Origin of the sequence: Cellulomonas pasadenensis (genome assembly GCF_047229365.1) — a bacterium.
Classification (GTDB): Bacteria; Actinomycetota; Actinomycetes; order Actinomycetales; family Cellulomonadaceae; genus Cellulomonas.
Genome location: NZ_JBFTEP010000011.1, coordinates 1 through 46,920, shown reverse-complemented (window position 1 = coordinate 46,920; position 46,920 = coordinate 1). Strand labels below are relative to the sequence as shown.

Here is a 46,920-nt window from a genome sequence, read left to right as displayed (position 1 = left end):
GAGGTGACCGCCGCGCGCGCCGGCGCCTAGCGCACGCCGACCGCGCGCCCGCCGCGCAGCCTGGCGCCGACGTCCCGCGCCCACGCCCGCACGGCGTCCATGTCGCGGTAGTCCCCCGGCTCGGCACGCGTCAGCGCGACGAGCGCCCGCTCGGACAGGTCCAGCCCGCGCCGCTCGAGCCGCCCCGGGAAGACGGCGACACCGCGGGCGCCCACCGCCCGCGCCACCTCCGTGACGTCGTCGGGGGTGGTCGCCGGCACCGGCGGGTCCCCCAGCGGCCCGGACCAGAACAGCCAGACCGGCCGCGCGCGCAGCTGCCCGCCCTGCCGGTCGACCAGCGCGCGCAGGCCGAGCGCGAGACGGCCGACGTACACGGCCGACCCGAGCACCACCGCGTCGTACCCGTCGACGCGCTCGACGTCCTCCGGCTCGACCTCCACCACCTCGTGGCCCGCGTCGCGCAGCTCCTGCGCCACGACGGCCCCCATCTCCCGCGTCGCACCGTGCCGCGACGCCACGCTCACCAGCACCCGCACGTCCGTCACCTCCCCTGGACCCACCGGCACGGGCGCCCCGTCGCGCCCGGACCGGCTCCCCTCCAGGGTCCGCCGCCCACCGCACCTCGACCCGGGACCGAGGTCCCCGTCGGACGCCCGCGGCGGCCCGAGCGGCGAGGCCCCCGTCACACCGCGCACCGGCGGTGGACGGCCGGGCGCGGGTTAGTCTGACCACGTGACGATCGCCCCCGAGGGACGCCGGATGCTCCGGGTGGAGGCACGCAACGCCGCCACCCCGATCGAGAAGAAGCCCGAGTGGATCCGCACGCGCGCGACGACGGGCCCCGAGTACAGCGAGCTCAAGGGGCTCGTGCGCAAGGAGGGTCTGCACACGGTCTGCGAGGAGGCGGGCTGCCCCAACATCTTCGAGTGCTGGGAGGACCGCGAGGCGACGTTCCTCATCGGCGGCGACCAGTGCACGCGCCGGTGCGACTTCTGCCAGATCGACACCGGCAAGCCGGCGGACTTCGACGCCGACGAGCCCCGCCGCGTGGCCGAGTCGGTGCGCGCGATGGGCCTGAAGTACTCCACCGTGACGGGCGTCGCCCGCGACGACCTGGCCGACGGCGGCGCCTGGCTCTACGCGGAGACCGTCCGCCAGATCCACGCGCTCAACCCCGGCACGGGTGTCGAGCTGCTCATCCCCGACTTCAACGCGATCCCCGAGCTGCTGGACGTCGTGAACGAGTCCCGGCCCGAGGTGCTCGCGCACAACCTCGAGACCGTCCCGCGGATCTTCAAGCAGATCCGCCCCGGCTTCCGCTACGAGCGCTCGCTGTCGGTGCTGACGCGGGCACGCTCCGCGGGCCTCGTCACCAAGTCGAACCTCATCCTCGGCATGGGCGAGACGACGCAGGAGGCGGCCGACGCGCTGCGCGACCTGCACGAGGCCGGCTGCGACCTCGTCACCATCACGCAGTACCTGCGCCCGTCGGTGCGCCACCACCCGGTCGACCGCTGGGTGCGGCCCGAGGAGTTCGTCGAGCTGTCGCAGGAGGCGGAGCGCCTCGGCTTCCTCGGCGTCATGTCCGGGCCGCTGGTGCGGTCGTCCTACCGGGCCGGGCGCCTGTGGGGCCAGGCCATGCGTCGGCGCGGGCTGCCCATCCCGGACGCGCTCGCGCACCTCGGCGAGCCGACGACCTCGCGCCAGGAGGCCTCGGCGCTGCTGGCACGCACGCCCACCGCGCGCTGACCGCCGGGCACCGACCGCGCCCTCGCGCGGTCGGTGCCCGACCCGTCCGCCGGTAGACTGCCGACCCATGGCACGCGAGCGCTCCACGACCCCGCAGGGCTCCTCCGCCGGCGCGGGGACGGGCAAGGTCAAGAAGACCCGCTGGTACCACCAGGTGTGGCAGGCGTACCAGATGACCCGCCGGCAGGACCCGGCGGTGACCTGGATCCTGCTGGCCGTGTTCGTCGGCATCATCGCCCTCGGGCTGGTCATCGGCCTGCTCACGAGCAGCGTCGTCTACGTGCTCCTGCTGAGCATCCCGTTCGCGGTCCTCGGTGCGATGTTCGTGCTCGCCCGCCGCGCCGAGACCGCCGCCTACACGCAGATCGAGGGCCGCCCCGGTGCCTCGCTCGCCGCGCTCGGCACGCTGCGCCGCGGCTGGACGTTCGGCGACGAGCCGGTCGCCGTCGACCCCCGCACGCAGGACATGGTGTTCCGCGGCGTCGGCCGCCCGGGCGTCGTCCTCGTCGGCGAGGGCCCCGCGCACCGCATCGGCAAGCTGCTCGAGTCCGAGCGCAAGCGCACCGCGCGCGTCGTCTCCGGCGCCCCGGTGCACGTGATCCAGTGCGGCAACGGCGAGGGCCAGGTGCCGCTGCGCAAGCTCCCGCGCACGGTGACGAAGCTCAAGCCGCAGCTCACCAAGCAGGAGGTGGCGGAGGTCCTGCGCCGGCTCACCGCGCTCGGCGCCGTGCGCCTGCCGGTGCCGAAGGGCATCGACCCGACGCGTGCACGCCCGGACCGCAAGGGCATGCGCGGCCGCTGACGGCCCGCCCGACCCCGTCGCGGCGCGTCCGGGCCTCGTCCCCGGGCTTCGTTCCCGGGCCTCGTCGCGGGCGGACGTCGCCGCGGACGCGTCAGCGGCGGACGAGGACCGTACCCGCCGCACGGTCGTGCAGACCGCGGCCGTCGGCGTCCCACACGACCGCGGGGATGACGAGGCACAGCAGCACCGCCCGGACGAGGCCGCGCAGCAGGCCCGGCACGCCCGCCGCGACCGCGCCGCCGCCGTGCGCGGTGCCGGCCACCGGCGTCACGCGCATCCCGAGCAGCCGGTGCCCGAGCGTGTGCCCGAGCGTGCCCACCAGGACGGCGTTCTCCACCGCGAACACGCCCAGCGTCGCGAGCTCGTGGCCGCGCACGAGGAACAGCCCGTCGGCGGTCACGGGGAACAGCACCGCCGACACGGCGAGGCACGCGAGCCAGTCGACGGCCAGGGCCGCGAGCCGGCGCGGCAGCCGTGCGAGCGACCCGCTGCCCTCGGCCGGGAGGCCGAGCGGGCTCCCCTCGCGGTCGCCGCCCCCGCCGGGCCCGCCCTCGAGCCAGGAGCCCATGGAGTCACGCGTCGCCATGCCGTCCAGCCTACGGTCGGTCCACGCCTCGGACGCTCGACCAGGAGCTCGAGCGATCGTTACACGGGCAGGCCCTCCGTAACCTCGCCGAAACAACCGCGGCACGGGCGGGAAACCCCGGGTGCCTAGCCTCGGGGACGCCCGGGGCAGCCGGGCACCCCCCACCCGAGGAGCAGCGGATGTTCACCAAGCCGGAGGAAGTCCTGGCGTTCATCAAGAACGAGGACGTCAAGTTCGTCGACGTGCGGTTCTGCGACCTGCCCGGCGTCATGCAGCACTTCAACGTGCCGGCCGCCTCGCTCGACGCCGACTTCTTCACCGACGGCCAGATGTTCGACGGTTCGTCGATCCGCGGCTTCCAGGCCATCCACGAGTCCGACATGAAGCTCATGCCGGACGTGACGACGGCCTACGTCGACCCGTTCCGCACGGAGAAGACGCTCAACATCAACTTCCACATCGTCGACCCGTACACCGACGAGCCCTACAGCCGCGACCCGCGCCAGGTCGCCGCCAAGGCGGAGGCGTACCTCAAGTCGACGGGCATCGCGGACACCGCGTTCTTCGCGCCCGAGGCCGAGTTCTACATCTTCGACGACGTCCGCTTCGAGACGAAGCAGAACGCGTCGTACTACTACATCGACTCCATCGAGGCCGCCTGGAACACGGGCCGCGTCGAGGAGGGCGGCAACCTCGGCCACAAGACGCCCTACAAGGGTGGCTACTTCCCCGTCCCGCCGGTCGACCACTTCGCCGACCTGCGCGACCAGATCTCGCTGCAGCTCGACGCCCTCGGCCTCCAGGTCGAGCGCGCGCACCACGAGGTCGGCACCGCCGGCCAGGCGGAGATCAACTACCGCTTCGACACGCTCGCCAAGTCGGCCGACAAGGTGCAGCTGTTCAAGTACGTCGTGAAGAACGTCGCGCACGAGAACGGCCGCACGGCGACCTTCATGCCGAAGCCGCTCTTCGGCGACAACGGCTCGGGCATGCACGTGCACCAGTCCCTGTGGAAGGACGGCGAGCCGCTGTTCTTCGACGAGAAGGGCTACGGCGGCCTGTCGGACATCGCCCGCTGGTACATCGGCGGCCTGCTCAAGCACGCGCCGTCGCTGCTCGCGTTCACGAACCCGACGGTGAACTCCTACCACCGCCTGGTCCCCGGCTTCGAGGCGCCGGTCAACCTCGTGTACTCGGCCCGCAACCGCTCCGCGTGCATCCGCATCCCGGTGACCGGCTCGAACCCGAAGGCCAAGCGCGTCGAGTTCCGCGTGCCGGACCCGTCGTCGAACCCGTACCTCGCGTTCGCGGCGATGCTCATGGCCGGCCTCGACGGCATCCAGAACCGCATCGAGCCGCCGGAGCCGGTCGACAAGGACCTCTACGAGCTGCCCCCCGAGGAGCACGCCCTCATCCAGCAGGTCCCCGGCACCCTCGCCGAGGTCCTCGACAACCTCGAGGCCGACCACGACTGGCTCACGGCGGGCAACGTCTTCACGCCCGACCTCATCCAGACGTGGATCGACTACAAGCGCTCCGCCGAGGTGGACCCGATCCGTCTGCGGCCGCACCCGCACGAGTTCGAGCTCTACTTCGACGTGTGATCGTCCGCGGTCCCTGGCTGCTCCCAGGGGCCGCGGGCTCGGCAGGAACCGGCACCCCCGTCGCCCTCGTGGCGGCGGGGGTGCCGTCGCGCGCGGCGGCGACCGTCGGCTCGGCCGCCCCGCACCCCGCCCGTCCCGCCGCCGGTGGCGACGCGCGGGTACGCTCGCCGCGGCCGGCCTCCGGCGGCCGACCCGACGGAAGGAGCGGCATGGAGCAGGTCGAGGCGATCGTGCGGGAGCAGTGCGCCGACCTCCTCGCGGGCGGTCGTCTGCGCGTCGTCGACGCGCGCACCGGGGACCACGGCATCCCGCAGTGCACCGTGGCCACCGACCGGTTCCGCCTGCTGACGTGGATCTACCACGGCGAGCTCGACGGGACCCTTCGCCCGGCGTGGCCCGACGCCGAGCCGCTCGACCTGCGCTGGACGCTGCGCCACCTGGGCGCCGACTGGGGCGAGACGTGGAACCGCGAGGGGATCATGGCCGCGTTCGCCGAGCACGTCGACCGGATCGACGCGGAGGCCGCGGACCCGGTGCGGTGGGACGCGTTCCGCGCCGCCGCGCACCCGCGCGCCTGAGCCCGCGCGGTCGGCTGCCTTTCAGCCGTCGTGGCGCGGCAGGCGCCGCACCCGCAGCGCCGACAGGTCGTAGCCCTGCGTGACCTCGCTCCAGCGCACCCGCGGCGGGCCGGCCGCCGCGAGGTCGTCGCGCAGCAGCGTCGACAGGAAGATCTCGGCCTCCATGACCGCCATCGGCGCGCCCGGGCACTTGTGGTGCCCGTCGCCGAAGGCGAGCAGAGCGGGCGGCACCGAGCGCGGCAGGGAGCGGCCCGGGCACAGCCCCAGCGGCGCCTCCCCCACGGTGCGGGCGTCGGCGTTGGCGGCGCGGACGTCGATGTCGACGACCGTCCCCGCCGGCACGTCCACCGGACCGCCCGGCCCGTCCAGCGTGAGCGGCTCGACCGTCCGTCGCAGGAGGTGGCCCACGACCGGCTCGACCCGCAGCACCTCCTCCACGAGCGCGAGCCGCTCCGCCCGGTCACCCGCGCGGTAGCGCGCGAGCAGGGCGTCGTCGTCGAGCAGGTGCCACGTCGCGACGGTGATGAGCTCGCGCGTCGTCACCATGCCGGCGGCCGCGTACGTCACGCACTCGGTGAGGATGTCGACGTCGCTGAAGCCGTCGTCGAGCAGGCGGCTGATGAGGTCGTCGCGCCGCGCGCGGCGCCGCGCGCGGATCGCCGGCTTCACGTCGAGCAGGTAGAAGCGGAGCATCGCGGTGCTGCGTCGCGCCTCACGCCACCGCCCGAGCGGCGAGCGTGCGTCAGGGTGCGGGGGCTCGAAGAACGCGTCCAGCCGGTGGTGCATCCCCGGCGCGGCCGCGCGGTCGAGGCCGATGACGCGGGAGGCGACCTGCACCGCCATCTGCATCGACAGGCGCGACAGGTCCGTCCACCCGTCGGTGCGGACCTGTGCCACCAGCCGGTCGGCGGTCTCCTGCATCCAGTCCCGGTAGCCCTCCACGGTCCGCGGTGCGAAGAAGCGTGCCGCCGCGCGGCGCTGCGCGTGGTGCGCGTCGCCCTCGAGGTACAGGACGGGCGGACGGATCGAGGCGCCGGCGGTGCCGCCGTGGAACCCGTCCGCGCCGAAGCCGGCCTGGCGCGTCGCCTCCGGGTGGCGCAGCACCGCGCGCGCGAGCTCGAACGACCGGACGCGCAGCCGTGGCGCGGGCCCGGCGAGCGGCTCGACGTCGGGCGCGAGCGCGTCGTCGGGCTGCGTCAGCTTCCGCACGGGGCAGCCGCCCGTGCCCGTGCGGGTCTGCCCGTCCGCGGTGGCCGTCACCCGGTCGAGCGTAGGTCCCGGCGCCGACGTCGGCCATCCGGGTGACGGCGCCCGCTCCGCACCGCCGTCGCGGCGGGCCCGCGGCGACGCCGCCGCTCAGCCGTAGAAGACGCGCTCGACGACCGTGCGGGCGCGGCGGGCCGTGCGCAGGTAGTGCTCCTCGAGCAGGCTCCCGGACCCCGCGGGGTACCCGACGACGCGGGCGACGCCGCCGAGCGCCTGCCGGTCGTGCGGCAGCACGTCGGCGTGCGCGCCCTCCGCCCGTCCGGTCCACAGCACGTTCGCGTCGCGCAGCCGGGACGCCAGCTCCCACGCCTCGCGGAGCTCGCGCGCGTCGTCGTCGTCGAGCAGCCCGGCGGCGGCCGCGGCCGCGAGCGCGTCGAGCGTCGAGGTGGTCCGCAGGTCGGGCACGGCGTGCGCGTGCTGCAGCTGCAGGAGCTGGGCCGTCCACTCGACGTCGGCGATCCCGCCGCGCCCGAGCTTGAGGTGCCGCGTCGGGTCGACACCGCGCGGCAGCCGCTCGGCCTCGACGCGCGCCTTGATGCGCCGCACCTCGCGGACCACCGACGGGTCGAGCCCGCCCTCGGGATAGCGCAGCGGGTCGACCAGCGCGACGAAGCGCTCCCCCAGCTCGACGTCGCCCGCGACGGGCCGTGCCCGCAGCAGCGCCTGGCTCTCCCACGGCGACGACCAGCGGCCGTAGTACTCCACGTGCGCGTCGAACGACCGCGTCAGGGGCCCGTTGCGCCCCTCCGGTCGCAGGTCCGCGTCCACCGCGAGGGTCGGCTCCGGGCCGACGGCGCCGAGCAGCTGGCGTACGCGCGTCGCCGCCGACACGGCGAACTCCTGGGCGAGGCGCGGCTCCGCACCCGGCAGCGGGTCGTGCACGAAGAGCACGTCGGCGTCGGACGAGTAGCCCATCTCCCGCCCGCCGAACCGTCCCATCGCGACGACGAGGAGCCGCGTCGGCGACGCGTCGAGACCCCGCTCGGCGCGCGCCTCCGCCTCCGCGACGCGCAGCGTCCCGGCGAGGACCGTGTCGGCCGCGGTCGTCAGGCTCTGCGACGCGCGGGTGCTCGTCACGACGCCGAGGACGTCGGCCGCGGCGGTGCGGGCCAGCTCGCGGCGGCGCAGCGCGCGCAGCGCGGTGACGGCGGGCACGGGCTCGTCGGCTCGGCGCAGCACCGCGTCCGCCTCGGCCTCGAGCCGCTCGACCGTCCGGGGCTCCAGCTCGGCGTCGTCGGCCAGCCACGTCACGGAGCCGGGTGAGCGGCGCAGCGCGTCGGCGACGTACCGCGACGTCGAGAGCACGCGCGCGAGGCGCTGCGCGGCCGTGCCGGAGTCCCGCAGGAGCTTGAGGTACCAGTGCGTCGTGCCGAGCTGGTCGGACAGGCGCCGGAACGCGAGCAGCCCGCCGTCGGGGTCCGCGCCGTCGGCGAACCACCCCAGCATCACCGGCAGCAGCTGCCGCTGGATCGACGCGCGCCGCGACACCCCGTCCGAGAGCGCGGCGATGTGCCGCACGGCTCCCGCCGGGTCGCGGTAGCCGATCGCCGCCAGCCGCGCCCGCGCGGCCTCGGGCGCGAGCGACGCCTCCTCGGTCGACAGCCGCGCGGTGGCCGGTAGCAGCGGCCGGTAGAACAGCTCCTCGTGCAGGCGGCGGACCTCGCGGCGCGTCTGGCGCCACCGCTCGAGGAGGCCCTCCGGCCCGTCCGCACGCATGCCCATCGTCCGGGCGAGCCGGCGCAGGTCCGCGTCGGCGGTCGGCACGAGGTGCGTGCGCTGCAGCCGGTGCAGCTGGATGCGGTGCTCCATCATCCGCATCCACCGGTAGCAGACGGCGAGCTGCGCGGCGTGGTCACGCCCCACGTACCCGCCCGCGGCCAGTGCGGCCAGCGCGGTCAGCGTGTTGCCGCTGCGGATGTCGGCGTCCGCCCGGCCGTGGACCAGCTGCAGGAGCTGCACGGTGAACTCCACGTCGCGCAGCCCGCCGACGCCCAGCTTGAGCTGGCGGTCGGCCTCGGCCCGCGGCACGTGCTGCTCGACGCGCCGGCGCATGGCCTGCGAGTCCTCGACGAAGTTCTCGCGCGCCACCGCCTGCCACACGAGCGGGTTCGTCGCGTCGACGTACGCCTGCCCGAGCGCACGGTCCCCCGCGAGCGGGCGCGCCTTGAGGAGCGCCTGGAACTCCCACGTCTTCGCCCAGCGCTCGTAGTAGGCGCGGTGGCTGGCGAGCGTGCGGACGAGCGGCCCGTCCTTGCCCTCGGGGCGCAGCGCCGCGTCGACGGGCCACAGCGCGGGCTCGGTGCCGGACGGGCTCGCGCACGCGCGGGCGAGGCCGGCGGCGAGGCGGGCGCCCGCGACGAGCGCGGCGTCCTCGTCGGCCCCGTCGACCGGCTCGGCCACGTACACGACGTCCACGTCCGACACGTAGTTCAGCTCGCGGCCGCCGGCCTTGCCCATGCCGATCACGGCGAGCCGCACGTCGCGCCCGTGGTCCTCGAGCTCCGCGCGCGCGACCGCGAGGGCGGCCTCGAGCACCGCACCGGCGAGGTCCGCGAGCGCCGCGGCGACCCCCGGGAGCCGGCTCAGCGGGTCCTCGGCGGTGAGGTCCGTCGCGGCGATCCGCAGCAGGCGGGTGCGGTACGCGCGACGCAGCGCGTCGGTCCCGTCGCCGCCGGCGAGCGCGGCGACCGGCACGTCGACCTCGGGGTCCGCGCCGACGGCCGCCAGCAGCTCGGCGCGCACGTCCGCGACCGGCACGGCCGTGCCCGGCGCGGGGTCCGCCACGACCCGCAGGTTCGCGGGGTGCGCGGCGAGCGTGTTGGCCAGCGCGGAGGACGCACCCGTCACCGCGAGCAGCCGCGCGCGGGCGGGGCCGTCCTCGGCCAGCACGTCCCGCAGCAGGGCCCGCAGCGCGGGGTCCCGCTGCACGGCGCCGGCGACCTTCGCGAGCGCGAGGAGCGTCTCGTCCGGGTCGCCGACGTCGCGCAGCGCGGGCACGAGCGTCTCCGCGGCGTCCGGCGCGACGTCGAGGAGCGCGGCGTCGGCGAGCAGGCGCTGCGCCCGCGGGGCGTCGGCCACGCCGGCGCGGGTGAGCCGGCCGGCCAGCGAGGCGCCGCGGCCCGTCGACGCGCTGCTCGTCATCGCCGCGACGTCAGATCAGCGGCAGGAACCGCTGCAGCTCGTACGGCGTCACCTGCGCGCGGTACTCGGCCCACTCCTGGCGCTTGTTGCGCAGGAAGTAGTCGAAGACGTGCTCGCCGAGCGTCTCGGCGACCAGCTCGGAGCGCTCCATCACCTGGATCGCGGCCTCGAGCGACGTCGGCAGCGGCTCGATGCCGAGCGCCCGGCGCTCCGCGTCGGTGAGCTCCCACACGTCGTCGTCGGCACCCTCGGGCATCTCGTAGCCCTCCTCGATGCCCTTGAGCCCGGCGGCGAGCATGACCGCGAACGCCAGGTACGGGTTCACGGCGGAGTCGATCGCGCGGTACTCGACCCGGCTCGAGTTGCCCTTGCCCGGCTTGTACATCGGGACGCGCACGAGCGCCGAGCGGTTGTTGTGACCCCAGCAGACGAAGCTCGGCGCCTCGGCACCGCCCCAGAGCCGCTTGTAGGAGTTGACGAACTGGTTCGTCACCGCGGTGATCTCGGCGGCGTGCGTGAGCAGGCCGGCGATGAACTGGCGCGCGACCTTCGACAGCTCGTAGTCGGCACCCGGCTCGTGGAACGCGTTGCGGTCGTCCTCGAACAGCGAGACGTGCGTGTGCATGCCCGAGCCCGGCTGGTCCGCCAGCGGCTTCGGCATGAAGGACGCGAACACGCCCTGCTCGAGCGCGACCTCCTTCACGACCGTGCGGAACGTCATGATGTTGTCGGCCGTCGTCAGCGCGTCGGCGTACCGCAGGTCGATCTCGTTCTGCCCCGGCCCCGCCTCGTGGTGGGAGAACTCGACCGAGATGCCCATGGACTCGAGCATCGTGATCGCGGCGCGGCGGAAGTCGTGCGCGGTGCCGCGCGGGACGTGGTCGAAGTACCCGCCCTGGTCGACGGGGACCAGCGGCTGGGACGGGTCCGCGGGCGCGTCGAACAGGTAGAACTCGACCTCGGGGTGCGTGTAGAACGTGAAGCCGCGGTCGCTCGCGCGGTTCAGCGCCCGCTTGAGCACGTTGCGCGAGTCCGCGAGCGACGGCTGGCCGTCGGGCGTCAGCAGGTCGCAGAACATGCGGGCGGTGCCGTGCCGCTCCCCGCGCCAGGGCAGGATCTGGAACGTCGACGGGTCCGGCTTGGCGATCATGTCGGCCTCGTACACGCGCGTGAGGCCCTCGATCGAGCTGCCGTCGAAGCCGATCCCCTCGGCGAAGGCGGACTCGAGCTCGGCGGGTGCGACCGCCACCGACTTGAGGATCCCGAGCACGTCGGTGAACCACAGACGGATGAAGCGGATGTCCCGCTCCTCGACGGTCCGGAGCACGAACTCCTGCTGCCTGTCCATGGCGCACATCTTGCCTGATGACGGGGTGTCGGCGGGCGCAGCGTCCGGGTGTGGCGAGGCGCACGCCGCCGGTGCGGGCCACGCGCCCCGGTCTACGCTCGACGCATGCCCACGAGCGACCCCTCCGCCGCCGGCACGACCGGCGCCCCGACGCCCCCGGGTGGCGCGCCGTCCGCCCCTCCCGCACGTGTCCGCGTCCACCACCTGCAGGCGGCCAAGCAGCGCGGGGAGCGGCTCACGATGCTGACGGCGTACGACGCCGTGACGGCCCGGATCTTCGACGACGCCGGCATCGACATGCTCCTCGTCGGCGACTCCATCGGGAACACGATGCACGGGCACGCGACGACGCTGCCCGTGACGCTCGACGAGCTCGTCGTGGCCGCGCGCGCGGTCGCGGGCGCGGCGCGGCGCGCGTTCGTCGTCGCGGACCTGCCGTTCGGCTCGTACGAGGCCGGGCCCGAGCAGGCCCTCGCGAGCGGTGTCCGGATGATGAAGGAGACGGGCGTCGCCGCGGTCAAGATCGAGGGCGGGCAGCGCGTCGTCCCGCAGATCCGGGCGCTCACCGCTGCGGGCATCCCCGTCGTCGCGCACCTGGGCTACACGCCGCAGTCGGAGAACCTGCTGGGCGGCCCGCGCGTGCAGGGGCGCGGCGACGCCGCGCAGCGGCTCAGCGACGACGCGGTCGCGGTGGTCGACGCAGGCGCCGTCGCGGTCGTCCTCGAGATGATCCCCGCCGAGGTCGCCGCCCGCATCACCGAGGTCGTCCCCGTCCCGACGATCGGCATCGGCGCCGGCCCGGCGTGCGACGGGCAGGTGCTCGTGTGGGTCGACATGGCCGGCATGGGCGACTGGTCGCCGCGCTTCGCCAAGCGGTTCGGCGAGGTGGGTGCGGCCCTGGCGGCCGCGGCGCGCGGCTACGCCGACGAGGTCCGCTCGGGCAGCTTCCCGCAGGACGCGCACTCGTTCGACGCGTGACGGGCACGGCGGCGGGACGAGGTCCGGCGCGCGAGCGGGTGGCGCGCCTGAGCGGGCGCCGGGTCACGGTCGCCGTCGTGGCGGCGGCCGTGCTCGCCGCCGGGGTGGTCACCGTCGTGCCGCTCGCCGCGGGGTCGTGGCCCGTCGCCCAGGCGGTCGCGCTGCGCGGCGTCCTGGCGGTGGTCGCCGCCGTGGCAGCCGTGCTGCTGCTCGTCGTCCCGCGGGTCCGGCGGGCGCTGCTCCCCCTTGCCGTGGCGTGCGCGCTCGTCGCGGTCGCGCACGCCGGCGTGCTCGTCGCGCGGTCCGTGCCCACGCCGGGTCCGAGCACCGCGGCCGCCGGCGACCGCGGGCGTGCCGAGACGCCGGGCCGCGACCTCGTCGTCCTGACCTTCAACACGCTCGACGCCGTGCCGGCCGCGACGCTCGCGGACCTGGTGCGCGAGGTCGACGCGGACGTCGTCGCGCTGCCGGAGACGTCGAGGTCCACGGCCGAGACGCTCGCGGCCCTGCTGCCCGGCGGCTGGCAGGCGCTGCACGGGTCCAGCGACGTGCCGCACGTCGCGGGGACCTCGCTGGTCGTGGACGAGCGCGTCGGGACCTACCCGCGCGCGCAGCGCCTCGGCGACCGGCTCGGCTCCCTCGTCGCCGTCCCGGAGGGCCCCGGCCCGGTGCTCGTCGCGGCCCATCCCCTCGCCCCGACGTCCCGCGGCGCGATGGCCGCGTGGCGCACCGAGACCGCCGCCGTCGCGGAGGTCTGCCGCACCGTGCGCGACGTGGTCGTCGCCGGCGACCTCAACGCGACCCTCGACCACCCCGCGCTGCGCGACACCGGCCCCTGCGTCGACGCCGCGCGCGCGGCGGGTTCCGCGGCGCACGGCACGTGGCCGGCGGACGTGCCGACGCTCCTCGCGGCGCCGATCGACCACGTCCTCGTCGACGCCCGCACGTGGCGCGTCGTCGACGCCCGGGTGCTGCCGGCCACCGGCGCGAGCGACCACCGGCCGCTCGTCGCGGTGCTCGCGCGACGCTGAGTCCGGCCAGGGGTCGCGCGCCGGCCGTCAGCGGTCCTGCGCCTCCTCGGCGTCCCACGCCTCCGTGCGCCGCCGGGCGCGGTCGAGCGCGTGCTCCGCCTCCTCGCGCGTCGCGTACGGGCCCATGAGGTCCGCCCACTGGCTGCGCTTGCCCTCCTCGACCTGGTGGGTGCGGGTGTTGTACCAGTACTCGGCCACGGCGGTCCTCCGTCCTGCGCACGCCCGCACCCCTCGACGGGTGGCGGGCCGTTCCATCCGTAGACTGCCAGGCATGCCGCCGGTCCACGCGTCGCGCGCCGCCCTCGTCCCGGGGCGGGTCGGCCCGCGCCGTCCCGTGCCCGCGAGCATCCCCCGCCCCGAGTACGTCGACCGCCCGGCACCGGCGCCGTGGCGCGGCCCGGACGTGTTCGACGCCGGCACGGTCGCCCGCATCCGCGTCGCCGCCCGCCTCGCGGCGCAGGCCCTCGAGGAGGTCGGCCGCCACGTGCGGCCGGGCGTGACGACCGACGAGCTCGACGCCGTCGGCCACCAGTTCCTCGTCGAGCGCGGCGCGTACCCGTCGACGCTCGGCTACCGCGGCTTCCCGAAGTCGATCTGCACGTCCCTCAACGAGGTCGTCTGCCACGGCATCCCCGACTCGACGGTCGTGCAGGACGGCGACATCGTGAACGTCGACATCACGGCCTACGTCGACGGCGTGCACGGCGACACGAACGCCACCTTCCTCGCCGGGGACGTCGACGAGGAGTCCCGCCTGCTCGTCGAGCGCACCCGGGAGGCGCTCGAGCGGGGCATCAGGGCCGTGAAGCCGGGGCGCGAGATCAACGTCATCGGCCGCGTCATCGAGAAGTACGCCGGACGGTTCGGGTACGGGGTCGTGCGCGACTTCACCGGGCACGGCGTCGGCCCCGCGTTCCACACGGGCCTCGTCGTGCCGCACTACGACGCCGCGCCCGCGTACGACACGGTCATCCAGCCCGGCATGGTGTTCACGATCGAGCCGATGCTCGACCTGGGCACCGCCGACTGGGAGATGTGGGACGACGGCTGGACGGTCGTGACGGCCGACCGCCGTCGCTCCGCGCAGTTCGAGCACACCCTGCTGGTCACCGACGACGGCGCGGAGGTCCTGACGCTGCCATGAGCCACGACGCGAAGCACAAGAAGCACAAGGTCGCCACGGCGTTCGGCGTCGACATCGGCGGCTCCGGCATCAAGGGCGCGCCCGTCGACCTGAGGACCGGCGAGTTCGCGGGCGAACGCCTGCGCATCCCGACGCCGCAGCCGTCGACGCCTGCCGCGGTCGCCGCGACGGTCGCGGAGGTCGTCGACTCGTTCGACCTCGACAAGGACGTGCCCATCGGCGTGACGTTCCCGGCCGTGATCCTGCACGGCGTCGCGCAGTCCGCGGCGAACGTCGACAAGTCCTGGATCGGCACGGACGTCGAGAAGGCGGTCGCCGCCGCGTCGGGCCGCCGCGTGCTCGCGGTCAACGACGCCGACGCCGCCGGGTTCGCGGAGGTGCAGTACGGCGCCGCCAAGGGCGTGCCGGGGGTCGTCCTCGTCGTCACCCTGGGCACCGGCATCGGCTCGTGCCTCGTCGTGGACGGCGTGCTCGTGCCGAACACCGAGCTGGGGCACCTGGAGATCGACGGGTTCGACGCCGAGACGCGCGCGTCCGACGCGGCCCGTGACCGCGAGGGGCTGACCTTCCCGCAGTGGGCGGAGCGTCTGCAGCGCTACTTCTCGGTCGTCGAGAACCTGTTCTGGCCGGACCTCATCGTGGTCGGCGGCGGCGTCAGCAAGAAGCACCGGGAGTTCCTGCCGCTGCTCGACCTGCGGACGCCCATCGTCCCGGCGGGGCTGCGCAACGCCGCGGGCATCGTCGGCGCGGCACGGCTGGCGGCGCAGGGCGCGCACTGACGGCCGGTACCAGGCTTCTCCCAGGAACGCCCCGTACCGTCGAGGCATCCGCGAGTCGAGCACCCGCTCACCCCCACGGCTGGGAAGTCGAACCGAGCCTGGAGGCCATGTGGCTGCAGCACCCGTCGTCACCCCGCCCGTCCGTCCGACGTCGCCCCGCGTGGCGGCGGCCGGCACGTACCACGAGCTCTCGGCGGAGGTGAAGGCGGCGGGCCTGCTCGACCGCACGCCCGGGTTCTACATCTCGCTCCTCGCGGGGCTCACCACGGCACTGGCCGGGCTCGTCACGGCGTTCGTCCTGCTCGGCCACTCGTGGTGGCAGCTGCTGGTCGCCGGCCTGCTCGGCGTGGTGCTCACCCAGTTCGCGTTCGTCTCGCACGAGGCGTCGCACCGCCAGGTGCTCCTGACGGGACCCGCGAACGACCGGCTCGGCCGGGTGCTCGCCAACGGCGTCGTCGGCATCAGCCACCAGTGGTGGATGACCAAGCACACGCGTCACCACGCGAACCCGAACCGGGTCGGCAAGGACCCGGACATCGCGCCGGACACGATCGTCTTCCTCGAGGAGGACGCGCGCGAGACCCGCGGGTTCGTGCGCCGGATCGTCCGCCACCAGGGCTGGCTGTTCTTCCCGCTGCTGACGCTCGAGGGCCTCAACCTCCACCTCGTGTCGATCAGGAGCCTGCTGGCGCTGCCCGGTTCGCGCGCGCGCACGACGGAGCTCGTCACGATCGCGCTGCGGCTGTCGCTGTACGTCGCGGTGGTCGTCTGGGCGCTGCCGTTCGGCATGGCCGCCGCGTTCCTCGGCGTGCAGCTCGCGGTCTTCGGCGTGTACATGGGCGCGTCGTTCGCGCCGAACCACAAGGGCATGGCGATCGTGCCGGCGAACAGCCGCCTCGACTTCCTCAGCAAGCAGGTGCTGACGTCGCGCAACATCAACGGCGGCCGGTTCGTCACGGCGCTCATGGGTGGCCTCGACGCGCAGGTCGAGCACCACCTCTTCCCGAGCATGCCGCGCCCGCACCTGGCGCGCGCCCGCGAGATCGTCCGCGCGCACTGCGCCCGCAACGGCGTGCCGTACACGGAGACGTCGCTGGTGCGCTCGTACGCGATCGTCGTGCAGTACCTCAACCGCGTCGGGCTGGCCGCGCGCGACCCCTTCGACTGCCCGGTCCGCACGCAGTACCGCTGACCCGCCTCCCCTGGTATCCAGGGGTCGTGAAGGGCGAGGGATGGGTGCTGGTCGTCGCCGGCGTCGTGCTCGTGCTCGTGCTCGTCGACCGCGCGGTGGCGCGGGGCTGGTTCGACCGGTTCCGGCTGTCCGTCCGGTCCGGCCCCGGTGCGGTGGGCGGCGGCGGGCTGCTCCCGGACTTCGTCGAGATCTTCCAGCCGGCGCACAAGCACCTCGTCGAGGAGCAGGAGCGGCAGCGGCTCGACGTGGTGCGCGAGGGTGACGCGGCGCCGCCGTGGGACCTGGACGCCGGGCCGGTCGTGCTCGGGACTCCCGACGTCGCGCGCACGCGCGCCGGCTCCCCTAGCGTGGGCTGCATGCCCGTGGTCGTGTCGCAGCTCTGCATCGACGCCGCCGATCCCGCCGCGCTGGCGCGCTGGTGGTCCGAGGTCCTCGGCTGGCCGGTGACCGAGGAGGACGACGACGAGGTCACCATCGCGCCGTCGGACGGCTCGGCGACCGAGTGGCTCTTCCTGCGCGTGCCCGACGAGCGCCGGGTGAAGAACCGGCTGCACCCGGACGTGCGTCCCGCCGACGGGTCCGACCAGGAGACGGAGCTCGCTCGGCTGCTCGAGCTGGGCGCGACGCGCGTCGACGTCGGCCAGGGGGACGTCGCCTGGCACGTGCTCGCCGACCCCGAGGGCAACGAGTTCTGCCTGCTGCGCAGCACGCCGTCGCAGCTGGCCGCGGCCGACGGGACCACCGGCGACGCGCCGGACTCGCCCGCCGGCGCGAGCTTCTGACGCGCGCCGCCACAGGACGTCCACGCACCCTCCCCCGGGCCCGCGCCTCGACCGCGAGCGCGGTCGACCGTCCCGGTGCTGAGGTGGGACCGTGCTGCGACGCCCCGCCCCCGTCCTCTCCGCGACACCCGCGGAGCGCGGGTTCACGGGCGTCGAGGAGCGCATCGACCGCTGGGCGCACGCACGGTTGCGCGCCCTCGGCGACCGCGGCTGGCGCACGTGGGCGCTCGAGCTCGTCGTGTTCGTGCTCAAGCAGGCGTGGGCGTGCCTGTTCGGTGGCCTCATGCTCGCGCTGCTGCTGGCCGCGCGGTTCTGGTACCCGGACGGTGCGGGGCTCGCGCGCGACGACGCGCTGACGCTGGCGGCGGTGGCGCTGCAGGTCCTCATGCTGGCCACCCGGCTCGAGACCGCGCGCGAGATGCGCGTCGTCGGGCTGTTCCACGTCGTCGGCACCGTGATGGAGCTGTTCAAGACGTCCGCCGGGTCGTGGGCGTACGCCGCCGACGGGGTGCTGCGCATCGGTGACGTGCCGCTGTACTCGGGCTTCATGTACGCGGCCGTCGGCTCGTACCTCGTGCGGACCTTCCGCATCTTCGACCTGCGCTTCGACCGCTGGCCGCGCCGGTGGGTGACGGCCGTGCTCGCCACCGCCGTGTACGCCAACTTCTTCACGCACCACTGGCTCCCGGACGCCCGGTGGGTGCTCGTCGCGGCCGTGCTGGTCGTCTTCGGGCGAACGGTCATGCACTACCGCGTGCACGCGCGGACGTGGCGGATGCCGGTCGTCGTCGCGTTCCTGCTCGTCGCCACCGCGATCTGGGTCGCGGAGAACGTCGCCACCTACGCCGACGCGTGGCTGTACCCGTCCCAGGCCGACGGGTGGCACCTGGTCTCGCTGAGCAAGCTGGGCTCGTGGTTCCTGCTCATGCTGATCTCGGTCGTCCTCGTCGCGTGGGTGTACCCGCCGCAGCCGCCGGACGCCGGTGCCGGTGCCGGTGCCGCGGGCGGCGTGCCGGCCGGTAGGCTGTCCGGTGCGGATGAGTCAGCCAGGCGGCCGCGTCGGCCCCTCCCCGGAGGGACCGCCGAGGAACGTCCGGGCTCCGCAGGGCAGGGTGGTGGGTAACACCCACCCGGGGTGACCCGCGGGACAGTGCCACAGAGAACAGACCGCCCCGTGCGACCGGTCCGCCGGCCGCACGGGGTAAGGGTGAAACGGTGGTGCAAGAGACCACCAGCGTGCCGGGCGACCGGTGCGGCTAGGTAAACCCCACCCGGAGCAAGGCCAGACAGGGAGCGTCCGAGGGCTGCCCGCCCGAGCTCCCGGGTAGGCCGCTGGAGGCGTGCGGCAACGTACGTCGTAGATGGATGGCCGCCACCCGCGCGGGGGTGACCGCGCGCGGGGACAGAACCCGGCGTACCGGCTGACTCATCCGCCCCTCGGGGCGCTCACACGTCGACGCGGTAGTCCAGCGTCAGCTCGTCGCCCGAGCGCCCGCGGATGCCCCAGTGCGTGGGCGGGCTCTCGAGGACGACCACCTCGAGGTCGTCCGCAGCGAGGCCGAGCGCCGGGGCGACGTCGTCGTAGAAGGCGGCGATCAGCGCGCGCACGGCGGCCGGGCTGCGACCGGTGAAGCAGACGACCTCCACGACGAGGTAGGCGTCGCCGCGCGGCGCGACGAGGTCGTCGTCGTCGAGCCACAGGAACCGGTGGAACCGCTTCTCCTGCGGCAGGCCCCACGCCGACGTGACGGCCGCGTGGACCGCGTCCGAGACCTCCTGCCGGCGCGGCGCCCACACCGAGCGGCGCCCGTAGGCCTTCACGTGAGCCATCGCACGCCTCCCGTCCCCCGGCGCGGCCCGGACGCCGCGTCGCGGCACCTTACAGTCGCGGGGTGCTCGTGATGCTGCCGCCCTCCGAGGGCAAGACGCCGGCGCGGTCCGGCGCGCCGGTCGACCTCGCGGACCTGTCCCACGACGCCCTGACGCCGCTGCGCGCGAAGGTGGTCGACGCGCTCGCCGACGTCAGCGCACGTCCCGACGCGACCGGCGTGCTCGGCGTCTCCCCGGGGCTCGCCGACGAGGTCGCGCGGAACACCGTCCTCCGCGACGCGCCGGCGGCCGCGGCGTCCCGCGTCTACACCGGCGTGCTCTACGGCGCCGCGGGCCTCGACCGGCTCACGCCCGCCGCGCGTGCCCGCGCCGCGCAGCACGTCCGCATCGTGTCCGGGCTATGGGGCCTCGTCACCCCCGACGACCGCATCCCGGCGTACCGGCTGTCGATGGGCACGGACCTGCCGGGCATCGGCCCGCTCGCGCCGGCGTGGCGCGGCGCGCTCGGCGAGGCGCTCGCCGCGGAGGCGGCCGGCACGCTCGTCGTCGACTGCCGGTCGGCCGCCTACCTCGCGGCGTGGACGCCGCCGGCCGACGCCGACTGGGTCACGGTCCGCGTGCTGCGTGAGGTCGACGGGCGCCGGTCCGTCGTGTCGCACCACGCCAAGCACACGCGGGGCGTCCTCACGCGCCACCTCGTCACGCGTCGCGGACGCGCACCCCGCGACGCCGAGGAGCTCGCGCACGTGGCGAGCGCGCTCGTGGGCGACGCGCTGCTCGCCGTCGAGCTCGACGCGCCCCCGCGGCGCGGCGCCCGCACGCTGTCGCTCGTGGTGGCCTGACGTGGTCGGCGGGGCGCGCGGCGCGCTGCACCACGTCGAGCTCTGGCTCCCCGACGACGACGCGGCGTGGGCGTCCTTCACGTGGCTCCTGACCGCGCTCGGGTACGAGCGCACGAGCACGTGGCGCACCGGGTCGTCGTGGACCCTCGGCCCCACCTACCTCGTGCTCGAGACCGGCTCGGACGTGGTGGACGAGCCGCACGAGCGCCGCCGACCCGGCGTGAACCACCTCGCGTTCCACGCGGGCACGCGGCGCGACGTCGACGCCCTCACGGCCGGCGCCGGCGAGCACGGCTGGTCCCTGCTGTTCCCGGACGCGCACCCGTTCGCGGGGGGCGCGGACCACTACGCCGCGTACCTCGAGAACGCCGCCGGCTTCGAGGTCGAGCTCGTCGCGACGGACGACGCCGAGGCGGCGACCGCCTGACGCGAGCGCGTCAGACCCGGCCCCAGCCCTCGCTCGGCGCGCCGGCGACCGCGATCTCGTCGCGCTTGTCGGCGTACAGCCGGATGATGCTGACCGACGCCGGCGCCACGCGCAGCTGGCTCCACGTGCCCGGGTCGGCGCCCATGGTGACGCCCAGCGCGGCGCGGATGGCCACGGCGTGCGACACGACGACGACCGTCCGCGGCCCGCCGGTCTGCAGCGCGTCGAGCCCGGCCCGCAGCCGCACGCCGACGTCCTCGATCGACTCGCCGCCGCCCGGCGGCCGCAGGCGGCCGGACGTGTGCCACGGCTCGAGCTGCCCGGGCCAGCGCTCCTCGATCTGCTCCGCCGTCAGGCCCTGCCAGTCGCCGAAGTCCGCCTCCTGGAACGCCGCGTCCGTGCGGACGTCGAGGCCGAGCCGCTCGGCGATGATGCCGCCGGTCTGCTGCGTGCGCACCATGGGCGACGCGACCAGCTCGCTCGGGTAGGCGATGTCGCCCCACAGGTCGCGCCCGACGCGGTCCACCAGCGCGGCAGCGGCGGCCGCCTGGGCCCGCCCGTGCTCGTCCAGCGGCGGCCCCGGCTCGGACGAGCCGGAGTAGCCGCGCGACACCGTCATGGTCGTCTGCCCGTGCCGGACGAGCACCACCGTCACCGGCTCGTCGCTGTCGAAGCGCACCGCCGCGCCCGAGGGACGGGCCTGGCGCGGACGTCCCTGCGTCGCCGCGGTCCCCGTGCCGGCCGGGTCGGTCGTCGTCTCGTGGTCGAGCGCCTCCGCGCCGTCGGCGGGCCCGGCCATCAGGCGCCCTCGGCCCCGCGGACCAGGATCCGGCCGCACTCCTCGCAACGCACCACCGCGTCGGCCGGCTTCGCCCGGATCCCCTCGAGGTCGAGCGGGTTGAGCTCGAGCCGGCAGCCCTCGCAGCGGTTGCCACGCAGCGGCGCGGCGCCGCGACCCTGGTGCTGGCCGCGCAGCCGCTCGTACAGCGTGACGAGCCCGGCGTCGAGGCCGTCCGCCGCCTTCAGCCGCACGGAGCGCAGCCGCTCGACCTCGGCGTCGACCTCCGCGAACCCGGCGTCCCGCTCGGCGACGACCTTGTCCCGCTCGGTCACCAGCGCGAGGTGCGCCTGCTCGAGCTCGGTGAGCGCGCCCTCGTGCGCCTCGAGCCGCTCCATGACCTCGAGCTCGACCTCCTCGAGGTCGCCCTGCCGCCGGGCCAGGCTCTCGAGCTCGCTCGACAGCGCCTGCATGTCCTTGGCGCTGCCCGCGCCCGCGTCCAGTCGCTGCTGGTTGCGCGCCGCACGGCTGCGCACCTGCTCGACGTCGGTCTCGGCCTTGCGCAGCTCGGTGCGCAGGTCCGACGCCGCGGTGCGGGACGTGACGAGCGCGGTGTCGAGGTCGGCGAGCTGGGCGTCGAGCTCGAGGAGGCGGGCGAGCGCCGGCAGCGTGCGCCGCTTGTGGGCGAGCTGGTCGAGGCGGGTGTCGATCTCCTGGACGTCCAGGAGGCGGCGCTGGTCGGCTGCGGGGGCGCTCGTCACGGGGTTCCTTCCGGCTGGGTGCTGGCCGTCTGCGGCACACGACCCGTCCACGGGTCGGTGGGCAGCGTGCTCACGCGGGTCTCCACCGTAGTGCCCTGCGCCCGCAGGTCCGCGACGAGGTCGGCGGCGGCGCGCGCCAGCCAGGGCCACTCGGACGCGGAGTGGGCGAGGTCGACGAGCGCGGGCCGCGGTGCGCCGCCGCCCGCCTCGAACGCCGCGCGCTCCTGCTGCTCCGAGGCTGGGTGGTGGCGCAGGTCGGCGGTCACGTACGCGTCGACGTCGGCGGCGCGGACGGCGTCGAAGAGCGAGTCGCCCGACCCCCCGAGCACGGCCACGCGCCGCACGGGCATGTCGGGATCCCCCGCGTACCGGACGCCCTGGACCGTCGCGGGCACGGCGCGCGCCACCGCGGCGGCGAAGTCGGCGAGCCGCGCGGGCGTCGGCAGCGTCCCGACGCGCCCGAGCCCGGTGGACCCGGGCTGCGCGGCGAGCTCGAGGACGTCGAACGCCGGCTCCTCGTACGGGTGCGCGGCGCGCAGCGCGGCGAGCACCCGGGACCGCGCGGTGCGCGGCGCGACCATCTCGACGCGCGCCTCGCGCACGTGCTCGCGCCGCCCGACCTCGCCGACCGCGGGCGCGGCACCCTCGACGGGAGTGAACGTCCCCTCGCCGGTCGTGGTCCACGCCGCGCGCTCGTAGTCGCCGAGCGCACCGGCACCGGCCGCGGCCAGCGCGTCGATCAGCGCGTCGGCGTCGTCGACGGGCACGAACACCACGACCTTGTCGAGCGCCGGCGCGGGCACGGGCACGAGCGGCACGGTGTCGAGCAGGCCGACGGCGTCCGCGAGCGCCTCGGCCACCCCGCCACGGGCGGCGTCGGCGTTGGTGTGCGCCGTGTAGAGCGCGCAGCCGCCCCGCACGAGCCGGTGCACGAGCGCGCCCTTGTACGTGGTCGCGGCCACCGAGTGCACGCCCTTGAGGAAGAGCGGGTGGTGGGTGAGCAGCAGGTCGGCCTCCCACGCGAGCGCCTCGTCGACGACGGCGGCCACGGGGTCGACGGCGAGCAGCACGCGGTGCACGGGTGCCGTCGGGTCGCCCGCGACCAGGCCGACCGCGTCCCACTGCTCGGCGGTCCGCGGCGGGTAGCGCCGCTCGAGCGCGCCGACGACGTCGGCCAGGGTCGCTGCGCTCACGGCAGCACCAGCGACTTCGTCACCGTCCGCTCGTCCATCGCGGCGTACGCGTCGGCGATCGCGTCGAGCGCGAACGTGCCGTCGAAGACGAGGCCGGGCTCGATCGTCCCCGCCCACACGTCCGGGAGGAGCCCCTCGACGTAGGCCCGCACCGGGGCGACGCCGCCGAGCACGCCGATGTTCGCGCCGAAGAGCTGCGGCACCGGGAGCTCCGGGCCGCCCGCCGGCACCCCGACGTAGCCGACGCGCCCGCCCGGGCGCACCGTGTCGAGCGCCTGCTGCATCGACTCCTTCGTCCCGACGCACTCGAGCACCGCGTCCGGCCCGACGCCGCCGAGCAGGTCGACGACGGCGGCCGCACCCTCGTCCCCGCGCTCGGCGACGACGTCGGTGGCGCCGAACCGGACGGCCAGCGCGGAGCGGGCCTCGTGCCGCGACATCGCCACGACGCGCTCGGCACCCAGCCGCCGTGCCGCGATGACGGCGCACAGGCCGACCGCACCGTCGCCGACGACCGCCACGGTCGACCCCGCACGCACCCCACCGGCCAGGGCGGCGTGGTGCCCGGTCCCCATGACGTCGGTCAGCGTGAGCACGTGCGGCAGCAGCGCGTCGTCGGGGTACTCGGGCGCCACGACGAGCGTCCCGTCGGCGAACGGCACGCGCACGTGCTCGCCCTGGCCGCCGTCGACCATGTCGCCGTGCCGGTCCGGCCCGCCCCAGCCCTCGCCGTTGACGCAGGAAGTGTGTACGCCGTTGCGGCAGTGCACGCACGTGTCGTCGCTGACGACGAACGGGGCGACGACGAAGTCGCCGACCTTCACGCGCGCGACCTCCGAACCGACCTCCTCGACCACGCCGACGAACTCGTGCCCCATCCGCCGCGGCTCCCGCACGGGGCGCACGCCGCGGTAGGGCCACAGGTCGGAGCCGCACACGCAGCTGGCGACGACGCGCACGAGGGCGTCGGTGGGACGGCGGATCTCGGGGTCCGGCACCTGCTCGACGCGGACGTCGCGGGGGCCGTGCAGGAGGGTGGCGCGCACGGGCCGAGCCTACGTCGCCGGTAGGCTGTCGCACGTTTGAGGGCCTGTAGCTCAGTTGGTCAGAGCGCCGCGCTTACACCGCGGAGGTCGTCGGTTCGAGACCGGCCGGGCCCACCACCGGCGGCGTCAGCCGCGCAGCGCCGCCAGCGCCTCGCGGTACGCGGCGATCGGCCGCGCCCGACCGCGCGGGTGCACGACGCTCCAGCGCACCACGCCGTCGGCGTCGAGCAGGAAGCTGCCGCGCAGCGCCAGGCCGTGCTCCTCGTCGAGCACGCCGTACGCACGCGCCGCGGCGCCGTGCGGCCAGAAGTCGGACAGCAGGTCGAAACCGTGCCGCTCCTGCTCCGACCACGCGCGCAGCGCGAACGTCGAGTCGCAGGAGACGCCGAGGAGAGTCACGCCGGCCGCCGTGAAGTCGGCGAGGTTGTCGCGCAGCTCGCAGAGCTCGCTCCCGCAGACGCGCGAGAACGCGAAGGGGAAGAACACGAGCGCGACGGGCGCGCCGCGCAGGTCCGACAGCGTGACGGGCGTGCCGTGCGTGTCGGGGAGCGTGAGGTCCGGTGCGACGTCCCCGACGGCGGGGACGCTCACCGGCCGCTCACTTGCCGCGGCCGCGGGTGGACAGGCGGGTGGCGGACCAGTCCGGGCCGATCGAGAACGTCGTCATCGCGTGCAGGCCCGACGTCGTCGCGGCCTCCTCGATGTCGCTGTGCTTGACGTGCCCGGGACGGCCGGCCTTCGGCGAGAAGACCCAGATCGGGCCGTTGTCCTCGAGCACCGTCATGGCGTCGACGAGGAAGTCGGTCAGGTCGCCGTCGTCGTCCCGGAACCAGATGACCGCGCCGTCCGTGACGTCGTCGTAGTCCTCGTCGACGAGCTCGTTGCCCGTCAGCGTCTCGAGACCCGTGCGGAGGTCCTCGTCGACGTCGTCGTCGTACCCCAGCTCCTGCACGACCTGCCCGGCCACGAAGCCGAGACGAGCGGCCTGCGTCGCGGCGTCGTCCGCGGTGGAAGACACGTCCGGCCCGTTCCCTTCTGCCCGACGGCTGCGACGGGGGCCGAGGCCCCCACCGGCGGACCCTCCTGACGGGACCGCCTGCCGATGTCGGGACACGTTAGCCCACATGGGCCCCGGGCGGCCCGGCGGACGTCCGCGCAGGCCGCGCGTGTCCCGCCGGCACGCCGCCGCGGTCCCGTCGTCGCCCGCCGTGTCGCGGACGTCACGGTCACCGGTGTGACTTTCCGGGCCGGCTCGTCCGAGAATGGTCCGGATACCCGCAGCTGCGCCCGCTCGCCACCCGTGCGAGACGCCGACCGCGGGACTGCCAGGCGCACCGGGGCGGACCGCTCGGGGGCGCACGAGACGCGAAGGAGCACCCCGTGGCTTCCATCGACGAGACGGGCCCGCTGATCGGCGGCCTGCTCAGCCAGGTCCCCGACATCGACCCGGAGGAGACCGGCGAGTGGGTCGAGTCGCTCGACGGCCTGATCGACGAGAAGGGCGGCCCGCGCGCGCGGTACGTCCTGATGAGCATGCTCCGGCACGCACGGCAGCGGAACGTGGCCGTCCCGGCCTCGCTGAACACCCCGTACGTGAACACCATCGCGGTGCACAACGAGCCGTACTTCCCCGGTGACGAGGCCATGGAGCGGCGCTACCGCTCCTGGATCCGCTGGAACGCCGCCGTCATGGTGACGCGCGCGCAGCGCCCGGGCGTGGCCGTCGGCGGTCACATCTCGTCGTACGCGTCGGTCGCGACCCTCACCGAGGTCGGCCTCAACCACTTCTTCCGCGGCAAGGACCACCCGGGCGGCGGCGACCAGGTCTACTTCCAGGGCCACGCCTCCCCCGGCGTCTACGCCCGCGCCTTCCTCGAGGGCCGCCTGAGCGAGCACCAGCTCGACGGGTTCCGCCAGGAGGTCTCGCACCCGGGCGGCGGCCTGCCGTCCTACCCGCACCCGCGCCTGGCGCCGGAGCTGTGGGAGTTCCCGACGGTGTCGATGGGCCTCGGCCCGGCGTCCGCGATCTACCAGGCGTGGACCAACAAGTACCTGCACTCGCGCGGCATCAAGGACACCAGCCAGCAGGACGTCTGGGCGTTCCTCGGCGACGGCGAGATGGACGAGCCCGAGTCGCGCGGCATGCTGCAGCACGCGGCGCAGCAGAACCTCGACAACCTCACCTTCGTCGTCAACTGCAACCTGCAGCGCCTCGACGGCCCGGTCCGCGGCAACGGCAAGATCATCCAGGAGCTCGAGGCGCAGTTCCGCGGCGCCGGCTGGAACGTCATCAAGGTCATCTGGGGCCGCGAGTGGGACACCCTGCTCAACGCCGACAAGGACCGCGCGCTCGTGCACCTGATGAACTCGACGCCCGACGGCGACTTCCAGACGTTCCGCGCCGAGAACGGCGCGTTCATCCGCGAGCACTTCTTCGGCCGCGACCCGCGGACCAAGGCGCTCGTCGAGAAGATGACGGACGACGAGATCTGGGCGCTCAAGCGCGGCGGCCACGACTACCGCAAGCTCTACGCCGCCTACAAGGCCGCGCGTGAGCACACCGGGCAGCCGACGGTCATCCTCGCCCACACCATCAAGGGCTACGGCCTGGGCTCCGGCTTCGCGGGCCGCAACGCCACGCACCAGATGAAGAAGCTCAAGGTCGACGAGCTCAAGACGCTGCGCGACTCGCTGCACATCCCGATCAGCGACGAGCAGATCGAGGCCGACCCGTACCTGCCGCCGTACTACAACCCGGGGCCCGGGGACCCGGCGATCCAGTACATGCTGGAGCGCCGCCGCCAGCTCGGCGGGTTCGTCCCGGAGCGCCGCACGGCGCACACCAAGCTGAACCTGCCGGAGCCCAAGCTGTACGAGGGCCTGGCGAAGGGGTCCGGCACGCAGGAGGTCGCCACGACCATGGCGCTCGTGCGCCTGTTCAAGGACCTGCTGAAGGACAAGGAGTTCGGGCACCGGCTCGTCCCGATCATCCCCGACGAGGCGCGTACGTTCGGCCTCGACTCGATCTTCCCGAGCGCCAAGATCTTCAACACGAACGGCCAGAACTACATGGCCGTCGACCGCGCGCTGATGCTCTCCTACAAGGAGAGCGAGGCCGGGCAGATCATGCACACGGGCATCAACGAGGCCGGGTCCGCCGCGGCGTTCCAGTCCGTCGGGACGTCGTACGCGACGCACGGCGAGCCGCTGATCCCGTTCTACTTCTACTACTCGATGTTCGGGTTCCAGCGGACGGGCGACCAGTTCTGGGCCGCCGGCGACCAGATGGCGCGCGGCTTCCTCATCGGCGCCACGGCCGGTCGCACGACCCTGACCGGCGAGGGCCTGCAGCACGCCGACGGGCACTCGCCGCTCCTCGCGGGCACCATGCCGCACGTCGTCCACTACGACGCCGCGTACGGCTACGAGATCCGGCACATCGTGCGCGACGGCATCGAGCGCATGTACGGCGACGGGTCCGACGGCCGCGACCAGGACGTCATCTACTACCTGACGGTCTACAACGAGCCGATGGTGCAGCCGGCCGAGCCGGCGGACGTCGACGTCGAGGGCGTCCTCAAGGGCATCCACCTCATCGCACCGGCCGAGGGCGACGGGCCGCGCGCCCAGATCCTCGCGTCCGGCGTCGCGGTGCCGTGGGCGCTCGAGGCGCAGCAGCTCCTCGCGGAGGACTGGGGCGTCCGCGCCGCGGTGTGGTCGGTGACGAGCTGGAACGAGCTGCGCCGCGAGGCGCTCGCCGCCGAGCAGCAGGCGTTCCTCAACCCGGGCGAGCAGCCGCGCACCCCGTACCTCACGTCGAAGCTGCAGGGCGCGGAGGGTCCGTTCGTCGCGACGACGGACTACGACCACCTCGTCGCCGACCAGGTGCGCGCGTGGGTGCCCGGCCGCTACGCCACGCTCGGCGCGGACGGCTTCGGCTTCTCCGACACGCGTGCGGCGGCCCGCCGGCACTTCAAGATCGACGGACCGTCGACGGCGGTGCGCGTGCTGCAGCAGCTCGTCCTCGAGGGCAAGGTCGACGCGTCCCTGCCGGCGCAGGCGATCGAGCGGTACCGCCTGCACGACGTCACCGCCGGCACGTCCGGCAACACGGGCGGCGACTCCTGACGGGTCGCCCCGTCTGCTGACGGACACCCGTCGAACGCGACGAGCGGGCGGCCCCGGGAGACCGGGACCGCCCGCTCGTCGGCGTTCGGGGGTGAGGCGCTGCGCGGTGGGACGTCAGGTGCCGGGGATCGACTGCTCCGCCTGGGCGACCTGGCGGGTCAGCTCGGCGCGCAGGTCGGCGATCGCCTTCTGGTCCGGGTAGAGGTCGAGCGACGCGAGGTGCTGCTTGGCGTCGAGCGGGCGGCCCGCCTCGACCGCGGCGCGGACGAGCTGGCGCGCGACCTCGGGGTCGTGCTCGCGCGGGCGCCAGTGGCCCACGCCCAGGTTGAGCGCGTCGACCGGCAGGCCCGCGTCGCACAGCAGCGCGAGCGCCTCGACGAGCGCACGCCCGGTGGTGTCCCGCTCCGCCGCGGTCGTGAGCCGGCGGATCGTGCCCTCGTGGTCGTCGCGGACCGACAGGCGGGCGACCTCCACGAGCGGGTACCAGGCGCGCGGGTTGCCCGAGAGCTCCTCGCCGAGCGACCACACGGCGAGGTCGGCGGCGTGCTGCCGCTCGTGCTCGACGTTCGGCGCGGTCAGCGGGTCCTCCTCGTGGACCTGCTCGGCGGCCCGGCGGCGGACGATCTCCGCGAGGGCCTGGAAGGCGCGCTCGTTGTTGGGGTCGTCGCTCAGCATCGAGCGCAACGCGTCCTCGTGGAGGGTGTCACCACGGCGGGCGGCGGTCGTCGGACGACGCGCGCCGACCCGGGAGGCCGACGTGGGTCGCCGCATGAGCTGGCGCAGACGAGGCAGGAGAGCCATGCCGAGACCCTATCCGTTCTGTCCCGTGCGCACCTGTCCGGGAGCCGCCCGGCACCTGCCGAGGGGCCCGTGGCCTTTGTCGACTCCCCACAACGGCCGCGCCTATGCTCGGCCCCATGACGCCCCCCTCGACCGCTGACCGCACCGGCGCGGCGCCTCCGGACGACGTCGCCGACGGGGCGCACCCGGTGGTCGCGCGCGCCCGTCCGAGCAGGGTGGGCGGGCGTCCGGTCCGGCCGGGGCGCGGCCGGTCCGCCGACGCCGGCGACCCGGGCGGCACGGAGACGCAGCGCCGCGTGCGCGAGGGTGCCGGCCAGCTCGCCGTGGCCGCCATGCGCCGGCTCGACGCCGACCTCGAGTGGTACCGCGCGCTGCCGGCGGAGGACCGCTCGTGGGTCAACCTCGTCGCGCAGGCCGGCATCACGGCCTTCGTCACCTGGTTCGCCGACCCGACGCGGCCGCCCCACGGCGTGGGCGAGATCTTCGCGGCCGCGCCGCCCGAGCTCACCCGGTCGATCTCCCTGCAGCACACGCTGCAGCTCGTCCGGGTGGTCGTCGACGTCGTCGAGACGCACAGCGACCGGCTCGCGGCGCCGGGCGCGGAGCGGGAGCTGCGCGAGGCGGTGCTCCGCTACTCGCGCGAGGTCGCGTTCTCGGCCGCGGAGGTCTACGCCCGCGCGGCGGAGGTCCGCGGCGGCTGGGACGCCCGGCTGGAGGCGCTCGTCGTGGACGCCCTCGTGCGGGGCGACGCCGACGACGCGCTGCGCTCGCGCGTCGCGGCCATCGGCTGGAGCGGCCGCGGCGCGACGCTCGTGGTCGTGGGGACGACGACGGCGCACCTGGACGAGGTGCGGGTCGCCGACCTGCGCCGGGCGACCCGCCGCGCCGCCGACGACGCCCTCGTCGGGATCCTCGGCGACCGGCTCGTCGTCTTCCTCGGCGGGGAGGGCGACCTGCGGGCCGCGGCCATGACGCTGCTCCCGCGGTTCGGACCGGGACCGGTCGTCATCGGGCCCGCCGCGCCGGGGCTCGTCGAGAGCACGGCGTCCGCGCGCGCGGCCCTCGCGGGGCTGCAGGCGGCCGCCGGCTGGGACCAGGTGCCGCGGCCGGTGCTCGCGGACGACCTGCTGCCCGAGCGCGTGCTCGTCGGCGACGCCGACGCCCGGCGCGCGCTGGTCGAGCGGGCGTTCACCCCGCTGGCGGCGAGCCAGGGGTCGCTGCTCGAGACGCTCTCCGCGTACCTGGGCGCCGGCCGGTCGCTCGAGGCGGCGGCGCGCAGCCTGTACGTGCACCCGAACACCGTCCGCTACCGGCTGCGCCGCGTCGCGGACGTCACCGGGTGGGACCCGCTCGACGCCCGCGAGTCGTACGTGCTCCAGACGGCGCTGGCCGTCGGGCGCCTCGACGCCGCCCGGGGCTAGCACCGCGGCCGGCACCGCAGCGGCACCGACGGCGTCCCGGACGCGCGGCGCCCACGCGTGCCGCCTTTGTACAGGTGCGACAAGGCTGGCCACCGAGCTTGGTGGGAGCCGTGACCGGGTGACCGCGGGCCGGGACGGCACAGTGGACGGGTGCTCGTCGTCGCCTGCCCTGGTCAGGGCGCCCAGTCCCCCGGCATGCTCGCCGCCTGGCTCGAGGTCGACGGCGTCGCCGACCTCCTGACCCGCGCGAGCGAGGTCACCGGGGCGGACCTCGTCGCCCACGGCACCACGTCCGACGCCGAGACGATCCGGGACACCGCGGTGGCGCAGCCGCTGCTGGTGGCCACCGCGCTCGCGAGCCTGCGGGCCGTGCTCGGCGCACCCCTCGGGACCGACCTCGCGCAGGCCGTGCCGGGGCGCGTCGACGCCGCGGCCGGCCACTCGGTCGGCGAGCTCGCCGCCGCCGCCGTCGCCGGCGTGCTCAGCGACGACGACGCGCTGGCGCTCGTCGCCGTGCGCGGTGCGGCCATGGCCCGTGCGGCGGCGGCCACCCCGACCGGCATGAGCGCCGTCCTCGGGGGCGACCCGGACGAGGTGCTCGCGCGCCTGGAGGCCCTCGGCCTCGTGGCCGCGAACGTCAACGGCGGCGGCCAGGTCGTCGCGGCCGGCACGCTGGACGCCCTCGCGGCGCTCTCCGCCGAGCCGCCGACCCGCGCGCGCGTGGTGCCGCTCCAGGTGGCGGGCGCCTTCCACACGTCGCACATGGCCCCGGCGGTCGACGAGCTCGCCGCCGCGGCCGCGCGCGTCGCACCGCGCGACCCGGTCGTGACGCTCCTCGGCAACGCCGACGGAGCCGTCGTCACCACGGGCGCCGACGCACGGGACCGCGTCGTCGCGCAGGTGGCACGCCCGGTCCGCTGGGACCTCTGCCAGCGCACGCTCGCCGACCTCGGCGTGACGGGCCTGCTCGAGGTGGCGCCCGGCGGGGTCCTCACCGGCCTCGCGCGGCGTACGCTGCCCGGGGTCGAGACCGTGGCGCTGAAGTCGCCCGCCGACCTCGACGCGGCGCGCGACCTGGTGCGCCGCCACGCCGGCGGCGCGCAGCCGTCCCCCTCGACGACCACGCAGGAGAGCACGTCGTGACCCGTCCGACCCTCACGCAGGCCACCGGCCCCGCGCACACCCGCATCCTCGGCATCGGCGGGGTGCGCGGCGAGCGTGTCGTCCCCAACGACGACCTCGTCGGCCCGATCGACTCGTCGGACGAGTGGATCCGCCAGCGCACCGGCATCGTGACGCGGCGCCGCGCCGAGGCGGGCACCGACGTGCTCGACCTCGCCGAGGGTGCCGCCCGGGCCGCGCTCGACCACGCCGGCCTGACCGGTGCGGACATCGACGCGGTCATCCTCTCGACCGTCACCTACTTCCACCAGACGCCCGCGGGCGCCGCGATCGTCGCCGACCGGATCGGCGCCACGCCCGCGGCGGCGTTCGACATCTCCGCCGCGTGCGCCGGCTTCTGCTACGGGATCGGCCAGGCCGACGCCCTCGTGCGCGCCGGCACGGCTCGGCACGTGCTCGTCATCGGCGCCGAGAAGATGAGCGAGTTCGTCGACCCGACCGACCGGACGATCTCGTTCCTGCTCGGCGACGGCGCCGGCGCTGTGGTCGTCGGCCCGTCGGACACGCCGGGCATCGGCCCGACGGTGTGGGGCTCCGACGGCGGCCAGGCGCACGCCATCCGGCAGACCCACTCGTGGCTCGCGACGCGCGACGAGGGCGCCGGCTGGCCGACGCTGCGCCAGGAGGGCCAGAGCGTCTTCAAGTGGGCCGTCTGGCAGATGGCCCCGGTCGCGCAGAAGGCCATGGACGCGGCCGGCGTCCGCCCCGAGGACATCGAGGCGTTCGTGCCGCACCAGGCCAACATGCGGATCATCGACCAGATGATCAAGCAGCTGAAGCTGCCCGAGTCCGTCGTCGTCGGCCGCGACATCGCCGACACCGGCAACACGTCCGCCGCGTCGATCCCCCTGGCCGCCGAGCGCCTGCTCCGCGAGGGCCAGGTCCCGTCCGGCGCGCTGGCCCTGCAGATCGGCTTCGGCGCGGGCCTGGTCTACGCCGCGCAGGTCGTCGTCCTGCCCTGATCCCGTGGGGCGGGCCGGGCACGACCGGCCGGTACCGTCAGCACGTTTCGTCCGAGCACCACCCCACCCGAGGAGAGATCCATGGCGCACAGCGAGCAGGAGATCCTGGCCGGCCTGGCCGAGATCGTCAGCGAGGAGACGGGCCTGCCGGCCGACTCCGTCCTGCCCGAGAAGTCCTTCACCGACGACCTGGACATCGACTCGCTGTCGATGATGACGATCGTCACCCTCGCCGAGGAGAAGTTCGACGTCCGCATCCCCGACGACGAGGTCAAGAACCTCACGACGGTCGGCGACGCGGTCAGCTTCATCAACGGCGCCCAGGCGGCCTGACGCCCGACGCACCCGCGGCCGGGACGGCGCGTGCCCGCACGCGCCGTCCCGCCGCCCCGCACACCACCGAGGAGCATCCATGAGCACCGTCCCCGAGGTCGTCGTCACCGGCCTGGGCGCGACCACGCCGCTCGGCGGCGACGTCCCGTCCACGTGGCAGGCAGCCCTGGCGGGCGAGTCGGGTGCCCGCACCCTCGAGAACGACTGGGCCGACCGCTACGACATCCCCGTGCGGTTCGCCGCACAGCTGCGCGTCGCACCCGACCAGGTGCTGGCGCGCCCCGAGCTCAAGCGCATGGACCCGTCCGCGCAGTACGCGGTCATCGCGACGCGCGAGGCCTGGAAGGACGCCGGCTCGCCGGAGGTCGACGGCGACCGCCTCGGCGCCGTCGTGTCGTCCGGGATCGGCGGCATCTGGACCACCCTCGACGCGTGGGACACGCTGCGCGAGAAGGGCGGCCGCCGCGTCCTGCCGATGACCGTGCCCATGCTCATGCCGAACTCCCCCGTTGCCTACGTGTCGCTCGAGCTCGGTGCGCGCGCCGGTGCGCACGCGCTCGTCTCGGCGTGCGCGTCCGGTGCGGAGGCCATCGGCTACGCCGTCGAGATGATCCGGTCGGGCCGCGCCGACGTCGTCGTCGCCGGCGGCACCGAGGCGGCGATCCACCCGATGCCCGTCGCCGCGTTCGCCGCGTCGCGCACCCTGTCGACGCGCAACGAGGACCCGGCCGCCGCGTCGCGTCCCTACGACACCGCCCGCGACGGCTTCGTCCTCGGCGAGGGCGCCGGCATCGTCGTCCTCGAGAGCGCCGAGCACGCCCGTGCGCGCGGCGCCCGCGTGTACGCGCGCATCGCCGGCGTCGGCCTCACCGCGGACGGGTACCACATCACGTCGCCGGAGCCGTCGGGCGACGGCCAGGTGCGCGCCATGCAGGCGGCGCTGGCCGACTCGGGCGTCGCCGCGACGGACGTCCGGCACGTCAACGCCCACGCGACGTCGACCGTCGTCGGCGACCTCATCGAGGCCCGCAGCATCCGCGGCGTCCTCGGCTCCGACGCGGACCACGTCGCCCTCTCGGCGACGAAGTCGATGACCGGTCACCTCCTCGGCGGCGCCGGCGCGCTGGAGACGATCTTCGCGGTGCTCGCGCTGCACGAGCGGCAGGCGCCGCCGACGATCAACGTCGACGACCCCGACCCCGAGCTCGTGCTCGACCTCGTGCGCGACAAGCCGCGCGCCCTGCCCGACGGTCCCGTCGCGGCCATCAACAACTCGTTCGGCTTCGGCGGGCACAACGTGGCGCTGGTCGTCACGGCGGACTGAGCCGCTCCTCGCACGACGCGACCCCGGACCCGTGCGGGTCCGGGGTCGCCGTGCGTGGTCGCCGACGGGCCGTGGCCGTGGGCGTCGGTGCCGCGGCGGGCGTCAGCCGACGCGGTGCAGCCAGCGGACGGGGGCGCCGGCGCCCGCGTAGCGGAACGGCTCGAGCTCGTCGTCCCAGGCCTGCCCGAGCGCGAGGTCGAGCTCCGCACGCATGCGCGCCGGGTCGGCGGCGTGCTCGAGGGCGGCCCGGACCCGGTCCTCGGGGACGACGATGTTGCCGTGCACGTCCGTGGCGGCGTGGAAGATGCCGAGCTCGGGCGTGTGGCTCCACCGGGAGCCGTCCACGCCGTGGCTGGGCTCCTCCGTCACCTCGTACCGCAGGTGCGCCCACCCGCGCAGCGCGGACGCCAGGCGCGCGCCGGTGCCCGGCGCGCCCTGCCACGAGTGCTCGGCACGGTAGAACTGCGGTCCTGCGGGCTGCGGGGTCCAGTCGAAGCTGACACGCCCACCGAGCGCGTTGCCGACCGCCCACTCGACGTGGGGGCAGAGCGCGCGCGGTGCGGAGTGCACGAAAAGGACACCGCGGGTGATGGCACCAGCCATGTGGTCCTCCAGTAGGGCTCGAGGGTCGCCTTCCCCAACGACCTCGCCCCTGCTCCTGCAGGACTCACGACCAGAACGCATGACGCACGCGGCGTGCTGTGCACAGGATGCCCCACGCGGCGGCTGCGGTCCAGCCGTCAGAGCTGTTCGCGGATCGCGCGCATCGCCTTCTTGCGCACCGACCGCTCGAGACGGTCCAGGTAGAGCATGCCGTCGAGGTGGTCCACCTCGTGCTGCAGGCACCGGGCCATGAGCTCCGTGCCCTCGACGACGACCTCCTTGCCGTCGAGGTCGGTGCCGACGACGCGGGCGTACCAGGCGCGGTGCGTCGGGAACCACAGGCCGGGCACCGACAGGCACCCCTCGTCGCCGTCCTGGTACTCGTCCTCGGACAGCTCGACGATCGTCGGGTTCAGCACGTACCCGATCTCGTCGTCGATGTTCCACGAGAACGCGCGCAGCGACACGCCGATCTGGTTCGCGGCGAGGCCGGCACGGCCCTCCATGTCCACGGTCTCGAGCAGGTCGTCGACGAGCGACCGCACCCGGTCGTCGACGGTCGTGATCGGGTCGCACGGGGTGCGCAGGACGGGGTCGCCGACGGTCCGGATCTCACGCAAGGCCATGGTCCGATCCTTTCACGTCGGCGGGGTGGCCCGTGCCGTCCGCGACCGGTGGTGGGCGTGCCGCCGACCGCGTCCACGCCGGTCCCGCGGTGCGCCGGCCACCCGACGAGGGCAGGCCCCGGACGCGACGACGCCGGTGGTGACCAGGTCACCACCGGCGTCGTCGGTGTCGTGGGCAGCCGCCGTCGTGGCGGCGCCGGCTCACTCGCCGGCGCGCTGCTGCGGGACGCCCGTCAGGAGCTGACGGACCTCCGCCTCGTGGAAGCGGCGGTGACCGCCGAGGGTGCGGACGGCGGAGAGCTTGCCGGCCTGCGCCCAGCGCGTCACCGTCTTCGGGTCGACGCGGAAGAGGACCGCGACCTCGCCCGGGGTGAGCAGGCTGCCCTGCGTGAGGGGGGCGTCGGTGGCGTGCGTCTGAATGGCCATGGGAGGCTCCTTCGTCGTTCGGTAGCTCGGCTGGCCCCGTGGGCCCCGTGGCTTTGCGTCCCCGCCTTGCGGCGGGTTTGCCGTTTTTCGCTGACGTGGAAGAGCATGCCCCAATCTGGACATCCGTGCAAGAACCACCGGGCGTCGGACACGTGTCCGGTGCGGGTGAAAAGTCACAGTCGGCCGAAGCGGGCCCGGACGAGGCTGTAGAGGCCGAACAGGACGAGCCCGAGCGCGACCAGACCGAGCAGCAGCGGACCCGCCGGCGCGTCGCGCAGCGCCCGCAGGGCACCGTCGAGACCGCTCGCCTCGGCCGGGTCGGCCTGGACCGCCGCGAGCACGAACAGCACCCCGACCACCGCGAGCGCGACACCCTTCGCGACGTAGCCGGCGACGCCCGCGCCCCGGGCCACGCGGCCGGCGGTCCCCGCGGGCAGCCGGTGCAGATCGCGCAGGAAGCGCTTCGTGACGCCCTTCACGACGTGGTAGCCGCCGACCACCACCACCCCGACCCCCACGGCGCCGACGAGAAGGCGTCCGCCGGGCGCCTGCATGAGGCTCGCCGTGGCGTCCGAGGTCTGACCGCCGGACCCGCTGCCGCGCGCGAACGTGAGGGCGGTCGCGGCGAGCGCGAGGTACACGACCGCCTTGCCGGCCGCCTTCGCACGGTCGGCGGCCTCCCCCACGGCGCCGCTCAGCGCGGCCGCACCCTGCCACGCGCCCAGCGCGGCGAGCGCGACGACGGCCACCCACAGCGCGACGGCCCCGAAGGGCGTCGACGCCACCTGCGCGAAGGCGCCGGACTGGTCGGCCTCCTCCCCGCCCCCGCCGGTGGCGAGCTGCGCGGCCAGCACGCCGATGAGCACGTGCAGCACGCCGCTGACCGCGTACCCGGCGCGCGCGCCGGCCTCCCAGACCCCTCGAGACGAGCTCGCGGCGACCGTGGTCATGACACCTCCTCGTGGCGGGCTCCCCCGACCTCCGGCGGCACGCCGGCACCCGCGGGCATCGTGGCAGCGCGGACGCCGGCCGGCGACCGGAGCGTGCCGACGACGGCCCGACGACGGGCGCAGCACCACCGGGCCCGGACGCGGCACCACGGCCCCCCGTCAGGAGCGGCGCCGGCGCAGCCCCGCCGGCGGGCGCGGCATGCCTCCCCACCGTGCGAGGGCCACGCTCACGACGGCCACGACCGCCAGCCCCGCGACCTGCACGCGGGTGCCCGGCAGCACCCCCGCCTGGTCGCCGACGGCGTGCGACCACAGCGCCAGGTCGACCGCGCCGTGCAGGACGACCGGCACGGCGAGCCCGCCGCCGACCCGGCGTGCGACGTGGAGGACCACGCCGGTGGCCACGCCGACCACGGCCCGCGTCGCCGGCGAGCCCGGACCGGTGAGCACCTCGACGGCGCCCGAGAGCAGCACGGTGCCGAGCGCGGCAGCCGGCTCCGGCCACCGGTCGCGGAGCGCGACCAGCGCCACGCCGCGCAGCACGAGCTCGGTGTCCAGCGCCGCCAGGAGGCAGCCGACGGCGAGCACGGTGACGAGGCCCGGGGGTGCGACGCGCAGCGCGTCGACGTCCGTCGTGGCGGCCGCGCCGACGAGCACCACCGCGGGCACGAGCCACCAGAGCGGGTGGACGTCCCGCGGCTCGCGCCAGACGTCCCGCCAGCGGCCCCACAGCGCGGTGGCGACCACCGCGGCCACGACGCCGGCCAGGTGCGGTGCGACGAGGTCGGCGCGGACCGTGCGCACGTCGGGCAGGCCCGGCGTCGTCCGGATCACGCCCATGTACACACCGACGAGCCAGGACACCGCGAGCCACCCGCCCACGACGGCAGCGAGCAGCGCCCACGGCAACGGGGCGGGTCCGCGCGGCGGGGTGGCGGTCATGGGGCGAGTCTGACCGCGCCCGGCCCCGCTCGCAGGGTGGGCCAGGTGGGGCTTGAACCCACGACCGACGGATTATGAGTCCGCTGCTCTGACCGACTGAGCTACTGGCCCGTGCGGCAGCAGCCTAGCGACGCGGCGCCGGTCGGCCGGCAGCACCACGAGCGGGACCGACGAGGCGGCCGGGCCGACCGCCCCGCCCCGCCGGCGCACCGCCTGGGTACGGTGGGCGCGTGGCCCTGTTCTCCCGTCGTCGCCGCCTGCCCGACGCCGTCCGCCGTCGTCTCGACCTCGCGCACGGCGACACCGTCCTCGCCGCCGCGCCGCTGGATCCGGCGCGGGGCGGCGAGGTCGCGCAGGACGCGGACGGCACCGGCCGCTGGGCCGTGGTCACCCGGCGCGCGCTGCACCTCGTCGACGCCGACCCCGACGCGGACGTGGCGCGCACGCCGTGGTCCGACGTCGATCGCGGCACCCTCGACGCCGAGTCGCGCACGCTGACGGTGCACTGGGCGAGCGGCGCGACGACCGACCTGGCCCTCGCCGACGACCCGGCGGCACGCGACCTGGCGCAGACGTTCCGCGAGCGCGTGCAGCAGTCGGTCGTGCACGTCGAGCACGTGACGCTGCCCGGCGGTGGCCGGGTGCGGGTGGCGCTGCGGCGCGACGAGGAGGGGGCGCTCTTCACGCAGACGATCGGCGACGGGCGGGTCGACCTGCGCGACCCGTCCGCGGCCCGGGTGGTCGCGGAGGCGGAGGCGCGGGTGCGCGCCGAGGTCGGTCTGCCTGCCTGAACGACGCGCGGCGCACGTCACGTCCCGCGCAGCGGCCGCCGTGGTCCGCGGGACCTCCGACGCCTGCTAGAGTCTCTTCCCGCACGATCCCTCGTAGCTCAATTGGCAGAGCATCCGACTGTTAATCGGACGGTTACTGGTTCGAGTCCAGTCGAGGGAGCAAGCGTCGGGGCCTCTGACCTGCACCACAGGCAGAGGCCCTCGCCATGTCCGGCGCCGATCGTCGTGCCCGGTCGGTCCGTGCGCGCCTGCGGGTGCGCGACGCGAGGAAGGACGGGCAGCGACGACCGTGACGCACGCACCCGGGGCCGCCGGCCGGCTCGCACGGTTCGAGCAGGCGAAGGCCCGGCCCGAGATGGCCCTGCTGCGCGCGCACAGCGTCGAGTGGGTGCTCAGCATCTTCGCCGAGCACCTCGCCGCCGGCCCCGTCGAGGTCGCGCACTTCCACGAGGTCGTGGACGTCGAGCTGGCGCAGCTGCGCGCGGCGGGCTCCCCCGACCTCCAGGAGTCGACGCGCACGGCCCGCGACTACTGCAACGACTGGGTGGCCCGGCAGTGGGTCAACCGCGCGCTCGTCGACGGCGTGGAGCAGTACACGCTGACGGCCGCCGCGCTCGACGTCCTGGCGTTCGCGGACCGCCTGGTCGACCGCCGCTCGACCGTCTCGGAGTCGCGGCTGCAGCAGATCCTCGACGCGGTCGCGCGGCTCTCCGACGACGCCGACCCGGACCCGCAGCGGCGGGTCGACCGGATCGACGAGCAGATCGCGGCGCTGCAGGCCCAGCGGGAGGCGCTGCTCGCGGGCGACGTGCCGCCGACCCCGCCGGCGCGACTGCACGAGCAGCTGCACGGCGTCATGGACCTCGCGCGGCACCTCCCCGCGGACTTCAAGCGCGTCGCGGACAGCGTGTACACGATGCACCGGCGCTTCGTCGGCGAGGCCGAGGACGAGCCGGCGGGGCGCGGCCGCGCGCTGCAGGCGTTCTTCGCCGACCACGACCTGCTCGAGGCCAGCGCCGAGGGCCGCGCGTTCCGCGGGCTGATGCGCCTGTGGGGCAGCCACCGCGCGCAGGCGGCGCTGCGCCGCGACATCGACGCCCTCCTCTCGCAGGACTTCGCCGCCGAGCTGACCCCGGAGCAGCGGCGCGCGCTGCGCACGCTCCCCCGCACGCTCGTGGACGCGGCCGAGGACGTGCAGGACACCTACCGCCGGCTCACGCAGTCGCTCGAGCGCTTCGTGCAGCACCGCTCCGAGGGCGACCGGGACCTGCGGGCGCGGCTGGCGCGCGCGCAGGCCGCGGCGCACGCGCTCTTCGGGCAGGGCGCGCGGCGGGTGCAGGTCGAGCTGCAGCTGGGTGCCGGCCTGCCGGAGATCCAGTCGATCGCGCAGGTGCAGCTCGCCGACCCGGGCCTGCGCGAGCGCCCGCCGGTGCTCGACGAGGTGGTCTGGGACGACGGCGGCCTCACGCCCGCGCAGATCCGCGAGCTGGGTGGCCCCGACCTGGACGAGATCCGCCGCGCCGTCGCCACCGCCACGGCCACCGCCGGGTCGGGGCGCCCGACGCTCGGCGAGGTGTGGGCCGCCCTGCCGCCCGAGCAGCGCCGTCCCCGCAACGTCGTCGGCCTGCTGCACGTCGCCGTCGCGGCCGGCGCGACCTTCCTCGACGACACCGGCGACCGCCTCGAGGCCGTGCGCACCGACGGCTCGCGCGTGGTGTGCACCGTGCCGTGGGCCGTCCTGCCCGCGCCGGCCGCCGACCTCGTCGCAGAGCCGGGACCCGTCGCAGGGCCCGGAGCCGTCGCGGAGCCCCAGACCGAGGAGTCACTCGCATGAGCACCACGGCCGACGACGCACGCACCGCGCGCGCCGCCGCACGCCCCGAACCGCTCTTCGACGGCGACGCCGGGTCGCTGCCGGCGGAGGTCCGCGGCACCCTCGTGCGCGTCCTCAGCTCGCGCTTCGTCGACGGCGTGCGCCACCCGTCGCTGTGGAACCGGGTGCTGCGGCACGAGGACGTGCTGCGCTCCCGCCTGCACGACCTCTACCTCGAGCTGGTCGTCGACCGGCGGCGGCAGGTCGCATTCACGCAGCAGCTCGAGCTCGAGGACGACGTGCCGGTGCTGCTCCGCCGCGACAAGCCCCTCACGCTCGCGGCGACCGTCCTGCTGCTGCACCTGCGGCAGGAGTACGACCGCGGCGCCGTCGAGGGCCGCGACGTCGTGGTCGAGCACCGTGAGCTCCTCGACCACCTCGAGGCGTGGAAGGACGTCGACGACCAGAATCCCGCGCAGTTCCGGCGACGCTGCGAGAACGCCATCGAGAACGTCAAGGAGAAGGGCGTGCTCGCCCCCGTGAGCGACGGGCGCTACCGGATCTCGGGGATCGTGCACTCGATGCTGACGGCGGAGAAGGTCGACGCGATGACGGCGGCCCTGACGTCGCTCGCGGACGACGGCGCGACCGGCGGCGGACGCGACGACGGCGAGCGGCACGGCGACGAGCAGGACGGCGAGCGGGCCGACGACGAGCAGGACGGCGGACGATGACGGCGCAGGCGGTCGTGCAGACCATGGACGGCTTCGACCCGGCGATCGCGCAGTTCCGGCTGACGCGCATCCAGCTGGTCAACTGGGGGCCGTTCCACGGGTACCACGTCGTCGACGTGCACCGCGACGGCACCCTCGTCACCGGCCCGTCCGGCGCCGGCAAGTCCACGCTGCTCGACGCCATGATCTGCGTGCTCATGGACCGCTCGGTGACCTTCAACGCGGCGGCCCACGACGAGGCCGTCGGCAGCCGCGAGCGCACCTTCTACTCCTACGTGCGCGGCAAGACGGGCTCGCGGCGCGACGGCGGCCGCGGCGGGAGCCGCGCCATCTACCTGCGCGAGCGCGCGACGTGGAGCGCCGTCGCGCTGACGTGGGCGAACTCGGCGGGGCGCACGGTGACGGCGTGCCGCGCGATGCACGTGACGGCCGACGCCACGTCCGACCCGGACATCACGCACGCGCTCATGCTGGCCGAGCAGGACCTGGACGTGCGCGACCTCGAGCCGGCCGTGGAGCACCGGCTGCGCCAGGACGCGATCCGCCGGGCGGTCCCGGCGGTGACGACGTTCGGCACGGAGTACGGGCGGTACGTGGCGCGCCTGTCCGCGCTCGTGGGCATCCGGGGGCAGGACGGCGACAGCGCCAAGGCGATCCGGCTGCTGCACAAGGCGCAGTCGAGCAAGGGCGTGCACAACATCGACGACACCTTCAAGCGGTTCGTCCTCGACGACTCCAAGGTCGCGGCCCGGCGGGACGCCGCTGTGGAGCAGTTCGTCAGCCTGCGCAACGGCTACGAGCAGATGACGCGCGCACGCGACCAGATCGCCCTCCTCGCCCCGCTGCCGGAGCTGTGGGAGACGTACCGGTCGGCGGGCGGCTCGCGCGACGAGCTGCGCGCGCTGCTCGGCGACGCCGACGGGTCGAGCCCGGTCGAGGCGTACGTCCTCGGGGTGCACAAGGACCTGCTCGCCGAGCGCGCGGAGCACGAGCGCGCCGAGCACGTCCGGCAGGGCGAGCTGCACGCCGCCGCGGCCGCGGAGCACCAGGAGGCCGCCGACGACGTGCGCCGGCTGGAGCAGCAGCGCTGGACGCAGGGCGGCGGCGACCTCGACCGCGTGGACGCCGAGCTGCGGGACCTCGCGGCGACGCACGAGCGCGTCGGGCGCCGGTACGCCGACCTCGAGCGGTGGTGCGGGCTCGTCGACGCCCCCGTCCCCGGCAGCGCGCGCGGCCTGGCCGCGCTGCAGCGCCGCCGTCCGGCGGACGACGGCGCCGACGGGGACGAGACGGCGTCGCGCGACGCGCTGTGGCAGCGCAGCGCGGCCGTGAGCGCGCTCGACGCCGAGCTCGCCGACCTGCGCGCCCAGCTCGGCTCGCTCGAGCAGCGGCGCTCCAACATCCCGGACGTCGACCTGCGCGTGCGCCGGCTCGTCGCCGAGGGCACGGGCCTGCCGGAGACCGAGCTGCCGTTCGTCGGCGAGCTGCTCGACGTCGCCCCCGAGGAGGAGACGTGGCGCACGGCGGCCGAGCGCCTCCTCGGCGGCTTCGGCGTGCGGATGCTCGTCGACGCCGCCTCCGCGGCGCGGGTGGCGGCCTTCGTCGACGGGCACGACCTGCGCACGCGCGTGCGGTGGACGCCCGTCGACACCGCCGTCCCCGTGCCCGCCGCCGCGCCGGAGGCAGGCACGATGGCGAGCAAGGTCGTCGTCGCGGACAGCCCGTTCGCGCCCTGGTTGCGCGCGCAGCTCGCCCGCCGGTACGCGCACCGCTGCGTGGCGGACGTCGCCCAGCTCGGCGTCCTGCGGGAGGCCGTGACCGTGCAGGGCCAGGTCAAGCACCGTGACGGCCTGCACGAGAAGGACGACCGGCCCGACGTGCGCCGCCACCGCGTCATCGGCTTCGACAACGCGCACGCGCGCCGCGACGTCGCCGACGCGATCGCCGCGCTCGAGGAGCGGCGGCCGGCGCTCGTCCGCGCACGCGACGACGCCGACGCGGCCCGGGAGCACCGCCGCGCGGTCGCCCGCGCGTGGCAGCAGGTCGCGGCGCTGCGGTGGGACGAGGTCGACGTCGAGAGCGCCGAGGCCGCCCTCGAGGACGCCCGCCGCCACCGTGCGGACGTCGTGGCCGGCGGCGACCTCGCCGCCCTCGACGCCCGCATCACGGCGCGCACGGAGGAGCGCGACGCCGCGAACCACCGCGCGCGCACCGCCCGCGAGGCCGCGGCCGCCGCCGAGAAGGCGTGGGCCCGCCGCCTCGACGAGGAGGACCGCGTCGGCGCGCGGCTCGACGCGCTGGCCGAGCCGACCGACGAGCAGCGCGCCGTGCTGGCCGCGGTGGCGCGCGAGTGCGACCCGGAGCCGACGCTCGAGACGGTGGGGCGCCTGCGCAAGGCCGTCGAGCAGGCGGTCGGCCAGCGGCTCACCACCGCCGAGTCGGCGGGCGAGCAGGCGCGGTCGGCGATCGTCACCACGCTCGCCGACTTCCTGCGCACGTGGCCCGACGAGACCGGCACCTTCACGCGCGACGTCCAGGACGTGCCGGCGTACCTGGCCCGGCTGGAGGACCTGCGCCGCGACGACCTCCCCGCGGCGCTGGACCAGTGGCGCCGGCTCATGCACAGCATCAACACGATGGGGCTGACGGCCCTCCTGCAGCAGCTGCGGGACGAGCGGCTCGTCATCGACGACCGCATCGACCCGATCAACGACGTCCTGCGAACCGTGCCGTTCGGCCACGACGGGTACCTGCAGATCGTCACGACGGACGTCGAGCCGCCCGCGTCGCGCCGGTTCCAGGCGGAGATCGACGCCATCCTCGAGGACCGCGCCGGCGGCGACCTCGACGACGCGGAGCTGGAGGCGCGGTTCGCGCGCATCGCCCGGCTCATGGACCGGCTCGACAGCACCGACCCCGTCGACCGCGAGTGGCAGCGCGACGTGCTCGACGTCAAGCGGCACGTGCGCATCTCCGCGGAGGAGCACCGGCACGGCGAGGCCCAGGCCCGCGTCTACGAGGGCGTGGGCGCGACGTCCGGCGGCGAGGGCCAGGAGCTCATCGCCGCGACGCTCGGCGCAGCCCTGCGCTACCAGCTCGGCGGCATCGAGCAGGTGCCCGTGTTCGGGTCGGTCATGGTGGACGAGGGCTTCGTGAAGTCGGACCCGGACGTCACGCGCCGCGCCATCCGCGCGCTGCAGTCGTTCGGGTTCCAGCTGGTCATCGCGGCGCCCATCGACAAGTACCAGTCGATGGAGCGGGAGTTCGGGTCGGCGTACCTCGTCGAGCACGACCCCGCCGCGGGGCGCGCGCACGCACGCGGGCTGCCCATCGCGTTCGGGCCGACGCACCGCGAGCCCGCGACCACCTGAGCGCACGACCACGGGCGCACCGGGCGGCGGGCGCACGTACGCGGGCGGCCCGTCCGTCACGCCGCGAGCGGACCTGCCCACGTGAGCAGCAGCGCGCAGACGTCGTCATGGTCCCCGCCACCTCCGCCCGTCACGACGTCGACGAGCCGGTCGAGCGACATGCCGTCCGCCGCGAGCCCGCGCGCCCGTGCCGCCAGGTCCTCGAGCCCGTCGGGGAGCGACCGGTCGCGCCGCTCGACGAGACCGTCGGTGAAGAGCAGCAGCCGGTCGCCCGCTGCGAGCGTCACGGCGCCCTCCGGGAGCGGACCGCCGTCGCCGACGCCCAGCGGCAGCGCGCGACCGCCCCACAGGTACGTCCCGGGGCCCACCGCGGGCAGGTGCAACGGCGGGAGGTGGCCGGCCACCGCGTACCGCGCGACACCCGTCGCGAGGTCGAGCTCGGCGTACGCCACCGTGGCCGAGAGGCCGACGGCCGTGCGCGCCGCGAACCGGTCCAGCCGGCCCACGACGCCGGCCGGGCTCTCCCCCGGCTCCGCGGCGGCACGCACGGCGCTGCGCAGCTGCGCCATCGCGGTCGCCGCCTCCAGCCCCCGCCCCACGACGTCGCCCACGACGACGCGCAGCGTGCCACCGTCGAACGTCAGGACGTCGTACCAGTCGCCGCCGACCTCGAACGCGTCGACGCCCGGCCGGTACACCGTCGCGACCGCCGCGCGCGGGTCGCGCACGTCGGGCGTGGTGAGCAGCGCCTGCTGCAGGACGTGCGCCGCGGTGGTCCGCTGGTCGAACAGCAGGGCGCGGTCGAGCGCCGCCCCGGCCTGGCGCCCGGTCGCGGCGAGCACCTCCGCGTCCCAGGGCTCGTCACCCGCCTGCGCCCGCGGACGCAGCACCCAGGCGCCGTGCCGGCGCGTGCGCCCCTGCAGGGGCACGGTCACCGTCCCGTCGTCGGCCACGTGCACCGGTCGCCGGAGCAGGTCGTCCGGGGGCGGCGACGCGCCCCGGTCGCCCACGCGGTCGTCGGTGTCCCGCCCCGCCGGCGCCCCGGCACCGCCGCCGGCCCCCGCCCGTCCAGGGAAGCGCACCAGCCGCCCCCGCTCGTCGGCGGTCCACACGATGACCTCGGCCGCACCGAGCCGTTCCCTACCCGTCGCGAGCAGGACCTCCGCGACCCCGTCCACCCCGTAGGCCGACGAGAGGGCCGCGGTGACGACCTGCAGCAGCCGGACGTCCTGCGCCGCCGTCTCCGCCGCGCGGCGCGCTGCGACGAGCTCGCGCTCGTACCGGGCCCGCTCGCGAGCGGGCGACAGGGCGACGTCGACCTCCGGCGGGGCGTCCGCGGCCACCTCCCGCACCGTCGCGGCCATGAGCACCGGCGTCCGCCCGTCCGGTCCGACGAGCTCGAGGGCCACCTCCTCGACACGACGCTGCATCGCCAGCAGCGGCGCGACGTGGGTCTCCCAGTAGATCCGCCCGCCGACGGACAGCAGGTCGGGCAGACGTCGACGTCCGACCACCTCGTCGACGGACAGGCCGACCCAGGCGAGCAGCGCGGCGTTGGCGTCGAGGACTGTGCCGTCGACGCCGAGCCGCAGCAGCGCGACCGGCGCGCGCAACCACGCCGTCCTCCGTGGCTCGGTGCCCGTGCTCACCGCTCGAGGTACTCCTGCATCGCGGCGACGAGCAGGTCGGGTGCGCTGAGGTTCGGGCAGTGACCGACGGTGTCGAGCACCGTCAGCTCGCTGCCGGCGAGGTGCTCGTGCACCCAGCGTCCGACCTCCGGCGGGGCGATCGCGTCCACGCGCGACTGCACCACGAGCGACGGCGTGCGGACCCGCGCCAGGTCGTCACGGTTGTCGGACAGGAACGTCGTCCGCGCGAAGTGCCGCCCGATGGCCGGGTCGGTGCGGCAGAACGAGTTCGCGAGCTCGACGCCGAGCTCGGGGCGGTCCGGGCGGCCGACGATGACCGGGGCGACGAACTCGGCCCACCCGAGGTAGTTGTCGTCCATCGTGGTGAGGAGCTCGTCGATCTCGGCGGCCGAGAACCCGCCGCGGTACCCGTCGTCGTCGACGTACCGCGGACTCGGGCAGACCAGCACGAGCCGCTCGAACAGGTCCGGGCGCGCGGCGGCCGCCAACGCACCGATCATCGCGCTCACGGAGTGCCCGACGAACGTCACGGGACCGGTCCCGACGGTCTCCACGAGCGCCACGACGTCCGCGGCGTAGCCCTCGAGCCGTCCGTAGCGCTGCGGGTCGTACGCACCGAGGTCGGACCCGCCGGCGCCCACGTGGTCGAAGACGACCACCCGGTGCGTCTCCTCGAAGGCCGGGACGACGTACCGCCACATGCTCTGGTCGCAGCCGAAGCCGTGTGCGAGCACGAGCGTCGGTCCGGCGAGGTTCCCCGAGACGTGGACGTCGTGTCGCTCCAGCACGTGCATCCCACGACCCTAGGGCCATCCGAGCGGTCCGCAGAACCCACGACCGAGGGACCGTGCCGACGACGGCACGTGCGAGCTCCGCGATCCAGGCGCGGAGGACCGCAGGAATGGCGAGGACCGCAGCAAAGGCGTAGCAACGCACGAAGGCCCACCCGGTGTCGGGTGGGCCTTCGTGGAATGGTTGTCCGGCGGCGTCCTACTCTCCCACACCCT

43 protein-coding genes, 3 tRNA genes, 1 other RNA gene, 1 pseudogene and 1 riboswitch are annotated in these 46,920 nt (G+C 75.3%); of the genes and pseudogenes, 26 read left to right on the top strand and 22 right to left on the bottom strand.

Annotated features, from left to right (window positions below; genetic code table 11):
• Window positions 1-26: 26 nt before the first annotated feature.
• A complete protein-coding gene (locus AB6N23_RS03210; protein ID WP_412864658.1) occupies window positions 27-536 on the bottom strand; it encodes a flavodoxin domain-containing protein in 510 nt (169 codons plus the stop codon).
• 196 nt (window positions 537-732) lie between these two features.
• Between AB6N23_RS03210 and lipA the strand changes: the two genes are divergently transcribed.
• Together lipA and AB6N23_RS03200 are read left to right on the top strand one after the other, a co-directional pair.
• On the top strand, window positions 733-1,749 hold the full coding sequence (lipA, locus tag AB6N23_RS03205) for a lipoyl synthase (protein WP_412864657.1): 1,017 nt from the start codon (window positions 733-735) through the stop codon (window positions 1,747-1,749).
• Between the two features lie 67 nt (window positions 1,750-1,816).
• Window positions 1,817-2,551, top strand: coding sequence for a DUF4191 domain-containing protein (locus AB6N23_RS03200; protein WP_412864656.1), 735 nt, complete (start codon window positions 1,817-1,819; stop codon window positions 2,549-2,551).
• Between the two features lie 91 nt (window positions 2,552-2,642).
• Here AB6N23_RS03200 and AB6N23_RS03195 read toward each other — a convergent pair whose 3' ends face one another.
• On the bottom strand, window positions 2,643-3,137 hold the full coding sequence (locus AB6N23_RS03195; RefSeq protein ID WP_412864655.1) for an RDD family protein: 495 nt from the start codon (window positions 3,135-3,137) through the stop codon (window positions 2,643-2,645).
• 179 nt (window positions 3,138-3,316) lie between these two features.
• On the opposite strand from AB6N23_RS03195, the gene glnA reads away from it, so the two are divergent.
• Entirely contained in the window at window positions 3,317-4,741 is a 1,425-nt protein-coding gene (gene glnA, locus AB6N23_RS03190; RefSeq protein WP_412864654.1) for a type I glutamate--ammonia ligase, read from the top strand.
• Window positions 4,742-4,950: 209 nt separating this feature from the next.
• A complete protein-coding gene (locus AB6N23_RS03185; protein ID WP_412864653.1) occupies window positions 4,951-5,319 on the top strand; it encodes a hypothetical protein in 369 nt (122 codons plus the stop codon).
• Window positions 5,320-5,340: 21 nt separating this feature from the next.
• On the opposite strand, the gene AB6N23_RS03180 is transcribed toward AB6N23_RS03185, so the two are convergent.
• The 3 genes from AB6N23_RS03180 to AB6N23_RS03170 all read right to left on the bottom strand — a co-directional run bounded on the left by AB6N23_RS03180 (window position 5,341) and on the right by AB6N23_RS03170 (window position 11,074).
• Window positions 5,341-6,579, bottom strand: a complete 1,239-nt coding sequence (locus AB6N23_RS03180; RefSeq protein WP_412864652.1) for a cytochrome P450 — start codon at window positions 6,577-6,579, stop codon at window positions 5,341-5,343.
• Between the two features lie 96 nt (window positions 6,580-6,675).
• Window positions 6,676-9,726: a bifunctional [glutamine synthetase] adenylyltransferase/[glutamine synthetase]-adenylyl-L-tyrosine phosphorylase gene (locus AB6N23_RS03175; RefSeq protein WP_412864651.1), complete on the bottom strand. Its 3,051-nt coding sequence runs from the start codon at window positions 9,724-9,726 to the stop codon at window positions 6,676-6,678.
• A 10-nt stretch (window positions 9,727-9,736) separates the two neighbouring features.
• A complete protein-coding gene (locus AB6N23_RS03170) occupies window positions 9,737-11,074 on the bottom strand; it encodes a glutamine synthetase family protein (RefSeq protein ID WP_412864650.1) in 1,338 nt (445 codons plus the stop codon).
• Window positions 11,075-11,179: 105 nt separating this feature from the next.
• Between AB6N23_RS03170 and panB the strand changes: the two genes are divergently transcribed.
• Complete coding sequence (gene panB / locus AB6N23_RS03165) at window positions 11,180-12,052, top strand: 3-methyl-2-oxobutanoate hydroxymethyltransferase (protein WP_412864649.1); 873 nt, start codon at window positions 11,180-11,182, stop codon at window positions 12,050-12,052.
• A complete protein-coding gene (locus tag AB6N23_RS03160) occupies window positions 12,049-13,083 on the top strand; it encodes an endonuclease/exonuclease/phosphatase family protein (RefSeq protein WP_412864648.1) in 1,035 nt (344 codons plus the stop codon). The genes panB and AB6N23_RS03160 overlap by 4 nt, the downstream gene beginning before the upstream one ends.
• Window positions 13,084-13,110: 27 nt before the next feature.
• Here AB6N23_RS03160 and AB6N23_RS03155 read toward each other — a convergent pair whose 3' ends face one another.
• Window positions 13,111-13,281, bottom strand: a complete 171-nt coding sequence (locus tag AB6N23_RS03155) for an SPOR domain-containing protein (RefSeq protein ID WP_412864647.1) — start codon at window positions 13,279-13,281, stop codon at window positions 13,111-13,113.
• Window positions 13,282-13,354: 73 nt separating this feature from the next.
• On the opposite strand from AB6N23_RS03155, the gene map reads away from it, so the two are divergent.
• The 6 genes and pseudogenes from map (at window position 13,355) to rnpB (ending at window position 18,413) form a co-directional block, all read left to right on the top strand.
• Complete coding sequence (gene map, locus AB6N23_RS03150) at window positions 13,355-14,227, top strand: type I methionyl aminopeptidase (RefSeq protein WP_412864646.1); 873 nt, start codon at window positions 13,355-13,357, stop codon at window positions 14,225-14,227.
• Window positions 14,224-15,006, top strand: a complete 783-nt coding sequence (gene ppgK / locus AB6N23_RS03145) for a polyphosphate--glucose phosphotransferase (protein WP_412864645.1) — start codon at window positions 14,224-14,226, stop codon at window positions 15,004-15,006. Before map ends, ppgK begins: the two co-directional genes overlap by 4 nt.
• 109 nt (window positions 15,007-15,115) lie before the next feature.
• Window positions 15,116-16,198, top strand: coding sequence for a fatty acid desaturase family protein (locus AB6N23_RS03140; RefSeq protein ID WP_412864644.1), 1,083 nt, complete (start codon window positions 15,116-15,118; stop codon window positions 16,196-16,198).
• 26 nt (window positions 16,199-16,224) lie between these two features.
• Entirely contained in the window at window positions 16,225-16,980 is a 756-nt protein-coding gene (locus AB6N23_RS03135) for a VOC family protein (protein ID WP_412864643.1), read from the top strand.
• 91 nt (window positions 16,981-17,071) lie between these two features.
• Window positions 17,072-17,908 (top strand): annotated as a pseudogene (locus AB6N23_RS03130) (DUF817 domain-containing protein); the annotation flags it as partial.
• 110 nt (window positions 17,909-18,018) lie between these two features.
• Window positions 18,019-18,413: RNase P RNA component class A (gene rnpB, locus AB6N23_RS03125), an RNA gene on the top strand.
• A gap of 13 nt (window positions 18,414-18,426) precedes the next feature.
• Here the strand turns inward: rnpB and AB6N23_RS03120 are convergent.
• Window positions 18,427-18,810, bottom strand: coding sequence for a tautomerase family protein (locus AB6N23_RS03120; RefSeq protein ID WP_412864642.1), 384 nt, complete (start codon window positions 18,808-18,810; stop codon window positions 18,427-18,429).
• Between the two features lie 62 nt (window positions 18,811-18,872).
• Between AB6N23_RS03120 and AB6N23_RS03115 the strand changes: the two genes are divergently transcribed.
• Window positions 18,873-19,652, top strand: a complete 780-nt coding sequence (locus AB6N23_RS03115; RefSeq protein WP_412864641.1) for a YaaA family protein — start codon at window positions 18,873-18,875, stop codon at window positions 19,650-19,652.
• Between the two features lies 1 nt (window position 19,653).
• Complete coding sequence (locus AB6N23_RS03110; protein WP_412864640.1) at window positions 19,654-20,079, top strand: VOC family protein; 426 nt, start codon at window positions 19,654-19,656, stop codon at window positions 20,077-20,079.
• Between the two features lie 10 nt (window positions 20,080-20,089).
• On the opposite strand, the gene AB6N23_RS03105 is transcribed toward AB6N23_RS03110, so the two are convergent.
• From AB6N23_RS03105 to AB6N23_RS03090, 4 genes are read right to left on the bottom strand one after another with little or no spacing between them, the layout of a single operon-like run.
• The gene (locus tag AB6N23_RS03105) at window positions 20,090-20,878 is read right to left on the bottom strand and encodes a histidine phosphatase family protein (protein WP_412864639.1); all 789 of its coding nucleotides are present in this window, start codon (window positions 20,876-20,878) and stop codon (window positions 20,090-20,092) included.
• Window positions 20,878-21,618 (bottom strand): zinc ribbon domain-containing protein, encoded by a 741-nt coding sequence (locus AB6N23_RS03100; RefSeq protein WP_412864638.1) that lies wholly within the window; start codon window positions 21,616-21,618, stop codon window positions 20,878-20,880. Before AB6N23_RS03100 ends, AB6N23_RS03105 begins: the two co-directional genes overlap by 1 nt.
• Window positions 21,615-22,811 (bottom strand): Nif3-like dinuclear metal center hexameric protein, encoded by a 1,197-nt coding sequence (locus tag AB6N23_RS03095; protein WP_412864637.1) that lies wholly within the window; start codon window positions 22,809-22,811, stop codon window positions 21,615-21,617. The genes AB6N23_RS03100 and AB6N23_RS03095 overlap by 4 nt, the downstream gene beginning before the upstream one ends.
• Window positions 22,808-23,857 carry a zinc-dependent alcohol dehydrogenase family protein gene (locus AB6N23_RS03090; RefSeq protein WP_412864636.1) on the bottom strand — a complete coding sequence of 350 codons (1,050 nt, stop codon included), beginning with the start codon at window positions 23,855-23,857 and terminating at the stop codon, window positions 22,808-22,810. The genes AB6N23_RS03095 and AB6N23_RS03090 overlap by 4 nt, the downstream gene beginning before the upstream one ends.
• A 40-nt stretch (window positions 23,858-23,897) precedes the next feature.
• Here AB6N23_RS03090 and AB6N23_RS03085 point away from each other — a divergent pair.
• Window positions 23,898-23,974: transfer RNA gene (locus AB6N23_RS03085), tRNA-Val, on the top strand.
• A 9-nt stretch (window positions 23,975-23,983) separates the two neighbouring features.
• Here the strand turns inward: AB6N23_RS03085 and AB6N23_RS03080 are convergent.
• A complete protein-coding gene (locus AB6N23_RS03080) occupies window positions 23,984-24,448 on the bottom strand; it encodes a peroxiredoxin (protein ID WP_412864635.1) in 465 nt (154 codons plus the stop codon).
• A 7-nt stretch (window positions 24,449-24,455) separates the two neighbouring features.
• Window positions 24,456-24,875, bottom strand: a complete 420-nt coding sequence (locus tag AB6N23_RS03075) for a DUF3052 domain-containing protein (RefSeq protein WP_378208468.1) — start codon at window positions 24,873-24,875, stop codon at window positions 24,456-24,458.
• Window positions 24,876-25,237: 362 nt separating this feature from the next.
• Between AB6N23_RS03075 and aceE the strand changes: the two genes are divergently transcribed.
• Entirely contained in the window at window positions 25,238-27,985 is a 2,748-nt protein-coding gene (gene aceE, locus AB6N23_RS03070; RefSeq protein ID WP_412864634.1) for a pyruvate dehydrogenase (acetyl-transferring), homodimeric type, read from the top strand.
• A 114-nt stretch (window positions 27,986-28,099) separates the two neighbouring features.
• On the opposite strand, the gene AB6N23_RS03065 is transcribed toward aceE, so the two are convergent.
• Complete coding sequence (locus tag AB6N23_RS03065; protein ID WP_412864633.1) at window positions 28,100-28,786, bottom strand: hypothetical protein; 687 nt, start codon at window positions 28,784-28,786, stop codon at window positions 28,100-28,102.
• A 116-nt stretch (window positions 28,787-28,902) separates the two neighbouring features.
• Here AB6N23_RS03065 and AB6N23_RS03060 point away from each other — a divergent pair, with 116 nt between their 5' ends.
• From AB6N23_RS03060 to fabF, 5 genes are all read left to right on the top strand, one after another.
• Window positions 28,903-30,207, top strand: coding sequence for a PucR family transcriptional regulator (locus tag AB6N23_RS03060; protein ID WP_412864632.1), 1,305 nt, complete (start codon window positions 28,903-28,905; stop codon window positions 30,205-30,207).
• Between the two features lie 150 nt (window positions 30,208-30,357).
• Complete coding sequence (locus tag AB6N23_RS03055) at window positions 30,358-31,350, top strand: ACP S-malonyltransferase (protein ID WP_412864631.1); 993 nt, start codon at window positions 30,358-30,360, stop codon at window positions 31,348-31,350.
• Window positions 31,347-32,351 carry a beta-ketoacyl-ACP synthase III gene (locus AB6N23_RS03050; protein WP_412864630.1) on the top strand — a complete coding sequence of 335 codons (1,005 nt, stop codon included), beginning with the start codon at window positions 31,347-31,349 and terminating at the stop codon, window positions 32,349-32,351. Before AB6N23_RS03055 ends, AB6N23_RS03050 begins: the two co-directional genes overlap by 4 nt.
• Window positions 32,352-32,432: 81 nt before the next feature.
• A complete protein-coding gene (locus tag AB6N23_RS03045) occupies window positions 32,433-32,684 on the top strand; it encodes an acyl carrier protein (RefSeq protein WP_378208454.1) in 252 nt (83 codons plus the stop codon).
• A gap of 79 nt (window positions 32,685-32,763) precedes the next feature.
• Entirely contained in the window at window positions 32,764-34,008 is a 1,245-nt protein-coding gene (fabF, locus tag AB6N23_RS03040; RefSeq protein ID WP_412864629.1) for a beta-ketoacyl-ACP synthase II, read from the top strand.
• 102 nt (window positions 34,009-34,110) lie between these two features.
• Here fabF and AB6N23_RS03035 read toward each other — a convergent pair whose 3' ends face one another.
• The 6 genes from AB6N23_RS03035 to AB6N23_RS03010 form a co-directional block, all read right to left on the bottom strand.
• Complete coding sequence (locus AB6N23_RS03035; RefSeq protein WP_412864628.1) at window positions 34,111-34,611, bottom strand: DUF3145 domain-containing protein; 501 nt, start codon at window positions 34,609-34,611, stop codon at window positions 34,111-34,113.
• Window positions 34,612-34,748: 137 nt separating this feature from the next.
• Window positions 34,749-35,237, bottom strand: a complete 489-nt coding sequence (gene def / locus AB6N23_RS03030) for a peptide deformylase (RefSeq protein ID WP_378207636.1) — start codon at window positions 35,235-35,237, stop codon at window positions 34,749-34,751.
• Between the two features lie 201 nt (window positions 35,238-35,438).
• Entirely contained in the window at window positions 35,439-35,663 is a 225-nt protein-coding gene (locus tag AB6N23_RS03025; protein WP_378207639.1) for a BldC family transcriptional regulator, read from the bottom strand.
• 17 nt (window positions 35,664-35,680) lie between these two features.
• Window positions 35,681-35,755: riboswitch (cyclic di-GMP riboswitch) on the bottom strand.
• Window positions 35,756-35,836: 81 nt separating this feature from the next.
• The gene (locus AB6N23_RS03020) at window positions 35,837-36,613 is read right to left on the bottom strand and encodes a DUF1206 domain-containing protein (protein WP_412864627.1); all 777 of its coding nucleotides are present in this window, start codon (window positions 36,611-36,613) and stop codon (window positions 35,837-35,839) included.
• Between the two features lie 159 nt (window positions 36,614-36,772).
• Window positions 36,773-37,555: a CPBP family glutamic-type intramembrane protease gene (locus AB6N23_RS03015; protein ID WP_412864626.1), complete on the bottom strand. Its 783-nt coding sequence runs from the start codon at window positions 37,553-37,555 to the stop codon at window positions 36,773-36,775.
• A gap of 37 nt (window positions 37,556-37,592) precedes the next feature.
• Window positions 37,593-37,666, bottom strand: a tRNA-Ile gene (locus tag AB6N23_RS03010).
• 119 nt (window positions 37,667-37,785) lie between these two features.
• On the opposite strand from AB6N23_RS03010, the gene AB6N23_RS03005 reads away from it, so the two are divergent.
• The 5 genes from AB6N23_RS03005 to AB6N23_RS02985 all read left to right on the top strand — a co-directional run bounded on the left by AB6N23_RS03005 (window position 37,786) and on the right by AB6N23_RS02985 (window position 44,264).
• Window positions 37,786-38,346, top strand: a complete 561-nt coding sequence (locus AB6N23_RS03005) for a hypothetical protein (protein WP_412864625.1) — start codon at window positions 37,786-37,788, stop codon at window positions 38,344-38,346.
• Between the two features lie 87 nt (window positions 38,347-38,433).
• Window positions 38,434-38,506, top strand: a tRNA-Asn gene (locus tag AB6N23_RS03000).
• Between the two features lie 129 nt (window positions 38,507-38,635).
• Entirely contained in the window at window positions 38,636-40,180 is a 1,545-nt protein-coding gene (locus tag AB6N23_RS02995; RefSeq protein ID WP_412864624.1) for a DUF3375 family protein, read from the top strand.
• Window positions 40,177-40,893 carry a DUF4194 domain-containing protein gene (locus AB6N23_RS02990; RefSeq protein WP_412864623.1) on the top strand — a complete coding sequence of 239 codons (717 nt, stop codon included), beginning with the start codon at window positions 40,177-40,179 and terminating at the stop codon, window positions 40,891-40,893. The genes AB6N23_RS02995 and AB6N23_RS02990 overlap by 4 nt, the downstream gene beginning before the upstream one ends.
• Window positions 40,890-44,264 carry an ATP-binding protein gene (locus AB6N23_RS02985; protein ID WP_412864622.1) on the top strand — a complete coding sequence of 1,125 codons (3,375 nt, stop codon included), beginning with the start codon at window positions 40,890-40,892 and terminating at the stop codon, window positions 44,262-44,264. The genes AB6N23_RS02990 and AB6N23_RS02985 overlap by 4 nt, the downstream gene beginning before the upstream one ends.
• A 56-nt stretch (window positions 44,265-44,320) precedes the next feature.
• On the opposite strand, the gene AB6N23_RS02980 is transcribed toward AB6N23_RS02985, so the two are convergent.
• Together AB6N23_RS02980 and AB6N23_RS02975 are read right to left on the bottom strand one after the other, a co-directional pair.
• Window positions 44,321-45,913, bottom strand: a complete 1,593-nt coding sequence (locus AB6N23_RS02980; RefSeq protein WP_412864621.1) for a SpoIIE family protein phosphatase — start codon at window positions 45,911-45,913, stop codon at window positions 44,321-44,323.
• Window positions 45,910-46,707 carry an alpha/beta fold hydrolase gene (locus AB6N23_RS02975; RefSeq protein ID WP_412864620.1) on the bottom strand — a complete coding sequence of 266 codons (798 nt, stop codon included), beginning with the start codon at window positions 46,705-46,707 and terminating at the stop codon, window positions 45,910-45,912. Before AB6N23_RS02975 ends, AB6N23_RS02980 begins: the two co-directional genes overlap by 4 nt.
• Between the last annotated feature and the right edge of the window lie 213 nt (window positions 46,708-46,920).

Excerpts from the sequence above, each read along its gene's own strand:
- AB6N23_RS03200 (WP_412864656.1), top strand. The coding sequence starts at position 1,817 with ATGGCACGCGAGCGCTCCACGACCCCGCAGGGCTCCTCCGCCGGCGCG.
- AB6N23_RS03195 (WP_412864655.1), bottom strand. The coding sequence starts at position 3,137 with ATGGCGACGCGTGACTCCATGGGCTCCTGGCTCGAGGGCGGGCCCGGC.
- glnA (WP_412864654.1), top strand. The coding sequence starts at position 3,317 with ATGTTCACCAAGCCGGAGGAAGTCCTGGCGTTCATCAAGAACGAGGAC.
- AB6N23_RS03185 (WP_412864653.1), top strand. The coding sequence starts at position 4,951 with ATGGAGCAGGTCGAGGCGATCGTGCGGGAGCAGTGCGCCGACCTCCTC.
- AB6N23_RS03175 (WP_412864651.1), bottom strand. The coding sequence starts at position 9,726 with ATGACGAGCAGCGCGTCGACGGGCCGCGGCGCCTCGCTGGCCGGCCGG.
- AB6N23_RS03170 (WP_412864650.1), bottom strand. The coding sequence starts at position 11,074 with ATGGACAGGCAGCAGGAGTTCGTGCTCCGGACCGTCGAGGAGCGGGAC.
- panB (WP_412864649.1), top strand. The coding sequence starts at position 11,180 with ATGCCCACGAGCGACCCCTCCGCCGCCGGCACGACCGGCGCCCCGACG.
- map (WP_412864646.1), top strand. The coding sequence starts at position 13,355 with ATGCCGCCGGTCCACGCGTCGCGCGCCGCCCTCGTCCCGGGGCGGGTC.
- ppgK (WP_412864645.1), top strand. The coding sequence starts at position 14,224 with ATGAGCCACGACGCGAAGCACAAGAAGCACAAGGTCGCCACGGCGTTC.
- AB6N23_RS03120 (WP_412864642.1), bottom strand. The coding sequence starts at position 18,810 with ATGGCTCACGTGAAGGCCTACGGGCGCCGCTCGGTGTGGGCGCCGCGC.
- AB6N23_RS03105 (WP_412864639.1), bottom strand. The coding sequence starts at position 20,878 with ATGGCCGGGCCCGCCGACGGCGCGGAGGCGCTCGACCACGAGACGACG.
- AB6N23_RS03065 (WP_412864633.1), bottom strand. The coding sequence starts at position 28,786 with ATGGCTCTCCTGCCTCGTCTGCGCCAGCTCATGCGGCGACCCACGTCG.
- AB6N23_RS03060 (WP_412864632.1), top strand. The coding sequence starts at position 28,903 with ATGACGCCCCCCTCGACCGCTGACCGCACCGGCGCGGCGCCTCCGGAC.
- AB6N23_RS03045 (WP_378208454.1), top strand. The coding sequence starts at position 32,433 with ATGGCGCACAGCGAGCAGGAGATCCTGGCCGGCCTGGCCGAGATCGTC.
- fabF (WP_412864629.1), top strand. The coding sequence starts at position 32,764 with ATGAGCACCGTCCCCGAGGTCGTCGTCACCGGCCTGGGCGCGACCACG.
- AB6N23_RS03035 (WP_412864628.1), bottom strand. The coding sequence starts at position 34,611 with ATGGCTGGTGCCATCACCCGCGGTGTCCTTTTCGTGCACTCCGCACCG.
- def (WP_378207636.1), bottom strand. The coding sequence starts at position 35,237 with ATGGCCTTGCGTGAGATCCGGACCGTCGGCGACCCCGTCCTGCGCACC.
- AB6N23_RS03025 (WP_378207639.1), bottom strand. The coding sequence starts at position 35,663 with ATGGCCATTCAGACGCACGCCACCGACGCCCCCCTCACGCAGGGCAGC.
- AB6N23_RS03020 (WP_412864627.1), bottom strand. The coding sequence starts at position 36,613 with ATGACCACGGTCGCCGCGAGCTCGTCTCGAGGGGTCTGGGAGGCCGGC.
- AB6N23_RS03015 (WP_412864626.1), bottom strand. The coding sequence starts at position 37,555 with ATGACCGCCACCCCGCCGCGCGGACCCGCCCCGTTGCCGTGGGCGCTG.
- AB6N23_RS02990 (WP_412864623.1), top strand. The coding sequence starts at position 40,177 with ATGAGCACCACGGCCGACGACGCACGCACCGCGCGCGCCGCCGCACGC.
- AB6N23_RS02985 (WP_412864622.1), top strand. The coding sequence starts at position 40,890 with ATGACGGCGCAGGCGGTCGTGCAGACCATGGACGGCTTCGACCCGGCG.
- AB6N23_RS02975 (WP_412864620.1), bottom strand. The coding sequence starts at position 46,707 with ATGCACGTGCTGGAGCGACACGACGTCCACGTCTCGGGGAACCTCGCC.